The organism is Flavobacterium hydatis, from assembly GCF_000737695.1.
GTDB classification, from domain to species: Bacteria; Bacteroidota; Bacteroidia; order Flavobacteriales; family Flavobacteriaceae; genus Flavobacterium; species Flavobacterium hydatis.
Map to the genome: position 1 here is coordinate 115343 of NZ_JPRM01000010.1, position 44977 is coordinate 160319.

The 44977-nt window shown below is 32.6% G+C and carries 59 protein-coding genes and 1 tRNA gene (1 of these 60 only partly in view); 37 read left to right on the forward strand and 23 right to left on the reverse strand.

Going from position 1 to position 44977, the window contains the following annotated elements; all coding sequences use genetic code 11:
• The 12 genes from IW20_RS26690 to IW20_RS08210 all read right to left on the reverse strand — a co-directional run.
• On the reverse strand, positions 1 to 1827 hold the 5' end (the start) of the coding sequence (locus IW20_RS26690; protein ID WP_081912456.1) for a PKD domain-containing protein. 1842 nt of this gene lie to the left of the window's left edge; only the first 1827 of its 3669 coding nucleotides appear in the window; it begins with the start codon at positions 1825 to 1827; the stop codon falls past the left edge of the window.
• A 356-nt stretch (positions 1828 to 2183) separates the two neighbouring features.
• Entirely contained in the window at positions 2184 to 3101 is a 918-nt protein-coding gene (locus IW20_RS08160; protein WP_035620737.1) for a bestrophin family protein, read from the reverse strand.
• 233 nt (positions 3102 to 3334) lie between these two features.
• Positions 3335 to 3595, reverse strand: a complete 261-nt coding sequence (locus tag IW20_RS08165; RefSeq protein ID WP_035620739.1) for a hypothetical protein — start codon at positions 3593 to 3595, stop codon at positions 3335 to 3337.
• A 445-nt stretch (positions 3596 to 4040) separates the two neighbouring features.
• Positions 4041 to 4469 carry a protein-export chaperone SecB gene (locus tag IW20_RS08170; protein WP_035620740.1) on the reverse strand — a complete coding sequence of 143 codons (429 nt, stop codon included), beginning with the start codon at positions 4467 to 4469 and terminating at the stop codon, positions 4041 to 4043.
• A complete protein-coding gene (locus IW20_RS08175; protein ID WP_035620742.1) occupies positions 4466 to 5017 on the reverse strand; it encodes a hypothetical protein in 552 nt (183 codons plus the stop codon). The genes IW20_RS08170 and IW20_RS08175 overlap by 4 nt, the downstream gene beginning before the upstream one ends.
• Positions 5018 to 5019: 2 nt before the next feature.
• A complete protein-coding gene (locus IW20_RS08180) occupies positions 5020 to 5430 on the reverse strand; it encodes a HEPN domain-containing protein (protein WP_035620744.1) in 411 nt (136 codons plus the stop codon).
• A 149-nt stretch (positions 5431 to 5579) separates the two neighbouring features.
• Positions 5580 to 5924 carry a type II toxin-antitoxin system PemK/MazF family toxin gene (locus IW20_RS08185; RefSeq protein WP_035620746.1) on the reverse strand — a complete coding sequence of 115 codons (345 nt, stop codon included), beginning with the start codon at positions 5922 to 5924 and terminating at the stop codon, positions 5580 to 5582.
• Positions 5924 to 6394 (reverse strand): hypothetical protein, encoded by a 471-nt coding sequence (locus IW20_RS08190; protein ID WP_035620748.1) that lies wholly within the window; start codon positions 6392 to 6394, stop codon positions 5924 to 5926. The genes IW20_RS08185 and IW20_RS08190 overlap by 1 nt, the downstream gene beginning before the upstream one ends.
• A 216-nt stretch (positions 6395 to 6610) precedes the next feature.
• A complete protein-coding gene (locus tag IW20_RS08195; RefSeq protein ID WP_035620750.1) occupies positions 6611 to 6817 on the reverse strand; it encodes a YodC family protein in 207 nt (68 codons plus the stop codon).
• 133 nt (positions 6818 to 6950) lie between these two features.
• Positions 6951 to 7175: a hypothetical protein gene (locus tag IW20_RS08200; protein ID WP_035620751.1), complete on the reverse strand. Its 225-nt coding sequence runs from the start codon at positions 7173 to 7175 to the stop codon at positions 6951 to 6953.
• 140 nt (positions 7176 to 7315) lie between these two features.
• A complete protein-coding gene (locus IW20_RS08205; RefSeq protein ID WP_051885648.1) occupies positions 7316 to 7696 on the reverse strand; it encodes a hypothetical protein in 381 nt (126 codons plus the stop codon).
• A 358-nt stretch (positions 7697 to 8054) separates the two neighbouring features.
• Positions 8055 to 8552, reverse strand: coding sequence for a hypothetical protein (locus tag IW20_RS08210; protein WP_035620753.1), 498 nt, complete (start codon positions 8550 to 8552; stop codon positions 8055 to 8057).
• Positions 8553 to 8644: 92 nt separating this feature from the next.
• Between IW20_RS08210 and IW20_RS26210 the strand changes: the two genes are divergently transcribed.
• The 30 genes from IW20_RS26210 (at position 8645) to IW20_RS08355 (ending at position 26406) form a co-directional block, all read left to right on the forward strand.
• The gene (locus tag IW20_RS26210; RefSeq protein ID WP_165571416.1) at positions 8645 to 8821 is read left to right on the forward strand and encodes a hypothetical protein; all 177 of its coding nucleotides are present in this window, start codon (positions 8645 to 8647) and stop codon (positions 8819 to 8821) included.
• Complete coding sequence (locus IW20_RS08215; protein WP_035620755.1) at positions 8818 to 9075, forward strand: hypothetical protein; 258 nt, start codon at positions 8818 to 8820, stop codon at positions 9073 to 9075. The genes IW20_RS26210 and IW20_RS08215 overlap by 4 nt, the downstream gene beginning before the upstream one ends.
• Before the next feature lie 5 nt (positions 9076 to 9080).
• Positions 9081 to 9290: a hypothetical protein gene (locus tag IW20_RS08220; RefSeq protein WP_035620757.1), complete on the forward strand. Its 210-nt coding sequence runs from the start codon at positions 9081 to 9083 to the stop codon at positions 9288 to 9290.
• 86 nt (positions 9291 to 9376) lie between these two features.
• Positions 9377 to 11131: a hypothetical protein gene (locus IW20_RS08225; RefSeq protein WP_035620759.1), complete on the forward strand. Its 1755-nt coding sequence runs from the start codon at positions 9377 to 9379 to the stop codon at positions 11129 to 11131.
• A 17-nt stretch (positions 11132 to 11148) separates the two neighbouring features.
• On the forward strand, positions 11149 to 11373 hold the full coding sequence (locus IW20_RS08230) for a hypothetical protein (protein ID WP_035620761.1): 225 nt from the start codon (positions 11149 to 11151) through the stop codon (positions 11371 to 11373).
• The gene (locus tag IW20_RS08235) at positions 11370 to 11714 is read left to right on the forward strand and encodes a hypothetical protein (protein ID WP_035620763.1); all 345 of its coding nucleotides are present in this window, start codon (positions 11370 to 11372) and stop codon (positions 11712 to 11714) included. Before IW20_RS08230 ends, IW20_RS08235 begins: the two co-directional genes overlap by 4 nt.
• Positions 11715 to 11788: 74 nt before the next feature.
• Positions 11789 to 12064: a hypothetical protein gene (locus tag IW20_RS08240; RefSeq protein ID WP_035620765.1), complete on the forward strand. Its 276-nt coding sequence runs from the start codon at positions 11789 to 11791 to the stop codon at positions 12062 to 12064.
• A gap of 35 nt (positions 12065 to 12099) precedes the next feature.
• Entirely contained in the window at positions 12100 to 12408 is a 309-nt protein-coding gene (locus tag IW20_RS08245; RefSeq protein WP_035620767.1) for a hypothetical protein, read from the forward strand.
• Positions 12409 to 12410: 2 nt separating this feature from the next.
• On the forward strand, positions 12411 to 12653 hold the full coding sequence (locus IW20_RS08250) for a DUF3850 domain-containing protein (protein ID WP_035620770.1): 243 nt from the start codon (positions 12411 to 12413) through the stop codon (positions 12651 to 12653).
• A complete protein-coding gene (locus tag IW20_RS08255) occupies positions 12650 to 12904 on the forward strand; it encodes a hypothetical protein (RefSeq protein ID WP_035620772.1) in 255 nt (84 codons plus the stop codon). Before IW20_RS08250 ends, IW20_RS08255 begins: the two co-directional genes overlap by 4 nt.
• A gap of 406 nt (positions 12905 to 13310) precedes the next feature.
• Positions 13311 to 14135, forward strand: coding sequence for a hypothetical protein (locus IW20_RS08260; protein ID WP_035620774.1), 825 nt, complete (start codon positions 13311 to 13313; stop codon positions 14133 to 14135).
• On the forward strand, positions 14105 to 14578 hold the full coding sequence (locus IW20_RS08265; RefSeq protein ID WP_035620776.1) for a hypothetical protein: 474 nt from the start codon (positions 14105 to 14107) through the stop codon (positions 14576 to 14578). Before IW20_RS08260 ends, IW20_RS08265 begins: the two co-directional genes overlap by 31 nt.
• Before the next feature lie 302 nt (positions 14579 to 14880).
• The gene (locus tag IW20_RS08270; protein WP_035620778.1) at positions 14881 to 15585 is read left to right on the forward strand and encodes a hypothetical protein; all 705 of its coding nucleotides are present in this window, start codon (positions 14881 to 14883) and stop codon (positions 15583 to 15585) included.
• 10 nt (positions 15586 to 15595) lie between these two features.
• Positions 15596 to 16189 (forward strand): hypothetical protein, encoded by a 594-nt coding sequence (locus IW20_RS08275; protein ID WP_035620779.1) that lies wholly within the window; start codon positions 15596 to 15598, stop codon positions 16187 to 16189.
• Between the two features lie 16 nt (positions 16190 to 16205).
• Positions 16206 to 16781, forward strand: a complete 576-nt coding sequence (locus IW20_RS08280; protein WP_035620781.1) for a hypothetical protein — start codon at positions 16206 to 16208, stop codon at positions 16779 to 16781.
• A gap of 73 nt (positions 16782 to 16854) precedes the next feature.
• Positions 16855 to 17421, forward strand: coding sequence for a hypothetical protein (locus IW20_RS08285; RefSeq protein ID WP_035620783.1), 567 nt, complete (start codon positions 16855 to 16857; stop codon positions 17419 to 17421).
• A gap of 78 nt (positions 17422 to 17499) precedes the next feature.
• Positions 17500 to 17865: a hypothetical protein gene (locus tag IW20_RS08290; protein WP_035620784.1), complete on the forward strand. Its 366-nt coding sequence runs from the start codon at positions 17500 to 17502 to the stop codon at positions 17863 to 17865.
• An 11-nt stretch (positions 17866 to 17876) separates the two neighbouring features.
• Entirely contained in the window at positions 17877 to 18224 is a 348-nt protein-coding gene (locus IW20_RS08295; protein WP_035620785.1) for a hypothetical protein, read from the forward strand.
• Positions 18212 to 18988, forward strand: coding sequence for a hypothetical protein (locus IW20_RS08300; protein WP_035620787.1), 777 nt, complete (start codon positions 18212 to 18214; stop codon positions 18986 to 18988). The genes IW20_RS08295 and IW20_RS08300 overlap by 13 nt, the downstream gene beginning before the upstream one ends.
• The gene (locus IW20_RS08305) at positions 18976 to 19179 is read left to right on the forward strand and encodes a hypothetical protein (RefSeq protein WP_035620788.1); all 204 of its coding nucleotides are present in this window, start codon (positions 18976 to 18978) and stop codon (positions 19177 to 19179) included. The genes IW20_RS08300 and IW20_RS08305 overlap by 13 nt, the downstream gene beginning before the upstream one ends.
• A 12-nt stretch (positions 19180 to 19191) precedes the next feature.
• Positions 19192 to 19671: a hypothetical protein gene (locus IW20_RS08310; protein WP_035620789.1), complete on the forward strand. Its 480-nt coding sequence runs from the start codon at positions 19192 to 19194 to the stop codon at positions 19669 to 19671.
• Positions 19671 to 20099: a hypothetical protein gene (locus IW20_RS08315; protein WP_123869425.1), complete on the forward strand. Its 429-nt coding sequence runs from the start codon at positions 19671 to 19673 to the stop codon at positions 20097 to 20099. The genes IW20_RS08310 and IW20_RS08315 overlap by 1 nt, the downstream gene beginning before the upstream one ends.
• Positions 20100 to 20185: 86 nt before the next feature.
• Positions 20186 to 20818, forward strand: coding sequence for a peptidoglycan-binding domain-containing protein (locus tag IW20_RS08320; protein ID WP_035620791.1), 633 nt, complete (start codon positions 20186 to 20188; stop codon positions 20816 to 20818).
• 102 nt (positions 20819 to 20920) lie between these two features.
• A complete protein-coding gene (locus IW20_RS08325; RefSeq protein WP_051885650.1) occupies positions 20921 to 21619 on the forward strand; it encodes a glycoside hydrolase family 19 protein in 699 nt (232 codons plus the stop codon).
• Complete coding sequence (locus IW20_RS08330) at positions 21616 to 21972, forward strand: hypothetical protein (protein WP_035620792.1); 357 nt, start codon at positions 21616 to 21618, stop codon at positions 21970 to 21972. Before IW20_RS08325 ends, IW20_RS08330 begins: the two co-directional genes overlap by 4 nt.
• Positions 21969 to 22523, forward strand: coding sequence for a hypothetical protein (locus IW20_RS08335; RefSeq protein ID WP_035620793.1), 555 nt, complete (start codon positions 21969 to 21971; stop codon positions 22521 to 22523). Before IW20_RS08330 ends, IW20_RS08335 begins: the two co-directional genes overlap by 4 nt.
• Before the next feature lie 12 nt (positions 22524 to 22535).
• Entirely contained in the window at positions 22536 to 23018 is a 483-nt protein-coding gene (locus IW20_RS08340) for a hypothetical protein (protein WP_035620794.1), read from the forward strand.
• A gap of 1 nt (position 23019) precedes the next feature.
• Entirely contained in the window at positions 23020 to 25242 is a 2223-nt protein-coding gene (locus IW20_RS08345) for a zincin-like metallopeptidase domain-containing protein (protein WP_035620795.1), read from the forward strand.
• Positions 25243 to 25344: 102 nt separating this feature from the next.
• Positions 25345 to 25569 (forward strand): hypothetical protein, encoded by a 225-nt coding sequence (locus IW20_RS08350; RefSeq protein ID WP_035620796.1) that lies wholly within the window; start codon positions 25345 to 25347, stop codon positions 25567 to 25569.
• A 6-nt stretch (positions 25570 to 25575) separates the two neighbouring features.
• Positions 25576 to 26406 carry a hypothetical protein gene (locus tag IW20_RS08355; RefSeq protein WP_035620798.1) on the forward strand — a complete coding sequence of 277 codons (831 nt, stop codon included), beginning with the start codon at positions 25576 to 25578 and terminating at the stop codon, positions 26404 to 26406.
• A 646-nt stretch (positions 26407 to 27052) separates the two neighbouring features.
• On the opposite strand, the gene IW20_RS08360 is transcribed toward IW20_RS08355, so the two are convergent.
• On the reverse strand, positions 27053 to 28264 hold the full coding sequence (locus IW20_RS08360) for a tyrosine-type recombinase/integrase (protein ID WP_035620799.1): 1212 nt from the start codon (positions 28262 to 28264) through the stop codon (positions 27053 to 27055).
• A gap of 63 nt (positions 28265 to 28327) precedes the next feature.
• Positions 28328 to 28404: transfer RNA gene (locus IW20_RS08365), tRNA-Met, on the reverse strand.
• Between the two features lie 153 nt (positions 28405 to 28557).
• Here IW20_RS08365 and IW20_RS08370 point away from each other — a divergent pair.
• Both IW20_RS08370 and IW20_RS08375 read left to right on the forward strand, forming a co-directional pair.
• On the forward strand, positions 28558 to 28950 hold the full coding sequence (locus tag IW20_RS08370) for an START-like domain-containing protein (RefSeq protein ID WP_035620801.1): 393 nt from the start codon (positions 28558 to 28560) through the stop codon (positions 28948 to 28950).
• Positions 28951 to 29005: 55 nt separating this feature from the next.
• Positions 29006 to 29839, forward strand: coding sequence for an aminotransferase class IV (locus IW20_RS08375; RefSeq protein ID WP_035620802.1), 834 nt, complete (start codon positions 29006 to 29008; stop codon positions 29837 to 29839).
• Here the strand turns inward: IW20_RS08375 and IW20_RS08380 are convergent, their stop codons facing one another.
• From IW20_RS08380 to IW20_RS08400, 5 genes are all read right to left on the reverse strand, one after another.
• A complete protein-coding gene (locus IW20_RS08380; protein WP_035620855.1) occupies positions 29840 to 30400 on the reverse strand; it encodes a YqgE/AlgH family protein in 561 nt (186 codons plus the stop codon).
• Positions 30401 to 30526: 126 nt separating this feature from the next.
• Positions 30527 to 30799, reverse strand: a complete 273-nt coding sequence (locus tag IW20_RS08385; protein WP_017498096.1) for an HU family DNA-binding protein — start codon at positions 30797 to 30799, stop codon at positions 30527 to 30529.
• A gap of 180 nt (positions 30800 to 30979) precedes the next feature.
• Positions 30980 to 31927, reverse strand: coding sequence for a methionyl-tRNA formyltransferase (gene fmt, locus IW20_RS08390; RefSeq protein WP_035620805.1), 948 nt, complete (start codon positions 31925 to 31927; stop codon positions 30980 to 30982).
• Positions 31928 to 31929: 2 nt separating this feature from the next.
• Positions 31930 to 33819 carry a RecQ family ATP-dependent DNA helicase gene (locus IW20_RS08395; RefSeq protein WP_035620806.1) on the reverse strand — a complete coding sequence of 630 codons (1890 nt, stop codon included), beginning with the start codon at positions 33817 to 33819 and terminating at the stop codon, positions 31930 to 31932.
• Positions 33820 to 33883: 64 nt separating this feature from the next.
• Entirely contained in the window at positions 33884 to 34417 is a 534-nt protein-coding gene (locus IW20_RS08400) for an AAA family ATPase (protein ID WP_035620808.1), read from the reverse strand.
• A gap of 406 nt (positions 34418 to 34823) precedes the next feature.
• Here IW20_RS08400 and IW20_RS08405 point away from each other — a divergent pair, with 406 nt between their 5' ends.
• On the forward strand, positions 34824 to 36095 hold the full coding sequence (locus tag IW20_RS08405; protein WP_051885653.1) for an esterase/lipase family protein: 1272 nt from the start codon (positions 34824 to 34826) through the stop codon (positions 36093 to 36095).
• Positions 36096 to 36212: 117 nt separating this feature from the next.
• Here the strand turns inward: IW20_RS08405 and IW20_RS08410 are convergent, their stop codons facing one another.
• Positions 36213 to 37136 (reverse strand): alpha/beta hydrolase, encoded by a 924-nt coding sequence (locus IW20_RS08410; protein ID WP_035620809.1) that lies wholly within the window; start codon positions 37134 to 37136, stop codon positions 36213 to 36215.
• Positions 37137 to 37364: 228 nt separating this feature from the next.
• On the opposite strand from IW20_RS08410, the gene IW20_RS08415 reads away from it, so the two are divergent.
• The 4 genes from IW20_RS08415 (at position 37365) to IW20_RS08430 (ending at position 40774) form a co-directional block, all read left to right on the forward strand.
• Positions 37365 to 37661, forward strand: coding sequence for a DUF493 family protein (locus IW20_RS08415; protein ID WP_035620811.1), 297 nt, complete (start codon positions 37365 to 37367; stop codon positions 37659 to 37661).
• A gap of 2 nt (positions 37662 to 37663) precedes the next feature.
• Positions 37664 to 38386: a DUF4290 domain-containing protein gene (locus IW20_RS08420; protein ID WP_035620813.1), complete on the forward strand. Its 723-nt coding sequence runs from the start codon at positions 37664 to 37666 to the stop codon at positions 38384 to 38386.
• A gap of 192 nt (positions 38387 to 38578) precedes the next feature.
• Complete coding sequence (gene murA, locus IW20_RS08425) at positions 38579 to 39889, forward strand: UDP-N-acetylglucosamine 1-carboxyvinyltransferase (protein WP_035620815.1); 1311 nt, start codon at positions 38579 to 38581, stop codon at positions 39887 to 39889.
• Positions 39890 to 39898: 9 nt separating this feature from the next.
• On the forward strand, positions 39899 to 40774 hold the full coding sequence (locus IW20_RS08430) for a cation diffusion facilitator family transporter (RefSeq protein WP_035620816.1): 876 nt from the start codon (positions 39899 to 39901) through the stop codon (positions 40772 to 40774).
• Positions 40775 to 41129: 355 nt separating this feature from the next.
• On the opposite strand, the gene IW20_RS08435 is transcribed toward IW20_RS08430, so the two are convergent.
• From IW20_RS08435 to IW20_RS08445, 3 genes are all read right to left on the reverse strand, one after another.
• Complete coding sequence (locus IW20_RS08435) at positions 41130 to 43619, reverse strand: DUF5686 and carboxypeptidase regulatory-like domain-containing protein (RefSeq protein ID WP_035620818.1); 2490 nt, start codon at positions 43617 to 43619, stop codon at positions 41130 to 41132.
• An 82-nt stretch (positions 43620 to 43701) separates the two neighbouring features.
• Positions 43702 to 44115 carry a type II 3-dehydroquinate dehydratase gene (aroQ, locus tag IW20_RS08440; protein WP_035620819.1) on the reverse strand — a complete coding sequence of 138 codons (414 nt, stop codon included), beginning with the start codon at positions 44113 to 44115 and terminating at the stop codon, positions 43702 to 43704.
• Between the two features lie 74 nt (positions 44116 to 44189).
• Complete coding sequence (locus IW20_RS08445) at positions 44190 to 44750, reverse strand: porin family protein (RefSeq protein ID WP_035620820.1); 561 nt, start codon at positions 44748 to 44750, stop codon at positions 44190 to 44192.
• Positions 44751 to 44977 lie beyond the last annotated feature (227 nt).

The window sequence follows — 44977 nt, forward strand, 5'->3', positions numbered from 1 at the left end:
ACAATTTGTTTTGGTAACCGCCGCAGCAAAATCAGTTGTTGGAGTAAGACTTTGAGTAATGGCTACATTTACATTGTCTATCCAAATGCGGGTTCCATAACCTGATTTGTTTTTAAAACGAATTGTAACATTTGGATTTCCTATATATGCACCAAGATTAATAATTTCTTTTCTCCAATTTTCGGGAGTACCTGGAATCCAGTTGTTAGGAAGTGTTACAGGAGTAGTTGTTGTTTGAAGATCAGTATGAGTTTTAGAATATACCGATGTCCAATTTGCGCCACAATCCGTAGAAACTTCTACATCAAGAACGTCAGGACTTATATCATCAAATTTTGTGTAGGCTACATCAAAATATAGTTGGCTATTTACTCCATTTGTAAAATTATAATAAGGAAGTTGTATGTAATCTAGTTCGCCAACAACTGCATTATCTGCATTATTCATAATCATACAAGCTGAATCTCCGTTGCCAGTATCTTTACGTTTTTCCCATGCTAAACCTGCATCTGGATTTGTAATAGCCCATCCGTCTGGAGGAAAAGCTCCCGAAAAAGTCTCCGTTAAGTTTACTGTAGATTTTTGATCAACTTTTATATAGCTAGTAATCATTTTCGTATCGTTTCCTAATGCATTAGTAGCGGTAAGTGAAACGGGATAAACTCCGGGTGTCGCATAGGTAACAGTTGGGTTTACTGCTGTAGATGTAGCAGGAGTACCTCCGGCAAAAGTCCAGGTTCTGGAAGTTGGTAATCCAAGAGAAACATCTTTAAAAGTTATACTTTTATTAGAACAAATAGAAGTTGTACTTGCTGTAAGTTGGGCAATTGGTGCTGTACTAATAACTCCTACAGAAGCTAAATTACTGTTTTGCCATAAAAAACCTCTTGGGTATTTGGCTACAGTCATATCATCCAACCAATACGTCATAGCATTCGTTTGATCTTTGGTAAACATAGACTGACAATCTACATTATAATCCATTAAATTTTGATAGTTTGCAATAACTCCACAGCTATTTACTGCCGATAAGTTACAACCATATCCCTGCGTTGTTGGTGGCGTATCTGCCATACCATCATTAATCGGGTCGCAACCATTCTGGAAAGTATGTTGTAAACCAAAATAATGTCCGAACTCGTGTGACATTTCTTTAGCAAATTGAAAATTAGCATCAGATCCGCCTGTTGTACCAATATATCTGTGGTTGTAAGTTACGTGAGGTACAACATCTTGCACTGGTAAAAAAGCGTGTCCAGAACCATAAACCCCATCAGCTGGGTTAGGTTCGTCTACAACAACTATGTCTAGATAATATTTTCCGTTTTTACCATAGTACATATAATTATAAATCTTCGAATCATATCCATCTACAATATGTGCTTCAGGATGCCAGTTCATTCCAGGAGTTTCTAATAAGTTACCATCTGGATCTACCGTAGCCAGAACAAATTGAATATTCATTTTGCTTTTTACTGCTTCAAAACGAGGGTCTACAGTATTGTATGCAGGATATAAACCATTAAAATCTTTGTTGCAAACATCTATTGCATCATTAATTCGGCTTTGCATTTGAGCTTTGGTGAATGGTTTTTTAATATTAGTTCCATCATTTAAGATATGAAATACTACAGGTATAATATAAGGTGCAGCATCCTTTTTCTTGGTTAATCCTGCTTTTCTTGCAGTTTCAATTTTAGGTAAGGATTGTCTAAATAAATCTTGCTCCTTTTGAGACAAATTAGTTCCGCACCCCATTATGGTTTGTGCGGAGGAGTTTATTGCAAAAAGCGATAAAAACACAAATACTAAGTAATTTTTTTTCATAAAAATTTAGATTAATTTGTAGTAAGCTTAGATTCAGTAGTACCAATCTTCATTTTGTAAAGCAGAAATTGATTTTATGTTGTGGACTTAATCTTGGGCTAAATATTTTTTTGATAAAAGTACAGTAGTGAATTGTGGCACATTTATATTATATTAATATTAAATAATGGTATATTATCTGGTTTAATGTTAAATAACGTGTTTTAATGTTAATTTACGAATGGTTATTTGGTGGTATTCTTTGTTTTTGTGGTAAAAAAGTATGGAAAATATAAGTTTACGTGGAGCTTTGTAGGATTTTGCTACACCATAGGTTAGGTAATCGAGTTTTTTAATTGATGATTAAATACTCGCTTTTAGGTAATGTAATAATCGTTGGAGTTATTTTGTGGAGTTATCTTTTTGTTGTTTAATTCCAACAACGTGTTTTCTATCATTTGCGACATAGTATCCAGAGCCAAATCATTAGGTTGTAACCCAAAAGGATCTTCGAGTTCATCTGCTATTGCTTCTAGGGCTACAAATGTATAAGCTATAAATACAATTGCAAATGGGGTAATCCAGCCCAATGTTTCTACAAAGCCAAAGGGCAATATAAAGCAGTATATATAAACAGTTCGATGTAATAATACACTATAAGTATAAGGAATAGGAGTGCTGGCAATTCTTTCGCAACCACCAACAATATCCGAAAGTTTATTCAGGTTTTCTTCGAATGCCAATTGGGTGATACTATCAATTTTGCCTTCTTTTTTCGCATTCTTTACCCAATTTCCTAATTCTCGTAAAATGATAATAGGTTTAAAATGAACTTCTTTTAAGGTATCTGCAAAATCTTTAGGAACAAGGCGATCGATGTCTTTGCGAGAATCAGTATGTCTGAGTTGGTGTTTTAAAGAGTAAACAAAAGAAATAAGTAAATTGATAAATTGGTCACGCTTTTCATTATAGTCTGAGGCTTCTATTAAGGAATGACTTTGTCTGGCTAATGATCTGGTGTCGTTAAGTAATGCGCCCCAAAGTTTTCGACCTTCCCAGAATCTATCGTAACTAACGTTATTACGAAAACCTAAAAAGATAGCGAGGGCAATCCCAAATAAAGTAAATATAGCTGGATTAATATGTAGATTGTGTTCTAACAAAAAGGGTTTGAAATACACCACCAATATCGAAAACAATAACAATAATATCAATCTTGGCATAAGTTGAGGTAAAACGGAACCATTCCATTCAAACAACATTTTAAACCAATTGCTTTTTTTCTTTATAATCATTGGGTAAAATCAATTTAGTTAATACAAAAGTAATAATTATATACTTTAATGTATTCGTCAAAATTTTGCCAGCCAGAAGTGTAATATATAATTATTGTGGCTAGGATTTAATTATTTCTGGAAGATACAAATTGATATTTCTAAAATTTGAATCTAATGAAAAACCAACGAAAAGATAGTATTGAGTTTTTAGTAGAAAAACAGCTATTATTTTTACTAAGCTTTATTCAATACTATTTTATTTCCTCCTCTTGATTATCTGCAGCAGAAATCTGGTCAAGAATATTAGTTTGGTTAGGAGCAATGTAATTTTTTGACTCACTTGCGATTTCTTTCTTAAAGAGAAGGTCTAATGCATTGTAGAGTCTTAATAAAACTTCTTTGTCTTCTTTTTCAATCTCTAAAGCCGTATTAAAATTAAAAATGTAATTATTAGAATTGCGAACTTCTACTTTTATTGTTTTAGGAGTGATTTTAAATTTAACTATATCCATGTTATTTGTGAATTACTTAGTTTGCAAAATGCTATTTTTTTTGGGTTTTTGCAGTCATGCAAAAGATGCAGGTGCTTTAATTTGCATTTTATACACGAAGTTTATGAGAAGCTTCATGTAGATTGAGCGAGATTAGGCGAGATTGAAGTAGCATCTTTGTCGGCTAAAATATTTAGTTAGGGTTAATTTATCACTTCTAATTTATGATTTTATTCTCATTCCTAAAAGATTAGGGCAGTATTTTCTAAGCACAAATTCAATAAAAAACCCTTAAACAATTGTTGTTTAAGGGTTTGTTTTGGTAGCGAGACCGAGATTTGAACTCGGGACCTCAGGGTTATGAATCTGAAATAGATTTCCTAATCCCTTTGTTTGCTGTTAATCACAAAGCCTTTTATTGCTTGAAAAATATAAATCGTATGCGATTTTGTATTCATAAATCTGTTTAGTTGTTTATGATTTCTGTATTTTCTTTTAGGGGCTCAGCCATATTAGTGAAATTAATTAGTCCGAGCATTAAAATACGAGAATTAGCCTGTAATGTGAGAGTGCTAACAAATGCACGTAAATATGGGAAAATAATAGGGATTGAATTAGTAAAAAAATGAGAGGGCAATTGATCAAACTTGCAAGGTTTTTCAAACTTAAAATGAGAAACTGAATTAACGTTTATTATTAATTTTTTACTGTTCTGTTTGTCATACGCTTTAAAGTTGACTGTTAGTTCATAAGAACCTTCATTTTCATTATACTTCCCTTTAGGACTGAATTTAATATCGTACCCATCGTTTTCTTTTTCAGGTTCGTCAAATGAAAAGTTTGAAACACGAAACTTTACAAATTTAAATGCTGTAGTTGTATTGCCTTTTATCATGCTACAATATTAATAAAAAAAAAAGACTCTGATTTAGTTTCAGAGTCTTTTTTCTTTTTTTTCAGTATGGGCTGTCTTATAAACTTTTTCAAAGATGTTAGAAAATCACTACCATTATCCATTTCACGGAAATCATAAACGCAATTTTGTTCAATTTCAGGAATAGGGTTTTTGTATAGAGTACAATCTATAAAATTGTAATCTTGAAAAGGAATGTTTTCAATAAGTACATCTAATTCTTTTAGTGTGAGAATTTCTTGATTAACATTGATTTCTGAAACTCCTAATTTCAATATCGGTTGGTCAATTTGAATTAACTCATTTTCAGTTATAAAAAGGATTTCTTCATTATGGAATAATTCTTCAAATGAATTTTCTAAGCTTATTTGTTGGTCAATATATTTCTTGTCTGATTCGAAGCAATGTGCAGGTTTGACTTCAATTATATGTGTTTTGATTTGACTTCTATATTCATATTGTATTTCTAAATATGAATGTGTATTAAAGATGTCACTTAATTTTTCCTTTAAAAAAATTATTGATTTCATGGTTACAGTTTTTTATTTATTAACTGAATTATTTCATTGCTTAATTCTAAAGCAGCCTTACTTTGTGGGTAAGTTACTACCTTGTTATGGTAGTCTGATTCTTCTCGAAATGTTTTTAATAATTTTATTTTATCATTAACTTTTCTTGAATAGTATGTATCATCAGTCACTTTTGTTTTTAATTCTTTGACAATTAGACTTATTGGGTATTTGTGAGAATGTAGTGTTTCACTTGCTGCAATTTCTTCGTTAACTTTGGTATATGTATAGCCTAAGCTATTTAGTTTAGATTTTATGAATTGAAAACAACCATAGTATGAACAATGTACACTTGGAGCATAATTGTCATAATCTTCAATGAGCAACTTTGCTGCTGCAAGATTAAATTCTGATTTTGATTTTAAATATGTCAATATTGATATTTACAAATATATTACAAGAATGAGTTTTTTTTGATCGTTTTAAGAAAATTTTAGGCTATCTCCTATATTTCAAATATATGTAAATATTATGGATAATTTTTTTGTATGTAAAAATTATTATCAGTATTCGTTTTGTGTTTTTATGATAATACTACAGTTGATATTCGTGCAACTAATCGGTCAACGGATGTGGATTTCATAGAATTAACACAGCCACTTTTAATAGCGTCATGTTCTATATTTGAGATTAGATGACAGCGCACTTGTGAAAAAGGCTTGTTGTTTTTTTTAACTAACATATCGTCGGTCACTATAAAAGAATATTTATCATTATTTGTAGAGCTTGTCATCATCACGCAAATGTATAGACCATCTTCTTCATAAACATCTTCATTAGATATTATAATTGCAGGATGTGAGTCGTTTGTTTCTGAATAAGGTAAATCAAAATAAACCATAACGATATCTCCTCTTTGAAAAGCCATTAAAAACTAATTAATTTTGACATATTTCGCCTATTCATTTTAGTTATTCCTTCTATGATTTTCGGAGATGTTTTTTCAATAGGAATATTTTTGTATTTTGTTTTATGAAGAATGCTTTCTATTTTGTAAAATGCTGCAAGAATTTTTTCTATTTTTTCATGGACTTTAGATTTTTTTAAATAATCTACTTTGCTAAAATCCTCATCTAACTTGGTGATTTGTTGGATTGCATTATTCACATCTATGAGCAAATTTTCAAGTTGTTCAGGAGTTGCTTTGGTAAAACTTTCGGTGTCAGTGTTTTCAAGTCCTTGTATGAGTTTACCTAAGTGCCTGTTTAATCTTCGTCTGACATTCCATTGCATGAAATTAATTATTCCAGATAATATACCAATATATTCAGTGTCTTTTACTAAAGGTTTTGTATATCTCTCTATATTTAATTCGTTAAAATTTAATGCTATGCCCATGGTGTTGGTCTTTTGAATTTATAAGGTCAAAATCTTTAATGTTGTTATCCTTAACACTTAGTCTCAATTATAGTTAGTGTACTAAAGATATACTTGATTTGATATTGAGACTAAGTGTTAAGGATAACCTTGCAAAGTTAGGTTTTTTTTTTGATAAAGTCAAGTAGCTTTATTCTTGCAACAAGATGTGTGCCTTTTCTGAATAGGTTAGTTGTGTTATTCTTTTTTTTCTAAAGTGTTATTGTCATTTTGATCAAAAAGAGTTAATGTATCTTCATGAAAATTTCCATTTTGCAGTGTGTTGTTTGAATCAAACCAATTTGCTAGAATAGTATTTCTAAAGCTCGGTATATATCTTTGTACAGTCATTTTGGGACCTCCTGATTTTAATTGAACTAAATCACCTGAATTAAATTTACTCATAATATTTTATTATTTATTAAGTTGCTAAATTATATTATGTGGTATTTGGTATGCAGAATTTTTTTTGAGATTTTATATTCATTAGGCTTAATTACTTGTCTAAATAACCCTATTTTGGATAGCTTTTTAAATTTTATTTCTTGAATTTTTTGAGAATTTCATTTATAGATTCCCTAGCAGATGCTTCTGCTTGAGATTTCATTTCTTTTTTAACATGAGATGTTAGTTGACTTTGAAAAGTATCACAACAAGAAGTGATTTTTATTGAATCACCAATAACTTCTGCTTTAGGTGTTTCATTATGTTCTTTGCATGAGATTTTTTCGATTTTCCTGCTTATTTTTTTTAAATCAATCATAATTATTATTTATTGGTTAGTAAATGATAATATGTGGTATTTGAAGGGGGATTATTATGCAAAGTACTTGCAGTATTTTTTGAGATTTTATGTGGTATTTTTTTTGTATACTGTTGTTTCAAACAATCCGCATAGTTGTTCTATGCGGTCTGACTCCTATCTGGCGGAGTTCCTTTTAGTTCAGCAATTTCTTCTTTATATATTTCGCATCGGTCTTTATATAGGGCTAGATTCTCTCTTAATAAGTCATTTTGTTCTTCTAAAGTTTTTATTTTTTCTAATAAATCACTTGAGTTTTCATTCTGTATAGGTATTTCTTTCAACATTTCGCCTTTTCCAGTAATCAACCATTCTAAACTGAGATTAGAGTATTTTTCTAAAATTAATTCTAATTTGTCAATTCCAATACTTTTGGACATATTGTTTACATAGCCATTTGAGACATTTATCGACTTTTCAAAGTTTGAAACACCTAAACCACAATGTTTTATATATGTCTTTAAACGATCTTTAACGCTCATTTTTAAGTAATTAAGAATTTTTATAGTAAATAATTAGAATATTTCTCTAATAAAAGCTTTTAAAATAGAATATTTCTCTATATTTGTATTGTTGAAACATAACTGATGTGTTACTGATGTTCAAAATACACATAACAACAAATATAGTAAAAAGCGCATTGCAAAAGTTTTAATCTTTTGTAGGAATCTTAATGAATAAAAGTAATGCAAAACAAGTGCCAAGTTTTACGGAAATCCTTAAATGTTAGAGTGGAAACAAATCGAATAACAAGTTGAAAACAAGAACTATAATAAACAAAGAATTTTGTCTATGTGTTTACATGATTTTGATAAATTGATTTTTAAGATTGCTTGTACTTTAGTTGCTGTTGGTGTTTTCTGCAATATTATTAATAGTTGTTTTGAACTTACGATATGCAAAAAAGATGCGAATAGTTGCCCAAATAAATGTTGTGTTGGTAAACAAAAAGAAATTTGGACGGATTTGAGTACAGGGAATAAACTCATTCGCGTAGTAGTAACAAAGCCAAAGTAATGGACAAAAATAAGCAACCGAATAGACGAAAGCATCTATTAATGCAATGCTTTGGTGATTATCATTGGTTAGATCGAAAGTTGTATGACTAGAAGATAAAATACTAATCATCACATTCCAGAAAAAATAAATAATACCAAATAATAAAGATAAGATAATTGATATAAATATTGGATTGTTTTTATAGAAGTTGGGAGAAATCAGGTAGATAGTGCAGAACCATAATAGTGAAAAAAAGATTATTCCTGAAATACCTACTAAATGTTTGGATTTTAGATTATTGCCAAAAGTCGCAATAGCTTGTGAGATAGCTTCATTCATTAGTTGGGAGCCAACGAATTTAAAAGGTTAGAGTTTTGGTTCGTTGGTAATCACGAATGTAATAAAAATCACTCACATTTTAAGACTTAATTATGAGAACAGCTAAAGAAAACAGACGTTATCGATTGCATCAAAAAATTGGTAAAGAGGGAGTTAAGTATAATGCTTATTTAAAAACCATTTACGTGCCTTTCGATAATGATTTACAGAATAAGGATATACTGGAATTGCAAAAGAATTTTAATTATCAAATACAATTAGAGATATGATTTCTAAAAAAGAAAAAAGGCTATTGATAGAAATATTAGGATGTCAGTACACACCGAAAGTGATGCCTTATTTGCAAAAATTAGGAATCAAAAATGAAAAAGGGAAAAGCTTTTCAGTAGATAGCATCCGCATGATTGCAAATGGTTTTCGTGAAAATGAAAAAGTAGAATTGGCAATAATGCAATTGGTGAACAAAACTATTAAAGCTAAAAAAGCAATGGCACTTAAACGTAAAAAATTATCTAAAAAATAATTCTAATGAATCCAAAAGTATTATCAATATTCAACAATGCTAAAATCTTTCTTTCCCCTGAGGAACTGAAAGAATTAGCCTTGTGTATTGATAAAGAATTTGGAAAACCATTGCCGAAAAAAGCTAAAAAATCAAGGGGACTTGATAATTGGACACTCGAGAGTGTTACTGAAAAGTTACTCGCTACACAATTCAAGAAGAAAAGTAAAGCATAAAAATACCTCCAGCAAATGCTGAAAATTCCTAGGTGCATTCGGGCGCATTGCGTCCGATGCCGAAAGGTTATTAGAAAGAAGGACTTATGAGCAAACAAAATTTAGACGGTAGAGTATTTTCCTTAGCATCCAATCTTTTTGGATTTGGTAGCACTGCTGTAAAAACGATAATTCAGGAAACCATTGCAACAAACGTTGCAACAGCTTTGCAAAAAGAAAATCGCATTATGGCGGTTTATCCTGCAATTAGCATGGAAGCATTCAGTATTACAATGGATAATTATAGAAAGTATATTGCCGCTTATAATTTTAAAACTGCCGCAGAAAATGAATTAACAGAAAAGCATAATTCAGAAGTTAAAAAGTTTCTATCAGAGAATCATTTAAACGATGTACAAAGAGAATTTACAAAAGTTTTTCTGCATAAAAGTAAATTACTTAAACCTAGAGTGTATAATGAACAAGCTGATGCTTTTATGAAAGACCACGGTTTGATTATTGAAAAAAGGAAAATCCAAACTGTCAAATACGCTACAGAATTAGTATTCCAAAATTTATTGCATTTGTATAATTCGCAATTGATGAAACGTAACGAGCAGTATATGAAGTTACGTGTTACAGCAATTAGACCTATTGAGGAATTTAAAATCAACTCATTTTTAGTAACTGCATTGCAACGTAATGGAGTCACAAGTTTAGATCTCTGTAAAAAGACTGTGCGTAACCATAGACAGCGTTTAGAAGAATGTGGGGTATTTGTTGATTATCATTTTTCGGGGCAAAATAGACCCGTTGAAGTGCATATAAACAGCGAAATTTTGACAGTTTTAGACCTCAAAACTTCAAAATTAACAACTACTGAGAATCAGTGTGTTAGCCCTGTAAATGAGAAAGTTTTACCTGATAACAATGAGAATACAAGAACAGATTTAAATGAATTTCAAATGAAAGAGAATGTTAAGAACATTTCTCAATTTGATAAGGAGTTCCCTTCGGTCACGCCTTCTTATTTGTTTTTTACTAGAACACCAGCCAGCAAACTGCAAAATCCAACTGAGGGGGCGGGGGCGGAAAGTGTTAAAGTTTTAAATACTTTGTCTGAAAAGCTTCAAAATCTGATAATCCACCCACAAGAACTAGCAGTTAACCTTGCTAATCAAGAGTATAATAACTACAAACCAATTGATATACGGTATTTGTTTAAAGAAGCCTATTCAGGAACAATGCTTAAAGAAGAGTTTAGAGAATTAGTTATTCAAGACTTTTTTAAGGGGATTGCAAAAATTTATAAAAATGCAACTCCTTTCGCAGGTTCATGGAAGAAAGCAATTTCATTGTATATGCAAAATAAATGGATTGCATTTACAGGCGAATCGTTTAATAAAGCTGCAATTGTGGAGGATATTCAACAAATGCGTTGGCGTGCTGAATGGGCTAGAAAATGGTTTGTTAAAAACGAGTTTCCTCCTTTGTTTCCATTCGATTATTTTGACATGACACGAAAAACATCAAAAGAAGTAGGGTTCGAGTATACCAAAGCCAAATGGGGAGAACATCTGCAAAATAAATCAAAATATGAAGCCATAAAAAAGAAACAGGAAGCTAATGCCGTAAGACGAAAAGCAACTATTAACCATGCTAAGAAATGCGAAAATGAAGTAAATCGTTTCTTTAAAAATAAAATTACGATGCCGCAATTATTTGATTTTGTAGAAAAGAATTTACCGAAAGAATACCTAGAAAAATTGCCTCAAATGATTGAAAAAAAATCGTTAAAAATGAATGAAAGAATAATTCATATCGATAATGATTTTGCACAATATGATTTTAGTGAATTTTAACTTAACCAATTATAGCTATGCCAGTATTTGCCCCTCAACAATCAAAAATTAAAATGGTAATCCTTACCAAGACAAAAGAAAAAAATGCGGTTTGGTGGTCGCCAATAAATCAAAATAAGCGTAACACCCAATCAATTGTAACGAGCATGCTAAGAAGATTTGAAAAACATGCACTAGCAAAGATCACAAATGTAATTCAGTTTTATGAAAATGGGAATTTAATAGCGAGTAAGAAATTATGAAATCTATTACTCTCAAAAAAATCGAGGTAGAAAATTTTCAAATTCTCCAAAGTGTAGTTGCACAATATAGGATTAAGAAATTAAGAGTGATGCAAACTATAAAATACAATGATGTGTATTTTAATAATATGTTGACTGTTGATGTTACTACTAATTTGTTTTTTCGGTTTAGAATGAAAATTGAAAATCAAAATAAACCTATTTCTAATTTTAAATTAAAAATATATGAAGCTGTTATTTTGCTCCAATGCTGCAATGATTATGAGGCTCGAAATGAATATGAAAAATTTATTGTTAGGAAGTATTACAATGAGATTTATGAGCTACTAATAAATTTATAAAAAGTAGACTTTTAAGCGAACCAGGAAAAACTGCAGCTGCGGATCTATTTGAAAAAAATCTACAATTCAACAACATGATAAAGAAAAGTACCTATATAAGAAGTTTTACTGCAGTTCAACATAAGCAACTAGAAAAAGTTGCAAAGGAGCAAAATATTAAAACAGTCCCCGAAATTCTGTTTTTCTCGCTTGATGCCTATTTAGAACAAAAGCAAGAAATAGAAAGATTAAAAAGAATTATTCAGCTTAAAAAAGATAAGATTGATGAACTGAATTTGAAGATTGATTTTTTTAAATCAGCATCCAAAAAAATACATGAATTAAGTAATTACTTGAAAAATCAAAAATAAAATCAGCTAAGTAACTAACCTCAAATTTCCATTTTATGAACCTTAAAACTCTTAACTACATTAGAAATAAAGCGCAATTACAAGAACTTTTTATAAGCCAATTTACAGCTGATTATATTCGAAATGAAATAAACGAAATAATCTCAGAAACTAGAAAATGTATAAATGTTGGGACACGATTATTTGCTAAAAATATATCAACTTTTGAAGCTATTATTTTCATCGATAGAAATGGAGTACCTGATGGATTTATTCTTTCAGAAGAGTTAAAAATCAAATTGGAGGAATACAGGGAATCCTTTGCAAAGAAAATAGCGTTAGAAAAGCAACTTATAAATCAATAGTTATGATGCATGATTTAAAAATTAAGTATGAATTTGCGCAACTTCATTTTATAGGTAAAAAGAATTGGGAACTAAGAAAAAATGATAGAGATTATAAAGTTGGCGATACTATTAGATTTACTGTACTAGAATGGGAAAGCTCTTCAAACTGGAAATATGAAAGGACGATAACGAATGTTTTTGATGATACTAATTTAGGGCTGCAAGAAGGATATGTAATATTATCAATAGAAAAAAAATTATGAAATCAACAGCAAAAAAATCCGACAATCCAACAAACGCTTTAATTAATCGTAATTTTATTATACGTGTATTAGAGAATCCGAAAGAAAATTTGCTCAAAAACACAAAATTAACCTCTGCAAACAAGCTTTCAAACTACATTAATGACGATGAAATGAAAATAAAGCTTTTTAATAAGATATTAGACGGTGGCAAAGATAAATACACCTTTCTAATAAGAAATCGCCTTAAAATCGATTTTCAGTCAAAATAACTTTTTAGGTAATAAACACTAAAAAAAAAGCATTTTTGGAATTATCCCAAGAATGCTTTTTTGTTGTTATATGTTAATACTTTTTTTAAAATCTAATTTGGGTAAAGGAATTAGATAGCTGTATTTTGTTGTAGTATATTTTTTATAAAATCATTAAAAGTTGGTATTGTTTAGATAGATGATAAGTTTTAGTTTTGTAGGATAATTTTACACAAAGTATAATAGTAAAATTAAGATTATGTAAGCTAAATAAATCAATGCTATGAATTTACATATAGTAATTAACAATAAGTATTAGGGTAATTCATAAAAAAATGTAGAAACTGCTTAGAAAATTGAAATTGTTACAAACAAAAAAAAACTAACATTACTTTCGAATAAGAAAGTACAATTACAAGATAATAATATGGGCAATGTAATACTTGGAGAACCTAGATTTAAAAAACCAGAAAAAAAAGAAAAACAAATAGGAAGAATTAGCTCGAGTGCTGAAGGAGATTATTTTGACATCCAAGGAAAATATTTAGGTTCGACAGCAAACAGTCAGAAAAAAATTTATATTATTGGTCGTGATTCTTTAAGGAATAAATATTCTATGAGTAACATTCCTGATGGCTTTTTTGATAAACAAGTTTCTTTTATAGGGACAGGAAATATTGTAAATTTAAGAGCAGGAACAAAATACGGGACTATAATAACTGATTTATCACTTCAAACGAGAATTAATGTTGCTGAAAACGTTTACAACCATTATTATACTGAGGCAGGCTACAGCTTAAACGAGTTGAAGTATAAAACCATTACTGATGCGACAAATGACCCATCTAACACTGGATATGCTGTTACTAAATTTGGAGGAGTAACCTCAGATTCTGAATACTTGAAAGATAGAGAAGCAGATATTAGGATAGTTTATGGGCATATAGGATTAAATTTTGACACAGGGTATGATATCATGAGTGTTTGTGCTCATGAATATAAACACTTAGAAGAATTAAGAAGATTAGGTGTGAAATTTTATGATGATGAATACTTTGAAGATGTCGCATATAGACATCAAGCATTTGTTGATAAAAACTGGAAATATGTCTCTATTGGTTTTAGAAACGCAATGGTAACAATGATGAATTTGAAAATGAAATATGAATCAGATTACATAAAAGCAAAAGGAGATAATGAACAATATAAAAATTTCAAAGGATGGAAAGCTGGAAAAAATATAACTTTATAACAAAGTTGATTATTCTATTATTGTTGGTTACTTCTTGTAATAATAAGACAGTAGAGACGATTAAACCAATTGTTTGTGTTAACAAAATTTGGTATCATGAAGATAAACACTCATTAGGTTCGCCAACTGTAAATTTTAAAATTAGAATTGAAGATACTGTAATATCAAAAAAAATAAAATCAGGAAGATTAAATGATATTGTCATGTATAATTTAGACAAACAATACAGTAATTTTGTTCATTTAGAGCCGTTTGAAATCGGTAGGCAATTTACAGAGAAGAATAATATATTTTCATTTAAAATACTAACTGTGCTTTTTGCAAATAGCCCCAACAAGAATAGGCATCAATGGACCAGTGAAGAAATTAAAAAAACAATACAAGGTGATGTGGGTTTAGTTTTTGAAAATGATACTATTAGAGTAAAAATGTGTCAAAAGTGAAGAAGATTATATTCATTTTCATAACTATGATTTTATGTAATCCGAATAATAACCTCAAACGGATAATCTTAAGTGAATTAGAAAACTAAAAATATATTTCCAAAGCCAATAATACCTAAATTCCCCCGCTTCCACAAAGAAGCGGGTATTTTTTTGCAATACCATTGCAAAACCTTTGCAAAGCTATGCAATAGTACAAAACCTCCCGCTACCCTTACCAAACCCTTACCACTTTACAACAACATTCCAATATTTGTAAACGAAAAGCCTAACAACCTAATACAAGAACGAAAATGAAATAAATGGATATTGATAACTTGTTACAAAGGAACATCTTAGGCGGTCAAGAGTACGAGCCGTTGTTTCCAGAGGTAAGCTGTGATAAGACTAACCTCGGCAACGGCAATACTTTTGATACGGTCAGAATGATAAAACAAATGGTTATTAAGTATAACCATCAGACAAAGGAAGTTGCAAAGCTGTTGCAACAAAGTTCATTGAAAGAAACATGCGATAGGATTTATTGGTTTTTGTACAACCATATCCAGTATAAAGCCGACGGAATGGAACAAATGCTGCGGAGTCCTGCCTGTGCGTTCAAGCAACGTGTCGAAGGAGTCGATTGCAAAACCTATTCGATTTTTGCAAGCTGTTTACTGGCTAATATGGGAATAAGGCACTATATCCGACAAATCAAACAACCTAGTTTTCGACCTGATTTATTTACTCACGTATATGTAATTGTACCATTCAACCAAGAAACAGGCGATATCAAACATGGCTATTTTATTATCGATGGCACAACCAGTACTAACCGAGAACCTATTCACATTATGGCACACGACACAGAAGTCAACTTACCCCACTTCGGGCTAAATGCTCCCAAAGGAAACCGCAAAGGCATTGCAAAGAAACCGACAATCGTTGCAAAGAAAAGCACGAATCTCCCCATCTTGTTGGGAATTGGTGCATTTTTAGGAGTTTTATTTTTAAAGAAAACTAATTAAACAATGAAGTATGATAATTATTAATGAAGAAGAAACAGGATTAGGAAAGCCCAAGTTTTTAAAAAAAATCAGGCTTAGAAATGTCAGTTTAAAAAACGCCATTAAAGTAACCAAGTTTGCAGCTCCTATTGCAGCAGGATTTATCCCAGTAGGTGGCGGTGTAGCTTCCAAGTTTTTAAGTTCTAAGGGCGGTAAACTTGTGAGCAGAATAGCAAAATCCAAAGCGGTCAGAAAAGGGATATCCCTTTCCAAAACTCCACTAGGAAGAAAAGTAGTAAGTGCCGTGCAGAATCAATCACGACCACAAATAGAAGCGGTGAGCACCATTACCCCTGCAACCTTTGCAGCGACCTCAGATTTAGCAAACCCACAAAATGAAAGCAGCACTTACAACGAATCGGTTGAGAGTGTAACCAGTGATAGTCAGCCAGTAGGAGAACTAATGCCAGTAAGACCTGCAACTACAGCAAAAGGAGCAATCGCAGAACCAACAATGCAAATGTCAACAGCAGTAGAAAAACCAAAGAACAATACCCTATTGTATGTTTTGGGTGCAGTAGTTCTGGGCGGTGGGATTTATCTAGCCACGAAAAAAAGTAAATAATTAAAATCAATCACAAATGAATAAAGAAGTAGTAGTCATTGGAGGAGGAATTGTTGGCGGTATGCTATCAAATGGAGCGAGTACATTATTACCTCAGTCAGAAAGCCCAATTATGAACATTGTTCTTGCAGCTGCATCAGCCTTTGGAGCAACTAAAGTAAGTGGTACAAGTACAAAAGACAATTTGCTTAGAGGGGCATTAATGGGAAGTACAGTCATTCAAGCCTTAATCGCAGTGAAGAAAGTGTCAGAAAAAAGCCTGGGTTCAAAATTTACAGGAACAGGAAAAGGAGCGATGTTCGCCAAAGGAGCATTTGGTTTAGCCTGTCCATGTGATGAAAACGGTTTAAACGGTCAGTTTATGGGTGGCGACGGTCATGTCTATGAATACGACGAGCAAGGTTTAAGCGGAACGTTCATTGATGAAGCAGGAAATGTTTTTCATCAGGAAGACGGATTAAGCGGAGCGTTTGACGAAGTGTACACCGACGAAGAAGGATTACACGGAGCAGAAGCCGACGTGTACGGAGAAGAAGAACACGGATTAAACGGTGCAGAGGAAGATGCATTGTACCAAGAACTTTACCAATAAACATTAAAAAATAAAAGTAAAGCCGTCAAAGGCTTTGCTTGAATCATCAATCATCAATCAAAAAACAATTACAATGAGCAGAAAATCAGAATTAGCGTCAGCGGTAGCGACAATTAAGGCTAAAAGAAATGGAGCAGTTCCAAGAGTAGGTCAGGTAGAATTAACAGACAAAACCTTGTATTTGAATGTTGCCATCAAAGGGCAAGCGGGTACTGTAGGGATTGTTGATGTAAATACCAAACGTGAAGTAGGTATTACCAATATTGACGGGAATAAACTTAATGCAGGTCGTGATTACATCATAGACAGTATTAGAGTGCTCAGAGGTTCAAATGCGAGTGCTAACCTTAAAAATGAAACTTGGGATAGCACCAACATCAACTCAAACAAATTGTTTGATGCTGCTTTCTTAAATGCAGAATTCAGAATCAAACAAGATGGTAATTCTTTAATCGATATGCCGATAACGGATTTACTTGGAGATACAACGAACTTTTTCAGATGCATTTCTACATCACCTTTAATTCGTTCGAATTTGGAATTTGAAATCGAAATCGAATACCCGAAAGGTGTTTCTGTTTCAGCAGCTGCGGATTCAAACGTTCGTTTTGAATTCAGAGTACATCAAGCAAAACGATAATTGAAATAAAGAGGTTTATTTAATCATATCAAAAGCCGTAAACGTAAGTAGTTACGGCTTTTTTTTAATCCTATAGAAATGGCAGTAAAAGAAAAAGTAATCAATTTAACAATGCTAAAGGGGGAAAGTGAAGTTTCGTATAGTACAGCCCTTGAGGTAGGTTTCGTCCTTGGAGCAGAACTCCACACCAATCACACCGATATCGACAATTTTGCACAATATGGTATTTATGATGATAGTGGTGTTTCCTTTTCCAAACCCACTCATATCGACCATTGGAAACGCAGAGAAGGGGCAGGATTTGACGACAGCTACAAACCGTTATTCTTTAATACCGAATCCAAAACATTCGGCTTCAAAGCAAAAACAAACCAGCCAGTAGCAAAAGACACCTATTTTCATTTGATACTGATCTATAAAATTAACCCTGAGAGTTGCACCTAATATAAAATCAAATGATAAAAGACATTATATCGATAAATACGGGAGTAGTTTTTTTGAAGTTTAAACAAGATAACGAACTTACAATTGATGATGTAACGACCTTGCAAGTTGTCAATAGCGGGTTTGTGACTGTCTTTGTCAATGATTTTGAATTAGCCAGTAAGGAACGATTGACTATAGTTCCTCCCGATGGTACAACATCAAAAGTAGAATTAACTATTCGCTTTGCAAGAGTCGATACCTCGCCATCAATCGAGTATTCCCGCGAGAGAACAATAACAAGTGATTTTTCAATGTTCACTTGGAACAAAAAAGAAATAGACATTATTTACAAAAAATACATCCGATGCAAGCATTAGACAACCTGATAGATAAATTAAATACCGATTCGTATTCGGCAGTTTCTATTTTTAATTTGGATACTAATTCTTTTCTGTTTCGCAATAAATCTCATGCTGAAATCATTGCGGAGTATGGAAGTGCAGAAGAGTTTTTCGAATCCTTGTTTGCAAAAGGATGTAGCCGTTTAACACTTACTCTGAAGCGTAAAAATGGAAGCTCGTATAAAATCGATGGAGAATCTTTTGATGTGAACTTTTCTAAGATGGAGCAGAGCCAGAACCAAAACCCACAAACTCCAGTAGAGGTTATCAAAACCCCACAAGTAGATTTGTTCTCTAATTCTTTCGGATTAGGCACACTCGATATTATGAATCTGATGGTAGCCAAAAACGATGCTTCAAGACTTTTTACCGAAGTAGAAACACTAAAGGCAGAAAACAAAGAGTACAAAAAGAAATATGAGGATATTAGAGAAGAACAATTAGCATCCAAGTATGACACCAACAAAAGTAAAGGTACACAAGAAATGCTTTTAGGAGCGATACAGCAATTACCAACACTTATTGGTTTTGTAAAAGGGACAGCACCAGTTGCAGGACTTGCAGCACCGATGGAACTATATTCTAGTGAGGTCAAGCAACACTTTGCAACGGCTTTGCAAAGCATTGATGATACTGTTGTGGGTGTATTGGAAAGCATTGCCAATGGACTTAATACCAATGTTGAATTTTCAAATGAATTAGCACAATTATTAAAAAAACACCAATTATGGGAAGCATAAAAAATAGTGTTACAATAGACATAAAAACAATCAATCCTTTTGAGATAAAGGCAAAAACAAGAGCACTTACAGAATTAGGACAACTCGACACCGATGTACTTGACAAACTGGCGGAGTTATCCAAAAGCCCCAAAGCCATCACGCAGCTTAAAACCAATTTTCCCATGATAAAAGGTTTTTTGTCTAATTAAAAACCACAGTACATGAAAAAGAGAGGATTGTCGAATCCTGCTGCTTTGGCAACTGTTTTATCAAGCCCGCAAGGACAAAAAGCAATGGCACAATCACAAGAAAACGCAAAAATGGGAATGAGTGCAGGAATCACGCTTTTTAAGTTTTTACTCGTTGGCTCTTTAGTAGCAGTTATCTATTACAAGGTACTTAAAGGATTTTCCAGAATCAAGGAAGATGTACGATACAAACCTAGTAATATCAATGTAACACAAGCCAAAGCAAGAGCCGAAGCCATTTACACCGCTTTATTAGGCTTAGGAGCAAATTATAAAACTGTGGAGAACAATTTAACAGGACTAAATCACAACGGGTTTATTCGGGTCTACAATGAATTTGGAGAACGTCGAAGCGCCACCTTAGTAAAAATGAATTTAGTAGAATGGTTACAGGACCAGTTTAAGGAAGATGATATTGCCAAATTACGATTTTTAATAAAAGGATTTTTCTAATGATGACAACAAAGAAAAAAGTAATTGTAATAACTGCATCGGTGGTGATTTTAGGGTTAGGCATGTACTTCTTAACCAAAACCAATAAGAATGGAAAATCTGTTTTAGGAGGGAATAAAAAGTATGTCGATGAAGGCGATATTAATTTAGTTCCTGCTTTTTCTGCCAGTCAAAAAGTAGCTCTGTTATATGATGCGATGAACCGTTATAGCGGGACGGATGAAACACAGATTTTTGAAACCTTAACAGGAGTTTCTCAGGCACAATTTGGACTAATCAGTAAAACCTTTGGACTTAAAAATTACAATCGTGTGCTGGGTTACAATGCCGTAGGCGGAAGCAAATTACCACTTAAAACATGGCTCAGGGAAGAATTAAACGATGCCGATTATAATTTGCTAAGAAAGAAATTCCCAATGTATTTATAAAATCAAAAGTAGATTTTTTTGCGTGCCTGGAAAAACTGCAGCTGCGGATCTATTCGAAAAAAATCTACAATTAAAAAAAGGAAAGCATGAAAGTGAAAAATGAAGATAAAGTATTAATAGGCGTTGGAGTGGTCGGAATCGGAATTGTAGGCTACTTGTATTGGAAAAAAAAGAAGAATGAAAAAGAGCAGGAATTTTTAACCGATATTCCAGAGCCACCGCCAGTAATTTTAAATAACTCTCCAAATACTATCCCGAGTACTGGGGCAGTTTTAAATAAAAATAAAATATTGGGCAGAGGAATCAAAGGTGTTGAAGTTAGAGAACTACAACGATTGTTAGGTGTTACTATCGATGGGAATTTTGGAGCAAATACCCTAAAAGCGTTGCAAGGTAAAAAAGGAGTTTCTAAAATCAGTCTGAATGCCTATTTGAAAATGCCTACAAAAACTACATCGATAGAAACCCCTACGGCACTCGTTACACCAAGAAAAGGACAAAAAGTAATGGCAAATGCAAACGCTGTAAGTCTATTTAATGCTAAGAAGACGGCAAGCGGTACGTATTTCAATGATGGTACAAAGCCTTTTATGGGTGGTAGCTTTGATTACGGAGAGCATTTGGGGTTTTTTGTTGGTTCTAAAGTAGGAGGGCAATATTTAATCAATCGCAACGACGTGTATTATTTCGTAAACGCCAACGCTGTAAAAGGATATTAAAATGGGAACAACCGAAAAATTGATTATCGGAGCAATAGCGCTCACAGGATTATTTTATTTCCTGACACAACCAAAAGTAACCCCTAGAAAAGTGATTTTATAATGAGTTTTATTTTAGATAACAGCAGCATTTTCTTAAATGCATTTGTACGATACGGGGTAAACACCCCGCTTAGAATAGCCCACTTTTTAGCGCAGGTATCGCATGAATCGGGCAATTTCACCCGAATGGTCGAAAACCTGAATTACACCCCACAAGGGCTATTGTCTACCAGTCCGTTTAATAGCCGACTGACGCTAGCCGAAGCAAAGAAGTACGGACGAACCACTGAGCACAAAGCCAATCAACAAATGATAGCCAATATCGGTTATGCAAATAAAAATGGTAACGGTAGCATTGCCAGTGGTGACGGATGGAAATATAGAGGGCGTGGTTTTATACAATTAACAGGTAGAGGAACATACGAAGATTACAAAAAATACTCGGGTCATGATGTGGTGAATAATCCCGATTTGCTTTTACAAACAGCGATTGCTGTGGATTGTGCCGTTTGGTTTTTTGCTGTATACAAGAAATTAAATCCTTTAGCTGATGCTAATTTAATCACGAAGATTACTCAGAAAGTAAACGGAAAAACCAACGGACTCGCTGACAGAATTGCAAAGTTTAACTTTTATAAAGCGCAAAACATCAGTTTGGAGTTATTAAAAAAAAAAGCGAAACCCCTACCTAATTTTACTAGCATCACTAGTTACGCTTGGAATTGGCTTTCACCTTATAACCAAAAAAAACTAATATGAAAAATACAATCATTAGCCCAATCTTAAATGAACTTAAATACTATCAGGATTATTTTTTATTTCTAATAGTAGTACTGGCAGGCGTTTTTATGAAAATCTACTTAGCGATTCAAAAGGGAAAGAAACCAAGGCTTAGTTGGTTCTTGGCAGAAGCAGTCATAAGCTTTTTTGTTGCCTTCTCCGTTTACGCTGTTTGCGACCAATACCTAAGCATCAACAAGATGTTTACCTATGTGATTTGCGCTTGGGGTGGTTCACTCTCCACCTTAATACATAGCGAAGTAGAAGCATTAATAAGCAGTTTTTTCGATGGATTAAAAGCCATGATAAAGCTAAAAATAAAAAAATCATGAGTACAAGTACTAGCCCAGAGAACCCAATAAAGCTATTCTTAAAAGTAGTTTTATTTATAGCGTTTTATTTCGCTCTTTGCATTGCTTTACACGGTTGTAAAGCCAAACCAACGGAAAACAAACACGAAGTTGAAACAGTTATAGCCAGTAAAAAAGACAGCATTAAAACAACTGTTATCAGTGGCGCAATAAACGACACTTTAAAAATACAACTACCAAAGGTCCAAACGGCAAAACCTGAATGTGACAGCATTACTAAAGTAGAAATACTGCGGGTATTGCAACTACTGGATAGTCGTAAAAAATCAGGAGATAACGAAACAGGGATTTATTACGATAGTTTACGGAATCAAATTATAGCGTGGCAAAAAATAGCACAAACAAAAAACGTAAATATAGCTACAAACAAAGAGTATATCCACATTAAAGGGGACAAACAAATTAAATACATTTCCGTAAAATACATTCCTCTTTGGGTCAAAATACTGGCTTCAATAGGCGTAATGACTTTGCTGTTTATAGTCTATCGTATTTCGAGAATTTTTATTTAAAAAATCAAACAAATGAGTGTTAAAAAAATAGTTATTGGAGCAGGAATACTAGCCATTGCAGGATATTTCTATTTAGAACAACGAGTGAAAAAGATAATCGAACAATTTGAGTTTGTCAGGATATATCCAGTAGCTTTTAAGAAATTAGATGCGAAGTGGAACGATGCAAAGCCTTTTGTTACTTTTAATTTAGATCTGAAATTGGTTAATCCGACCGCTCAGAATTTCAGTGCACAGCTTACAGCGGTAACTCTAAAGCGAATTTTGTTTTATGACAAAAAGAATATGCTCTTAGGAACGGCAAATGTAAATGTAAAAGCGATTAACATTGCTGCTAATTCCAGTATGATAATTCCGAATGTACCCGTTCAGTTGGATCTACAAACTGCCATAACTAACGTACTTGGGGCTTTAAATGTCAGTAGCTTTAATAGTAGCGATATTCGAATTGAGGTTATTGTAAGCATCTTGGGTACGGAACATAAAATTTCTTAAAATGACATTAGCACAAGAATTTAATAGTCTTAATGGACTTATCGTTTCAAGAAAAACGCTTGAAGATTTGGTTATGAGAGCCGAAAAGGAAAAGCATACGGTTGTTTCCAAACGTGTTATAAAAGTGTTGCAAGCTTTTGCTGATGATACTTTTTTAATTGAAATCAATAATCTGGTCGAGCCTTTCGGTTTAAATGGTGTAGATGCAGAAATGCTATTGCCTACGCTCGAGTATATCTCTGAGGATCATAACGACGGATTAAATGCGGTTTCTCCTGATGAGATTTACAATTACATCACGGATTTGATTATAAATACCATTAAAAAAGTAGGTCATTTACCGTGGCAAAAAGAATGGACAGGTTCAGGGGCTAGTAATTCGGTTATGAATTATGTATCTAAAAAAGAGTACACAGGTGCAAACTTCATTTTGAATTTCGATATTAAGTTTGATGAAAAACTACAACCGTATTTAGTTCCTGCAGATTTTATACAGCCTTATTATTTAACTTTTAATCAAATTGAAGAAGCCAAAGCAAAGCTTAAAAAAGGAAGTAAAGCAAGGCGGGTAATTTATTATACCTTAATTCATGATTACCATAGCGAACAGTTAAAATTCAAAACCAACGATAATAAAAAGTTTGCGGATTTTGTAAAAAAGAATGGACTGACAAAGGAGGATTTAAAAAAGAACCTAACCAAGTTTCCTGTTTTAAAATACTACAATGTGTTTCGAGCGGATGATTGTGAGGGATTAAAGTTTCCTGCTGCCAAAGAAAGGAAAACAACAAATCCTATTGATTCAGCTCAAGCAATTATCGACGGATTTAAGAACCCACCTAAATATACCAATATTGGAGATAGAGCCTATTACCGTCCAAGTACAGACGAATTGAATATGCCGACTATTGAAGCTTTTACCAGTGAAGCTTTTTATTATTCTACATTCTTTCATGAAGCAGTACACAGCACAGGAGCGGAGCATCGACTAAGTAGAGATATGACAGGAACGAGAAGCGGTGGTGGGAGCGGAAATTATGCCTTTGAGGAATTGATTGCAGAACTCGGAGCGGTATTTCTTTGTAGCGAATCAGGAATATTATTCCATACCAAGGAAAACTCTGCTAAGTATTTAAAGAGTTGGAACAATCATTTAATAGATGAACTTAATGACGATAATCGTTTTTTCTTAAAAGCATCGGCACAGGCTCAAAAGGCAAGCAATCATATTTTAGGGCGTGAAGTTGCAAACGCTGAAACCACAGAAAAGACATCAGAAAAAGCAGTAGAGAAAAACATTATAGTCCCAAGCCCGAAAGTAGCACCTATTAAAAAGACAATTGCGAAACCTATTGTAAAAAGAAAGACAAAACAAAAAATCAAACAACCTGATTTGTTCGGTGGACTCAGTGGAGCAGTTAAAAAGAGCAAACAACATGTTATCGAAGAAATTATTGTAAAACCAATCAAAGAAAAGGCAATCGTTGCAAAGCCCATTGCAAAGGAAAATGTAAACCGTAATTCTCTAGCTTATAAAATGGCAAACAAGCCTACTAAGGTAGATTTTTATAAAATTGAGAGCAAAGACATTGCTGAGTTTTTAGGAGAAATTGAACACAAAGAAAAAGAAAGTATTGTTATCTCTCTTACTGGTGGTCAGGGTTCAATGAAAACTAGAATGTGTTTCCAGTTTATGAATGCCTTAGCGCAAAATTACAAAGTCGGTCATGCCAGTATCGAAGAGCATCCCGAGAGTAGTTTGTACTACAACAAAGCCGAAGAATATTTAAATGCAAAGGCATTGCAAAACATCGAAGTTCCTGAAATTAAAAGTGTTTCTGATTTGGATAAACTCATACGAAACAATGACATTGTCATAATCGATAGTTTCTCTAAAATGCAGGAAATGCACAAAGGCTTTGAAGTGGATAAGGATTTAAGAAAGAAGTACGACGGAAAATTATTCATTGTTATTTTCCAACAAACCACAGACGGCAAAATGCGTGGCGGTAGTAAAAGCCAGTTTGATGCTGACGTAGTTCTCTTTACGGAGAAGAAAGCGGATTACCGAGAAAATTACATCTGGGCGGATAAGAACCGTTACCAAAACAAACCGCTCGATACTTTGAAATTTAATATTTTCAATAAAAAGTTGGAGCGGGGCGAACCCGAAGTAGTGACAGAACCACTAAGAATTAAAAAATTATCGTTCACCGTAAATTAATAGAAAAGTAGATTTTATAGAAAACCGGCAACACATTTCTCCAGGGAATTTTGACTTAAAAATCTACAATTAATAATCATCAATCAAAAAAAACAATCAATCATGGCAGTAAAGAAAAAAACAACCGTAAAAGGGTTAAAAAAAGTATGTAGCAGAGTAGTGAAAGCAACAGGGCTTAAATCTGATGGAACATTAAAAAAGGGATTTAAATACGTAAAAGGCGGTAAAATCGTAAAAGTGAAAGCTGCGACAGCAAAAGCTAAACCAGTTAAAAAGAAAGTGCCTCAAAAGAAAGCGGTAAAAAAGACTTCAAAATCTAAAAGATAAAAAATAATGAGTGCAGCAAATCCCGTAGTAGATTCAAAAAGTTTAAAATTTATAAAAGATAAAAACGGTAATGTGTTGTTGATGAAACTAGACAACACCTTAATCGCTTCTTTTAATCCTGCTCAGAATCTTTTGAGAGTTTCTGAAACTCCAAACAAATTTAAAATTCAATCGAATGCTGCATTTGGTGAAAATTCTTTGATATTAGATTACTCGCAGGTTAAATGTAATCAATGCGTTCCTATGATTGAAGCTGTAAATTTTAATGACTTTTTAGTTGAATTGTCAAATAAATTTTTCTTTTGGAAAGGTACTGGCGATAGTGGTTCAGATATTCCTAGTAATGCTAAATGTTCATCTTATGGACTTGTTAGACCCACATTTGTTTATACTAAAAGTTTAATTACTAAAAATTCAAAATTTATACGTTTAAAGAATGTTGATAGTGAACGTTGGGGACTTAAAATTCAATACGGAGGTTATTTAGAGGGCTCTTTAGAACCGTACTTTAAACCTTATTTTGGAGGAAATGATTTGATGCCTGATACTGAAATCGGATTACAGGTAGAGTCTTTAATTTCTTTGGATGATTTGTTTATTAGGCTCTATATTAATGCCCGTCGTATTGATTTTGATGTGTATTTTATTGTCAATCCTGATAGTAATACTTTTACACTTTTAAATGCTGATCCTATGTATTTTGTTTCTACTGCAGATTATCAATATGATGCTATTAGCGATACTTTGACTATTCAGTCTTTAAAGCGTACTGGAGATCCTCTTAGTTTCTATGTTCGTTGGAAAAATGTTCCAGAATTAGAGGCGATGCCAGTTTAAAAAAAAAAACGGTTTGGAATATAAGAAATACTATTAGTTTTGTTGTCTTTTAGAGAAAACGAATTAACAAATCATATGGGAAAAAAAACTCACTTTACCATTATAATTTTACTGATATTAACATTGTCAGCAATTATATTGTTATTGTATTAAATTTAATTCATAAAAAAACCCATTGTAGTTATCTTTGCAATGGGTTTAAAAAATTATAACATTATGAGTTCAAATGTATTAACCAAAGATATAATTTTTAGTCATAACTACAGCTCAAAATATTGATTTAATTTTTTAGGGATTACTGCCCTACAAAAAAAGTTTTTGCAAAGCCTTTGCAAGAACTTTTTTTTTATCTGTTATGACAACGATAAAGGCTAGGAAACTGGACGTGATACCATTATAGTTAAATTCCCTAAAATCACATCTTTGCAATTACCAAAAAAACGAAGCTATTATAGGATATGATCTTACCGATTATTTTCAAGAATATACTGCCGAACACTTCCAAAAAATCATTGATTTAGCTTTAAAGAGCAAAAGTGATGTTGCTGATTTACAAGAGAACAAAGAAGAATACGCACAATTTGTAGATTTATTTCGATTCCTGGACAAACTGCAGCTGCGGATCTGTTAAAAAAAAGTCTACTTTTTATTTTATATGTTTTGAATAATCATCAGGAAGTACGGCATCAATATCACGCAAATATTTTTCTAATGCACTCATTGTTGTATGTCCGGTGATAAGCATTAATTTACTTTTTGCTTCGTTTGGCGTACTATTTTTAACCAATTCTTTATATAGCTTGGTTATAAAAGTATGCCTGAAACTATAAAGCCCATAATCTTTACTTAGTTTCAAACTGTCCTTTACTTTTTTAAATCTATCACCGAAATAACCACGTTTATCTGTTTCGTTAGTCGTCCAGTCAAAACCTATTCCTTTAGGAGTAAATAAAAAGCTTTCATCGTCAAACTTGTCTAATTCTGGTAATTCATTCAGTAGAATTTCAGGAATAATTTTGGTTTTTACAGGTTTATTCTTTGCTCGAACATAAATAAGTCTATCTTTTATATTAATGTCTTTTATTCTTAATCTAACAACTTCAATTGGGCGTAAGTGGTTAAGTGAAACAAATTGAATAAATAAAAGTAAAAGAGTGTCATTCTTTAGTAGATATTCTAGTATGTCTTTCTCTTGTTCGGTGCTAAATGTTTTGTTTCTCTCTGGAGTAGATTTTAAAACATTGATTTTTTTTATGAAATTATCTGTAATTATATCATTGTCTTCAAGAGTTTGAAAGAACATAGATAGATTTGCCCTTGTGTTATTTCTGTTTTTTGGGCTTGTTGCTGTTAAAACATCATTTAAGAAACCAATTGCAGTTTTTTTGTTTACACTTGTAATGTATCTATTTTCGTAGCCATTTGCCAAAAGCCACTTTTCAAATGATTTTATTCTAACTCTGAAATCACGGTAACTATTTTCTTTTAAAGAGTTTTTCTTTAGTTCGAGTGCAAAAGTAATAGCATCAGGAATACTATATTTCTTTAAATCATCTACAGAAATAGAATCATCATAAGGATTATAGCCATTCTCGAGAATGGTTTCTATTGCTTTAGCGAGAATTTTTATTGCTTCTCGACGTTCTTTGATGGTTTTGAATTGATTTACTCCTGAATAAATGGGGGTTTGTCTTTCTAATTTATTTGTTTCAGGATTTCGAAAGGAATAATAAACGTACCAGCGCTTTGATAAGTCGCCTTTAGCATCATAGATGCTAGGGGAGGAATATAGTTTTTTATAGCTCAAATCGTATGCGTTAGCGTATTCTTTAGTTAAGAGGTGTCTAATTTTGGACATAAAAAAAGCGGTTTTAAATTTCTTTAAAACCGCATAAAATCTATATTTTTAACCTTTTTAGTTTGGTAGCGAGACCGAGATTTGAACTCGGGACCTCAGGGTTATGAATCCTGCGCTCTAACCAACTGAGCTATCTCGCCATATTTGCAGTAAGAGTATGTCCCTCATTGCGGGTGCAAATATAGAAATAAATTTAGAGTTAGCAAGCATAAATGAAAGAAAAAAAAATATTTTTAAAAAACTCTTTTTTTCAGAGATATATTCTTATATTTCCAAAAAATTAAATCTGGCACATGGATCTAAAAGTACGTTACGAAATCGAGTTTCCTATAAATTCATCTCCGCAGTTATTGTATCAGTATATATCTACACCATCAGGATTGTCTGAATGGTTTGCTGATAATGTAAATTCACGTGGGGAGTTTTTTACATTCATCTGGAATGATTCTCAGGAAAAAGCACGTTTAGCATCCAAAAAAACGGGCGAAAAAGTTAAGTTTAAATGGGTTGACGAAAGCAGCAAAGACACCGAGTATTTTTTCGAGCTGCATATTCTCGTAGACGAAATAACGAAAGATGTTTCGCTTATGGTAGTCGATTTTGCCGAAAAAGATGAGCTTGGAGAAGCAAAACAATTATGGGAAAATCAAATATCAGACCTAAAACATCTTATCGGATCAGTTTAGTAAAAGTCTATTTTATAACTTATATTTGCCCTGAACAAAAATTCAGGGTTTTTTTATGATTAATTTTAACGGAAACATAGTAGCACAGAACGATAATTTATTAATTCAAAATCGTGCTTTTTTGTATGGAGATGGTGTTTTTGAAACACTTAAAATAGTAAATAATAAAGTTCTTTTTCTTGAAGATCATTATTTTAGATTAATGGCCTCCATGCGTGTGGTTAGAATGGAGATTCCGATGAACTTTACAATGGAATATCTAGAGGAGCAAATTCTATCCTTGGTTAATCATAATTCTATTTCCGATTCAGCAAGAGTAAGGATTACAGTATATCGTAATGACGGAGGATATTATTTACCACAAAATAATACAATCTCATTTTTAATACATGCAACAGCTTTGGATAATAAAGCGTATGAAGTAAATGAAAATCCATACGAAGTAGATTTGTACAAAGATTTTTATGTTACTAAGCAATTATTATCATCAATAAAAACGACCAATAAAATAATAAATATTACAGGAAGTATTTTTGCAAATGAAAACGGACTGGATAATTGTATTTTATTAAATGATAGTAAGAATGCTATCGAAGCATTACAAGGAAATTTATTTATGTTGTTGGGTAATAAGTTAATTACGCCACCAGTTTCTGAGGGATGTTTGAATGGTGTAATGCGTAAACAAATTTTAGCTCTTGCTAAAAAACTAACAGACATAGAAGTTGTAGAAGAACCAATATCGCCGTTTGATCTTCAAAAAGCCGACGAATTGTTTCTTACTAATGTTATAAAAGGGATTCAGCCAATAACCAAATACCGTAAGAAAGATTTTACTACTAAGATATCTGTTATCTTAACGCAAAAACTTAATGATAGTATTGCTTAATTAATTGAGATACGGATTCTCTGGTGCATTAGACCAAATGAGATAATCACCTCCCAGTTCAATAATTTGTTCTTTCCAGAAATGGGTTGGTGATTTTCCGATAATTTTATTTTTATAATTATTATCGGCTATAATCCAGGAGTTGCCCTGCATTTCTGTTTCGAGTTGGTTTTCATCCCAACCAGTGTAACCCAAAAAGAAACGTATATTGTTCTTGTTGATTGCTCCACTATTAATTAAGTCTTTTGTAGACTCAAAATCTCCTCCCCAATATATACCATTTGAAATTTCGACACTATTCGGAATTAAATCAGGTATGTTATGGATAAAATAGAGATTGTCCTGCTCAACTGGTCCACCATTATAGATCTTGAATGTGGCGTGGATTTCTGGTATTAAGTCATTAATAGTGTATTTTAGTGGCTTATTTATGATGAAACCTATCGAGCCCTGTTCGTTGTGATCTGCTAATAAAATCACTGATCTGTTAAATGATAAGTCTCCAATTATAGAAGGCTCGGCAATAAGCAGGTGTCCTTTTTTTAATTTTTCTGAAATCATATCTTTACAATTTTTATTAAATTTAAGAATAAAATTTTTAAAATCGTAAATAAAATCGTTAAACAGCAAAAAAAAACCTTCCATATGGAAGGTTTTAATTATATTAAAGGCGTATGTAACTTATTCTTAGTTAACTGCACCTTCTAATTCAGCACCTGCTTTGAATTTTACAACATTCTTAGCAGCGATTTGAATAGTTTTTCCAGTTTGAGGGTTTCTACCATCTCTTGCAGCTCTAGCAGATACTGACCAAGATCCAAAACCTACCAATGATACTCTTCCACCTTTCTTCAAAGTAGCACCTACGTTTCCTAAAAATGATTCTAAAGCTAATTTTGCCGCAGCTTTTGTAATTCCTGCATCAGCAGCAATAGCATCGATTAATTCTGATTTGTTCATAATAATTAGTTATTAATTGTTGGTTAAAAAAAATTGTCAATACACAAATTTAGTAGGAAATACGTTCCTTGCAAGCGTTTTGTTTAATTTTAGTTTGAATTGTTAATAACTTGCTTTTTTTGTTCATAAAGCCACCCAAAAGCATCACTAAATTTAGTGAGTAGCCTTATTTTGTTGATGTTAGTAGACCTTTGCGTTGTCAGAAAAAGTAATCCCATTTAGTAATTCTGCAACCGCCATTCGTTTTTTTCCTGGCAATTGTAAACTCAATAATTGGATATAACCATCAGTAACCGCAATTTTGATTTCTTTTTTGGTACTAATTAAGGTTCCAATTTCAAGATTATGGGCTTCTAAAAGCGGCTTAGCTTCATATATTTTTACGCTTAATTCTTCCTCTTTATCTTTAAGAAAAGTCCAAGCAGCTGGATATGGACTCAAGCCTCTTATTAAACCATTTACTACAGTTGCAGGTTTTGTCCAATCTATTTTGCAGTTCTCTTTGTTTAATTTGTATGCAGTTTTAATTTCGGAATTATCTTCCTGAATAATAGTAGTTACATTTCCGGCTTCTATAGCCTGCAAAGTCTCTATAACAGTTTCGCTTCCTAATTGCATTAATCTGTCATGTAGTTGACCAGCATTTTCAGTAGGTTCTATTTTTGTTTCAGAACTAAGAATCATTGCACCGGTATCAATTTTATCATCAATAAAAAAAGTAGTAACACCAGTTTTAGTTTCACCATTTATTATAGCCCAGTTTATAGGAGCAGCACCACGATAATTAGGAAGAAGGGATGCATGAAGATTAAATGTTCCTAATGATGGCATTTCCCAAACAACTTTAGGAAGCATTCTGAAAGCAACAACAATTTGCAAATTAGCGTTTAGAGCTTTTAATTCTGATAAAAAAGCTTCGTCTTTTAAATTAGTAGGTTGTAATAAAGGAAGGTTATTTGCTAAAGCATATTCTTTTACAGCCGAATATTTTATTTTCTGGCCACGACCCGCAGGTTTATCTGCTGCAGTAATAACGCCTACTACATTATAATTGTTCTTTATTATGGTGTCCAGAATCCCTACTGCAAATTCAGGAGTTCCCATAAAAATGATTCTTAATTTTTCCATTATTATTTTAGGGTATATTTATTATTTGATTTTATGATGATGCGATTGTCTTCAAGTAATTCTTGCAAAGCATGAACAACATCATCGGCACTAATATTAGTACGTGTTTGGATATCTCTAGAACTCAAATCTTCAGATTTTAATAAATCTAGAATAGTTTGTGTAATGGAGTTGTTAGTTTTTTTGACTTTCTTAGTAATGCAATAAGAGCAAATACCACAATCGGTAGCTGTTTTCTCTCCAAAATAATCTAGAATCAATTTGCTTTTGCAAGTTTTCTTCTCATTTACATAATCCAGAACCGATTGTAATTGATCTTTCTTTAAATTATTTTGTTTTTCAAGATATTTCGAAACTCTATTAATAGTAAGGTCATCTTCTCGTACCTCATTAAATAATATAAAGGAATCATTGTTTTTGCTATTATACTCAATGATTTCTTTATCCTTTAATTTTTCTAAAACCTTATGTACTTCAGCTTCTGTACTATTTGATTTTTTAGCTATCAATTGCAGGTTAAACGGAGTTTTCATTTCGTAAATACCGGGGTAAGTACGTAAAATTGCCAGAATGATTTCTTCGTCATTAGAGTTTAAACTCGTATAACGTATTACTTCTCTAGATTCGATAAGAAACTGCATTGTGATTTTTTCCGAAAAACTCTGAGATAAAGTAATGATACCTTGTCGGTCTAAAAATTGTAAAGCGTTGTATGTTTTTAAAGCAGGGAAGTCGTATTTATGACAAAAGCGATTCAAATTAAAAGCAAACTCTTCATTAATTCCTTCGCCGTAGGCAATCTGAAAATAATTACAAAGTTTAACGTACATCTTTTTAAGGAAACTTTTATCGGCTAAATTTTGTATAAACTGACTTTCAGCATTAGCAGTGTCTGATGCGCTAGTGAGCAAAACCGAAAAAGATTTTTCGCCATTACGTCCCGCACGACCAGATTCCTGATAATAGTTTTCGATATTTTCGGGTAGTTGGGTGTGAATTACCGTTTTTACATTCGGTTTATCAATTCCCATCCCAAAGGCATTTGTGGCAACAATAACCTGAGCTTCTTCGCTCATCCATAATTGCATATTCTTGTCTTTTTCTTTAGTCGTAAGACCGCCATGATAATAGGTAGCTTTAAAACCTAAAGATTGTAATTGAGCCGAAATACTTAAACATGATTTTCGGTTGCGTACATATATAATAGATGGCTGAGGATTTTTTTTAAGAATCTGTTCCGTTCTGTATAATTTATCTTCCACCTCAAAAACCATGTAGGCTATATTTTCTCTGGCAAAAGATTGCTGGAAAAGTTTTGGGTCTTTTAAGCCTAGTTCAGTTTTAATATCTTCAATAACTCTTGGAGTCGCCGTTGCGGTTAGTGCAAGAAACGGAATCTTAGGAAAGTGCTTCTTCAGTTCCGAAATTTTAAGATAAGCAGGACGAAAATCGTGCCCCCATTGCGATACACAATGCGCCTCATCTATGGCAATAAGATTTATAGGTAAGTTTTTTAAGCGGTCAAGAATCCAATCCGATTGTAAACGTTCTGGCGATAGGTATAAAAATTTATAATTCCCAAATTGGCAATTATCAAGAAGATTAATGATTTCATCAGTCGCAATTCCGCCAGTAAGAGCAATCGCCTTAATGTTGCGCTTTTGCAAATTAGCAACCTGATCTTTCATCAAGGCTACCAAAGGCGAAACAACCAGACATAATCCTTCCTGCATCATCGATGGAACCTGAAAACAAATAGATTTTCCGCCGCCAGTTGGCAGTAAGGCAAAAGTATCCTGACCATTTAAAACCGAATCAATGATTTCGTTTTGTAAAGGTCGGAAACTATCATGTTTCCAGTATTTTTGAAGAATTGATAATGCTTCTTGCATTTGTCAGGATTAAAGTTAACAATTTAGAAAACAGTTTCTAGTTTTACCAACCTTAAAACTCCGACTAAATTTTATCTAAGATATAAAGAATTCGGTTAGATACAGTATCCTTGGGAACCTCAATAAGTTCGTAACCGTATTTTTTGTACGTTTCTACAAGATGGCTGTAAATAGTTTTGGCTTGTTCAAAATTTTCGTAACGTTCACCGTCACTCATGTAAATTTCTTCCCAGGGCGGAAGCAGAAAAATTTTAGAATATTTGCAATCCTCACATGCAGTTTTAAAATGCTCAGGATAATCATCACCTATATAATCCATATAAGCTACAACATCAGGAATTCCGCGGTCGATAAACACAACTTCCGAAGGTTCTTCTTTTGCGCTTTCGAATTGTTTAATCCGTCCTTCAAGCAATTTTTCACTAAATAACAAGGGTTTTTCAAGAAACAATTGTTCGATTCCTTCCTTTTGGGCCTCCAGAGTTACTTGTCTCGAAATTTCGGGATAACAGCAATATCCATCGGCTACCAAACCATCAATAATAGTAGACTTTCCCGTACCTGGGCCACCAATAATAACAATAATTTCTTTCTGCACTTTCTAAAAATAAAGTGCAAATTTACCTAAACTTATTGGTATTATACAAGATTTTTTTCTTGAAGCGAGTGATTTAGGCTTTTTTAGTAAGGAAAGTTCCTGCTGTTTGCTTCAATCTTTTTCTTTTTTAACCAAAAAAAGAAAAAGGATTTCCACTTCCATCAGGGCTATTTAGGTTTTATTTAGGATTGTTTGGAGTTTATAAAAAACAAGGCGCTAAAGTTATATATAGTTGTTTTAAAACTTTTTAGGTATTAATCTTTTTCTTAAAATACATATTCGGATGTACTTAAGTGTAAAAAAAATCTTATATTTATTGTGATTACTGAGATTTTTAGTAATAATATTTTGTGTAGTTGAAAAACTACTTCCAAATTATTTAACGTTAACCCTAAATTATTTTATCATGGAAAAAACAATTAAAACCCTTTTGTCCTTACTTTTTATTATTATAATAAGTAGCTGTAGTAAGGATGATGATAATAATTCAGCGCCCGATGATGCTGAACGACCTTATCCCGTAGTTGCTCAAAATAGCTATCCCATTGTGTTGGTACACGGAATGCTAGGGTGGGGACGTGACGAAATGGACGGATTTCATTACTGGGGAGGAAAAGGAGATATTCAGGAAGATTTAAAAAAAGAAGGATATCAGGTATATACCGCTTCCATGGGACCCTTGTCTAGCAATTGGGATCGTGCAATAGAATTGTATTATTATATTAAAGGAGGAACAGTAGATTATGGTGCTGTACATTCGCAAAAATATGGGCATAGTCGTTATGGGAAAACATATCCAGGAGCTTACCCACAATGGGATGGAGTAAGTAAAGTACACTTAATTGGTCATAGTATGGGTGGCCCAACACCTCGCTATCTTATAGAGCTTTTAGAAAATGGAGATGTTCAGGAAATGGCTTATGTGGCAGCAACTGGAGAAGCGCCAACAGCTGACTTATTTAAAGGAGGAAAAAAATGGGTACACAGCCTTACAACAGTTGCAGGAGTGCACAACGGAGCATTAACAGCAGATTATTTTGAATTTCGAGAAACAATAGAGAAAATTTTTTTTGGAATAACTGCGCTAGCTGGAGTTACCAAAGAGAATTTTTATGACTTCGATGTTGAGCAATGGGGAATTAAGCGTCAGGAAGGAGAAGGAATTTCCGCCTATTTTGCCAGAGTTAAAGAAAGCAAGTTCTGGAATACAGAAGATAATTGTATGTATGACCTTTCTGTAAAAGCATCAGATTTGCAAAATAAAAATGCAAAAGCATCTTCAAGTATATATTATGCGTCTTATAATATAGATGGTACAGAAGATCTTAATAATGATGGAATACGAGAGCCGCTTACTACAATGATGGAGATGTTAAAGCCAGATGCCATAAAAGTAGGAGCAACTACAATATCGCTTCCTTTTGGTTATATGCCATGGAGAAAAAGTGATGGTTTGGTAAGTATTCCTTCAGCTCAATATCCAATAGGCGAAAAATATCAGATAATGGATACTAAAAAAAGAATGCTTGCAGGATTTGGTATTTGGGATGTACATCCTACCATTATGGGATTAGACCACATGAGTATTGTGATACCAGATAATAAGGCATCTACCTATCAGAATTTACTAGATTTTTACTCGCAAATAGCTAAAGATGTATCTTGTTTGCCTAGATAAAAAGTTTATCAAAAAGCATAAAGTACTTCGCTGTAAATAAGACTAGTTTTTATGCAGTTTTACCATTAAGAAATAAGAAAAGCTGAGTTTGTCTTATTTCTTAATGGTGAAATTAATTTAGTTGCAAAATGAATATTGTGATAAACCTTCTGGTTTCTTCGTATTCGGGATAATAATATGTGATTCAAATTTTCTTTTAGAAATCACATTGCCTAGAAAACTTAAAACATAATCAGGTTGTTTGCCGAATAAATAACCACAAAAACCATGTCCGTTACCACAAGAAGTAATAAGTTCAATATCTTTTTTTAGAGAAGTCATTTTGTTGTAAACAGAATAAGAACCTGAAAGAGTCATAAAGCCCATAGCATCTGTAGGGCAAGACCGATGAGATCCCGTTGCGTAAGGAACTGTAGAATCCTCGCTCCCGTGAGAAAGTAACATCGGAATTGCATTTTGAGATGTGATTAAATCAACATTCATAATCGCGCCCGATCCGCCAATAAGTCCTTTGTATTTAAAGTTTTTCGGTAAATTATTAGCGTATAAATTCATCGATTTATAATCCCAAAAAGCAGCATGAAAGGCAATTTCGCCACCAGCACTGATTCCTGCAATAAATATGTTAGAAGCATCAATATTATAAGCGTTTTTATTTTTAATCATATAAGATGTTGCTTGCCACATATCGCTAACCCCAATTTGAATCGTTTTTAATTTTTCGGATAAAGTCGAGTTGCACCCAAAATCTTTACCTTTCATATATAAAGAATACGAAATGCTAGCAACGGCAATTCCGTTTTGAGCAAGACTATTAGCAAAATCTTTTTCGCCAAAACGATCTCCGCCCGAAAAGCCACCTCCGTGAGCAAAAATGACAAGAGGTATTTTTTTGTTCGATTTTTTTAGAGGCAAGTATAAATCAAGTTCCAGTTTTGTAGAATCATTCTCAAAATAAGTTAATGTTTTGATTTCTTGAGCAGTAAGAGGAAATGAAGTAAAAGAGATAAAAAGGAATAAAAGGAAAAAAGGCATTCTCATTATAGTGGTATTTTATTATAAAGTATGTTCAATTTTCCAAAGATAAAACAATTAAACAGGTTGGGCTATAATCTGGAGTTTTAACAATTTTAGTAAAGCACATTTAGACTTGTAAAAGAGTAAAATAAGGCTAATTTTAAGTAATGTTTCGTATTATAAAAAAATCACAAATGCTAAATATCAAATCTCAAATCAAAAACGTATATTTGCGTTTATTTTAATGAAAGAATGGACGAAGATAAAGAAAAAACCACCGCCGAATTTTACGAAAGATTAAAGGTTGAGTTAGACAACAGTAACACTTGGCCTGCAGAGTATTTGTATAAATTTATTGTGCCTACAGTAGCAGATAATGTTGAGCGCGTAGAGAAAGCTTTTGATGGTATGGGAGCAGTAATTAAAACTACAAAATCCAAAACAGGTAAATTTACCAGTGTTTCGGTGGATGTTACTATGAAAGGCTCGGATGAAGTAATCATTAAATACCAGGAAGTTTCTACAATTGAAGGTATAGTTTCACTATAAATATGATCGAAAAATATAAAAAAGAAAATGCGAATGATGTTGTTTTTAATTTAGAATACAATTCTGAAAGACAACATTTAATCATTCCAGAGTATGGTCGTCATTTGCAAAAATTGATTGATCAGGCTACTGCTATAGAAGACGTTGAGCAACGTAACAAAGCAGCCAAATATATTATTCAGGTAATGGGAAGCTTGAATCCGCACTTGCGTGATGTACCCGATTTTCAACACAAACTTTGGGATCAGCTTTTTATCATGTCTGATTTTAAACTAGATGTAGAGTCACCATACCCAATACCATCTCGCGAAGTATTACAGCTAAAACCAGATGTATTAAAATACCCTCAAAATTACCCAAAATACAGATATTACGGTAACAATATCAAGTACATGATAGATGTTGCGAACAAATGGGAAGAAGGCGAGATGAAAAATGCATTAGTATTAGTAATTGCTAATCACATGAAAAAATCTTACCTGAGCTGGAATAAAGATACTGTAAGAGATGATGTTATTTTTGAGCATTTGTATGAACTATCAGATGGTAAAATAAATCTTTTGCAAAGTTCAGAAGAGCTACTTAATACAACCGATTTGTTACGTACTAATAAACGTATATCAAATAAAATAACACCCGCTGGACAACCTAAAATTCAGAACAATAAGAATACAAAAGGACCAGGGAAATCAAAGCCGTTTCAAAAAAACAATAATCAGAAGTAAAAAAAGTTGCTAAGATGCTAAGTGACTGAGTTGCTAAGTTTTTTGAAAAGAGAAAACTTAGAACCTCAAAGCTTTAGGAACTATAAAAAGAATAATCAAAAAAGGTGCTAAGTTACTAAGAGACTAAGTTGCTAAGAAATTTTCAGCTCAGAACCTTAGAACCTTAAAAAAAGAAGAATCTAAAAGAAAAATATGGGAATTTTTAAAATCGAAGGTGGAATCCCTTTAAAAGGAGAAATCACTCCACAAGGAGCAAAAAATGAAGCGTTACAAATTTTATGCGCAGTACTTTTAACCTCAGAAAAAGTAAAGATTAATAACATTCCTGATATTATTGATATCAATAAATTAATTACGCTTTTAGGAAACTTAGGTGTAAAAATTCAAAAGAACGAACCAGGTTCAATTACATTTCAAGCTGATGAGGTAAATGTAAATTACCTAGAAACTGAAGCTTTCAAGAAAGAAGGTGGAGCACTTCGTGGTTCAATTATGATTGTAGGACCACTTTTGGCACGTTTTGGTAAAGGATATATTCCAAAACCAGGAGGAGATAAAATAGGTCGTCGTAGATTAGATACTCACTTTGAGGGATTCATTAATCTAGGAGCAAAATTTAGATATAACAGAGAAGATCACTTTTATGGTGTAGAAGCTCCAGAAGGATTAGTAGGAACAGATATGTTGCTTGATGAAGCATCAGTAACTGGAACTGCAAATATTGTAATGGCCGCAGTTTTGGCAAAAGGACAAACAACAGTTTACAACGCTGCTTGTGAGCCTTACTTACAACAATTGTGCAAGATGTTGAACTCAATGGGAGCTAAAATCTCAGGAGTAGGTTCAAACTTATTGACAATAGAAGGAGTAGAAAAATTAGGAGGTTGCGAGCATAGAATTCTTCCGGATATGATCGAAATCGGATCTTGGATAGGTTTAGCTGCAATGACAAAAAGTGAAATCACAATTAAAAATGTAAGTTGGGAAAACCTAGGACTTATCCCAAACACATTTAGAAAATTAGGAATCACAATAGAAAAACGTGGAGATGATATTTATATCCCTGCTCACGTAAACGGATATGAAGTAAAAACTGATATCGATGGATCAATCTTAACTATTGCCGATGCGCCATGGCCAGGATTTACTCCAGATTTATTAAGTATCGTTTTGGTTGTGGCAACACAAGCAAAAGGAGATGTTTTAATTCACCAAAAAATGTTCGAAAGTCGTTTGTTTTTCGTAGACAAACTAATCGATATGGGAGCAAAAATTATGTTATGTGATCCGCATAGAGCCGTTGTTATGGGACATAACTTTGAATCACAACTAAAAGCAACAACAATGTCGTCTCCAGATATACGTGCTGGAATCTCATTATTAATTGCAGCTCTATCAGCAAAAGGAACAAGTACAATACAAAATATAGAACAAATCGACCGTGGATACGAACGTATCGACGAGCGTTTAAGAGCAATTGGAGCCAAAATCGTAAGAGCGTAAATATCTTAAATGACAAACGAACAAAAAGCTATAAAAGCTACATACTTTAGTATAGTTGGAAACACCTGCTTAGCCGTTATAAAAGGCTTGGCAGGTTTTTTTGGCAATTCTTATGCCCTTATTGCAGACGCGATAGAGTCGACTACAGATATATTTTCGTCTTGTTTGGTCTTATTTGGGATTAAATATTCTAACAAACCAGCAGATGAAAATCATCCTTACGGACATGGTCGTGCAGAACCTTTAATCACATTTTTAGTTGTTGGTTTTTTAATTACTTCAGCAACAATTATTGGCTACGAAAGTATTGCCAATATACAAACCCCGCACGATTTACCAAAATCATGGACTTTGTACGTATTGGGTGCAATTATAGTCTGGAAAGAATATTCGTTTAGACTAGTAATGAAACGTAGCAAACAAACTAATAGTTCATCATTGGCAGCAGATGCTTGGCATCATCGTAGTGACGCTATTACATCGGTAGCAGCATTTGTCGGAATTTCGATTGCACTAATTATGGGTAAAGGTTATGAATCTGCGGATGATTGGGCGGCACTTTTTGCAGCTTTCTTTATCTTATATAACAGTTATAAAATTTTCAGACCTGCGCTTGGCGAAATAATGGATGAGAATTTGAATGATGATTTAGTCGAAGAAATAAGAATAAAATCGTTAACCGTAGTAGGTATTCTAGGAACCGAGAAATGTTTTATCCGTAAGGCAGGAATGAAATATCATGTAGATCTACACGCTATCGTATCGGCTAAAATTTCGGTAAAAGAGGGACATGAATTATCACATAGATTACAAGATACACTAAAAGAAAAAATACCTCAATTAGGTAATGTTTTGATTCATATTGAACCAGATGATTATCAATAGAAAGAGGTTCAAAGGTTCTTTTAAAGGTTCAAAGAGACAAAGGTTCTGAGGTGCTAAGGTTTCTTTGTAAAAGTTTAAACTTTGACAAAGATATAAGGAAGACAAAAAAAAGAAATCCGTTTATTCTTTTATGGAGTAAACGGATTTCTTTTTTTAAGGTTCAAAGAGGTAAAAGTTCTGAGGTGCTAAGGTTTCTTTGTCAAAGTTTTTAACTTTGATAAAGATTTATCTGCAAAACTCAACTTATATGTTTTTTACAGAAGTGAAAAAAATCAGAATTTAGTTTATCAAAATCTGCCGAATCTACTTTGTTATGCGAAATCTGCGTGAAATATTTATGTGAATATCTCCTAAATTACTCTAGGATATTAAGAAACTTCAATCCAAAAACTACTCCGTTTTGTTGTATTCCGCTTTGGTAAGAGTGAACATAATCTACACGAAACATTCTGAATTTCCCGAAACCAAGATTGTCTAATCCAACAGTAAATTCAGAATACGGTTTAGTATTTGGAATTTCAAGAGAATGAAATCCGATGTTTAAAGTCGATTTTAATTTATTCAATAAAGGAATTTTGTTCATAATATATCCATTATCATTATGTTCCATATGAACTTCAAAATAACTATCGTTTGTACTATTCGTATAATAAGGTAAAAGATTAAATACATTCAGATATCTATCTGCTTGACCTATATGAGTTTGGTTTCCGTTAAAATGTTTGTAATCCATAAACGCGATATTCTCAGCATTAAAAAACTTACCCGCTTTTATATTTATACCCAAAAGACCTTTATTTCCTAAAGTTAAATCATATCGTACAGCAGCACTTAAAAGATCAAATTCATATTTTTTCTCGCTGGCAGCTAAACTTTTTTCATAACCTAAAAATAAGGTTGGGTATTTCTCATTCTTGATATTATACTTTCCGTCTGGTCTGGAAATATATTTGTTCCCAAAATTAATTCTAGTGTTTAAATTGGCTTTAATCAAATGATGTTTCTCAAAAGGAGAATTTATAAAGTCATTTGGCGCAAGCGGATTGTTAGAAGAGTATAAATCATCTTTATTAAAGAAAGAGTAATCAGTAGTATTAAAAAGAGGTTTGCGTTGCTCGTAAGCTACTTTTGCACCAATACTAATGCCATTAGCTACATTTTGAGAATAGGCTAGTTGAGCATATTCCAGATTGTATACTTTCATATAGTTATCCTTAAAAAATAAAGAACTCACAGAGTTGATAAATTTACTTATAGGTTCACTATTATTAAACTGGTTTACTTTAGTTCCTCCAGAAGCAAGGATTGTTGCATAATTTTGATGATTAAAAGTATGCTTAAATTCACCCGTAACACGTAAGCGCTCATCGGAAAAACCATAATTTATTGCAGTACTTATAGCAGTTTCTTTGCCTTTTTCCTCATTCCAATTTTTATAAGAAAAACCAGTTCCAATATTAAAACCTTGCACAGTATTAAAACTAAGCGCACTCAAGTCTAATAAACCGTTGTATTGAAACGAGTATTTTTTAAAAGTATTCTTGTGTTCGTGACCGAGTAATATGTCGGAAAAACTAAACTTGTTATTTTTGGCATCAATAGAATCCGTGTATTTTCTCGATGTTCGAATAGTTTGTAAACTATCTTTCTTAATGTAATCGCTACTTTCTTCAATTGTTAACGGAATCGGACGGATAGAATTCCAATAAGAATCATCTTTTTTATTCGCATTAGCTTCAAAACTTACGATTTCGTTTGTAAAAGTTTTCTTTTCAAAAGAATCCGGAAACTCATAATTGGTATATACATAATTAAACTTTCCTGTAAATTGTACGCCAAAAGCCCCTGCTGTAAAAGATAGGCTTTGAGCATTTTTTGCCCACAATTTGTTTTTAGGGTTATAACTAAAACTTTGTTTAAGGTTCATTATTTGTGTAAGCTCATTTTTCATTCGGTATCCTTTTATATCCAGATCAATGGCATAAATGGCAAAACTATCATCGATAATATAAATGTATCCTTCAAAAACGGGTTCTTTATCACGTTTCGGGATAACTTTTATTTTATAGATTTGCTGGTTGTTATCATCAAAAAAAGTTCCCTCGAGTTTGTATTTGTAATAATTAAAAGCATTATCCGCGATAGGCGAAATCATCCTTACGTTGAATTTTAATGTGTTATTGTAAAAATCATAAGTAGACAAACTTGCTGTATTATAGCTATAACCTTTATTGTTGCCAGAGATTTTTGAGGCTATGATTTTCTCTTTAAGATTATCAGGTTTCTCAAAAGTAATTTTAGAAATAGTTTCAGATAGATACAAAACCCCTGTTCCTGTAGAATCTAGATTAGAAGCCATTTCATCTCCAATATCTATCTTCATTCCCATAATCTTTTTAGGAAGGTCTTTGATTTTAAATAACCCTTTAGAATAAAAGTCAGCGGTATATCGACCTGTTTTTTCAGAGTTGTCCTTTTTATTAGCAATAGCACTTTTTATAATGTCATTGGCAGGATTGTCCTTTGGGTTAATTATTACCTCGTTAAGAGTGAAATTTTCTTCAACGAGTTTTACATCGAGCGTATAAGCAGATGCAGAAGATGGTACGGTTAGTTTTTGGGCTTTAAACCCTAGAAACTGAAATATGATTTTGTTCTTTCCAATCTCCTTTACATTGAGTTGGTATTTTCCTTGTTCGTTAGATGTGGTACTATTATAAGTGTTCTCTTCGAAGACAGAAACAAATGGTAAAGGATTTCCTTTTTCATCAGAAATTGTTCCTTTAATCTGTGCGTAATTTGAAAATGAAAGTAATAAAAAGGCAAATAAAATAGAGTTTTTCATATAGGTACATTTCTATTTCAAAAATAAAAGAAGTTAGAAATGAACCTATTAAAACTATGTTAAATGATTTATAGCGCTTTAACTATAAAAAAGAGCGTATGGCAAGTTCGTAGCTTTTTAATCCAAAACCAAGAATAACACCTTTGGCATTTCCCGAAATGTACGATTGGTGGCGGAAGCTTTCTCGGCCATAAGTATTAGAGATATGTACCTCGATTACTGGAGTTGTAACCGCTTTTATAGCATCGCCAATACCTATAGAAGTATGTGTATACGCACCTGCATTTAAAATAATACCATCATAATTAAAACCAAATTCTTGTATTTTACCAATCAGTTCACCCTCGATATTACTTTGGTAATAGCTTAGTTCTATATTTGGGAAAGAAGTTTGTAGTGTTGCAAAGTAATCTTCAAAAGTTTGTGATCCGTAAACTTCAGGTTCTCTTTTTCCTAAAAGATTTAAATTCGGTCCGTTTATAATGATAATTTTCATAATTCTAATTTGTGTAAAAATAAAAAAACCGTTCCAATAAATAGAACGGTTTTTATAAAAGTATGTGAAATTTGTTAGAACATGAATCCAGCAGAAAGTTGGAATACAGAGTTTTTAACATCAGCATTTTTTGAAGCTTCAGTTAATCCTAATCCGTAACGACCTTGAACAAATATATTTTCAGTAAGTTTAAATCCTAAACCTGCATTAAGACCGAATTCAAAAGTTTCACCATTTTTTACATCAAAATCATTTTTCTCGCTTAATAAGAATGATGCTTGAGGACCTAATTCTAAACTAAATGATTTAGTAAGGTAAAATTTAGCCATTATAGGAATAGATAAATATCCTAATTCATTTTTAAATTCACCAAAGGCATTTTTATAAGTAGCTCCTTGAGTAGAGTATAAAAGCTCAGGTTGGATAGAGAATTTTTCAAGTAATTTAATTTCTGCTACTACACCCGCATGATAGCTAGTAATACCTTCTTTGTCTACTGAAATTCCGTCAAAAGCACCATCTCCAGTTTGATTTGCAAAGTTAACCCCTGCCTTTACACCAAAACGTAATAATTGTGCTTGCATTGTTGCTGATGTTGCTATGAACAGTACAGCTACTAAAATTATTCTTTTCATAAAAATTCTTTTTAAAAGTTTGATTGATTTTTCTGTATGTTAAAACTCTTATAATTTGCAAATATTGTTTAAATAATAGTAAGATTCCAATTTTTAATATTAAATAATTGCTTGCAAATGTCTTTGTTCGTTAGCAAAAATAGATGCTATTGGCTGGTAATCAATTATACTTATAAAAAATAGTTTTATAGAATTTACATACTATTTTTTATTTAATAGTATTTTAT

Coding starts and splice junctions, on each gene's coding strand:
- IW20_RS08215 (WP_035620755.1), top strand. CDS start 8,818: ATGATTTCTAAAAAAGAAAAAAGGCTATTGATAGAAATATTAGGATGT.
- IW20_RS08165 (WP_035620739.1), bottom strand. CDS start 3,595: ATGGATATAGTTAAATTTAAAATCACTCCTAAAACAATAAAAGTAGAA.
- IW20_RS08330 (WP_035620792.1), top strand. CDS start 21,616: ATGAAAAATACAATCATTAGCCCAATCTTAAATGAACTTAAATACTAT.
- IW20_RS08160 (WP_035620737.1), bottom strand. CDS start 3,101: ATGATTATAAAGAAAAAAAGCAATTGGTTTAAAATGTTGTTTGAATGG.
- IW20_RS08195 (WP_035620750.1), bottom strand. CDS start 6,817: ATGAGTAAATTTAATTCAGGTGATTTAGTTCAATTAAAATCAGGAGGT.
- IW20_RS08320 (WP_035620791.1), top strand. CDS start 20,186: ATGAAAGTGAAAAATGAAGATAAAGTATTAATAGGCGTTGGAGTGGTC.
- IW20_RS08220 (WP_035620757.1), top strand. CDS start 9,081: ATGAATCCAAAAGTATTATCAATATTCAACAATGCTAAAATCTTTCTT.
- IW20_RS08415 (WP_035620811.1), top strand. CDS start 37,365: ATGGACGAAGATAAAGAAAAAACCACCGCCGAATTTTACGAAAGATTA.
- IW20_RS08210 (WP_035620753.1), bottom strand. CDS start 8,552: ATGAATGAAGCTATCTCACAAGCTATTGCGACTTTTGGCAATAATCTA.
- IW20_RS08190 (WP_035620748.1), bottom strand. CDS start 6,394: ATGGGCATAGCATTAAATTTTAACGAATTAAATATAGAGAGATATACA.
- IW20_RS26210 (WP_165571416.1), top strand. CDS start 8,645: ATGAGAACAGCTAAAGAAAACAGACGTTATCGATTGCATCAAAAAATT.
- IW20_RS08230 (WP_035620761.1), top strand. CDS start 11,149: ATGCCAGTATTTGCCCCTCAACAATCAAAAATTAAAATGGTAATCCTT.
- IW20_RS08260 (WP_035620774.1), top strand. CDS start 13,311: ATGGGCAATGTAATACTTGGAGAACCTAGATTTAAAAAACCAGAAAAA.
- IW20_RS08380 (WP_035620855.1), bottom strand. CDS start 30,400: ATGATTTCAGAAAAATTAAAAAAAGGACACCTGCTTATTGCCGAGCCT.
- IW20_RS08445 (WP_035620820.1), bottom strand. CDS start 44,750: ATGAAAAGAATAATTTTAGTAGCTGTACTGTTCATAGCAACATCAGCA.
- IW20_RS08290 (WP_035620784.1), top strand. CDS start 17,500: ATGGCAGTAAAAGAAAAAGTAATCAATTTAACAATGCTAAAGGGGGAA.
- IW20_RS08405 (WP_051885653.1), top strand. CDS start 34,824: ATGGAAAAAACAATTAAAACCCTTTTGTCCTTACTTTTTATTATTATA.
- IW20_RS08285 (WP_035620783.1), top strand. CDS start 16,855: ATGAGCAGAAAATCAGAATTAGCGTCAGCGGTAGCGACAATTAAGGCT.
- IW20_RS08420 (WP_035620813.1), top strand. CDS start 37,664: ATGATCGAAAAATATAAAAAAGAAAATGCGAATGATGTTGTTTTTAAT.
- IW20_RS08275 (WP_035620779.1), top strand. CDS start 15,596: ATGATAATTATTAATGAAGAAGAAACAGGATTAGGAAAGCCCAAGTTT.
- IW20_RS08295 (WP_035620785.1), top strand. CDS start 17,877: ATGATAAAAGACATTATATCGATAAATACGGGAGTAGTTTTTTTGAAG.
- IW20_RS08370 (WP_035620801.1), top strand. CDS start 28,558: ATGGATCTAAAAGTACGTTACGAAATCGAGTTTCCTATAAATTCATCT.
- IW20_RS08255 (WP_035620772.1), top strand. CDS start 12,650: ATGAAATCAACAGCAAAAAAATCCGACAATCCAACAAACGCTTTAATT.
- IW20_RS08265 (WP_035620776.1), top strand. CDS start 14,105: ATGGAAAGCTGGAAAAAATATAACTTTATAACAAAGTTGATTATTCTA.
- fmt (WP_035620805.1), bottom strand. CDS start 31,927: ATGGAAAAATTAAGAATCATTTTTATGGGAACTCCTGAATTTGCAGTA.
- IW20_RS08360 (WP_035620799.1), bottom strand. CDS start 28,264: ATGTCCAAAATTAGACACCTCTTAACTAAAGAATACGCTAACGCATAC.
- IW20_RS08185 (WP_035620746.1), bottom strand. CDS start 5,924: ATGGCTTTTCAAAGAGGAGATATCGTTATGGTTTATTTTGATTTACCT.
- IW20_RS08325 (WP_051885650.1), top strand. CDS start 20,921: ATGAGTTTTATTTTAGATAACAGCAGCATTTTCTTAAATGCATTTGTA.
- IW20_RS08355 (WP_035620798.1), top strand. CDS start 25,576: ATGAGTGCAGCAAATCCCGTAGTAGATTCAAAAAGTTTAAAATTTATA.
- IW20_RS08270 (WP_035620778.1), top strand. CDS start 14,881: ATGGATATTGATAACTTGTTACAAAGGAACATCTTAGGCGGTCAAGAG.
- IW20_RS08310 (WP_035620789.1), top strand. CDS start 19,192: ATGAAAAAGAGAGGATTGTCGAATCCTGCTGCTTTGGCAACTGTTTTA.
- IW20_RS08280 (WP_035620781.1), top strand. CDS start 16,206: ATGAATAAAGAAGTAGTAGTCATTGGAGGAGGAATTGTTGGCGGTATG.
- IW20_RS08245 (WP_035620767.1), top strand. CDS start 12,100: ATGAACCTTAAAACTCTTAACTACATTAGAAATAAAGCGCAATTACAA.
- IW20_RS08335 (WP_035620793.1), top strand. CDS start 21,969: ATGAGTACAAGTACTAGCCCAGAGAACCCAATAAAGCTATTCTTAAAA.
- IW20_RS08435 (WP_035620818.1), bottom strand. CDS start 43,619: ATGAAAAACTCTATTTTATTTGCCTTTTTATTACTTTCATTTTCAAAT.
- murA (WP_035620815.1), top strand. CDS start 38,579: ATGGGAATTTTTAAAATCGAAGGTGGAATCCCTTTAAAAGGAGAAATC.
- IW20_RS08340 (WP_035620794.1), top strand. CDS start 22,536: ATGAGTGTTAAAAAAATAGTTATTGGAGCAGGAATACTAGCCATTGCA.
- IW20_RS08235 (WP_035620763.1), top strand. CDS start 11,370: ATGAAATCTATTACTCTCAAAAAAATCGAGGTAGAAAATTTTCAAATT.
- IW20_RS08225 (WP_035620759.1), top strand. CDS start 9,377: ATGAGCAAACAAAATTTAGACGGTAGAGTATTTTCCTTAGCATCCAAT.
- IW20_RS08170 (WP_035620740.1), bottom strand. CDS start 4,469: ATGATAAAAGGCAATACAACTACAGCATTTAAATTTGTAAAGTTTCGT.
- IW20_RS08385 (WP_017498096.1), bottom strand. CDS start 30,799: ATGAACAAATCAGAATTAATCGATGCTATTGCTGCTGATGCAGGAATT.
- IW20_RS08250 (WP_035620770.1), top strand. CDS start 12,411: ATGATGCATGATTTAAAAATTAAGTATGAATTTGCGCAACTTCATTTT.
- IW20_RS08315 (WP_123869425.1), top strand. CDS start 19,671: ATGATGACAACAAAGAAAAAAGTAATTGTAATAACTGCATCGGTGGTG.
- IW20_RS08350 (WP_035620796.1), top strand. CDS start 25,345: ATGGCAGTAAAGAAAAAAACAACCGTAAAAGGGTTAAAAAAAGTATGT.
- IW20_RS08200 (WP_035620751.1), bottom strand. CDS start 7,175: ATGATTGATTTAAAAAAAATAAGCAGGAAAATCGAAAAAATCTCATGC.
- IW20_RS08205 (WP_051885648.1), bottom strand. CDS start 7,696: ATGAGCGTTAAAGATCGTTTAAAGACATATATAAAACATTGTGGTTTA.
- IW20_RS08345 (WP_035620795.1), top strand. CDS start 23,020: ATGACATTAGCACAAGAATTTAATAGTCTTAATGGACTTATCGTTTCA.
- aroQ (WP_035620819.1), bottom strand. CDS start 44,115: ATGAAAATTATCATTATAAACGGACCGAATTTAAATCTTTTAGGAAAA.
- IW20_RS08175 (WP_035620742.1), bottom strand. CDS start 5,017: ATGAAATCAATAATTTTTTTAAAGGAAAAATTAAGTGACATCTTTAAT.
- IW20_RS08375 (WP_035620802.1), top strand. CDS start 29,006: ATGATTAATTTTAACGGAAACATAGTAGCACAGAACGATAATTTATTA.
- IW20_RS08305 (WP_035620788.1), top strand. CDS start 18,976: ATGGGAAGCATAAAAAATAGTGTTACAATAGACATAAAAACAATCAAT.
- IW20_RS08240 (WP_035620765.1), top strand. CDS start 11,789: ATGATAAAGAAAAGTACCTATATAAGAAGTTTTACTGCAGTTCAACAT.
- IW20_RS08300 (WP_035620787.1), top strand. CDS start 18,212: ATGCAAGCATTAGACAACCTGATAGATAAATTAAATACCGATTCGTAT.
- IW20_RS08410 (WP_035620809.1), bottom strand. CDS start 37,136: ATGAGAATGCCTTTTTTCCTTTTATTCCTTTTTATCTCTTTTACTTCA.
- IW20_RS08395 (WP_035620806.1), bottom strand. CDS start 33,819: ATGCAAGAAGCATTATCAATTCTTCAAAAATACTGGAAACATGATAGT.
- IW20_RS08430 (WP_035620816.1), top strand. CDS start 39,899: ATGACAAACGAACAAAAAGCTATAAAAGCTACATACTTTAGTATAGTT.